We start from the raw sequence: 54,750 nt of genomic DNA, 5'->3' as shown, positions 1-54,750 counted from the left end.
GCTCAGCGCGGGCTCACCACGCGGCGGACCCCGCAAGTTCCCTCCCGGGCCCTCACCGATACCGATCTCCACAAGATTCTGACCAACCCCTACTATCTCGGCCTCGTCTCTTTCGCCGGAGCGACCTACGCCGGCAAGCACGAGCCCCTGATCGACCAGGAGACGTGGGACAAGGTGCAGGACGCACTGCAAGCGCGCCGCTCCGGCGAGCGCCGACGTCGACACGACCACTACCTCAAGAGCACGGTGTACTGCGGGAACTGTCACAACCGCCTGATCGTGCAGATGACGCGGTCGAAGTCGGGCGAGATCTACCCCTACTTCTACTGCTCCGCGCGTCAGGCGAAACGGAACGACTGCACGCAGAAAGCGGTCCTCATCCACGTCGTAGAGGAGAAGATCGTCGAGGAGTACCAGAAGCGTCTCCGGCTCGACCGCATCGCCCGAGACGACCTTGAGCGGCTGTTTCATGACGAGCTCGTGGCCACTCGCGGCGATTCCGAGCGGCAACGCGCGCAGATCAGGACCGATCTGGAGCGGCTCGAACGCGAACAGCTTCGCCTCCTCCAGGCGCACTACGCAGACGCGATCCCCCTCGACCTCTTCAAGTACGAGCAAGACCGCATCCGCACAGAGCGGACGATCGCCGAGCGCGCCGAAGCACGCCTCACTCAGGACGTCGCGGACGTCGAGCACGCCATCCAGCTCGCCCTCGACGTCACCATGGAGTGCGCCACCCAGTACGAACGCGCTCCCGATCACATCAGGCGTCTTTTCAACCAGGTCTTCTTCGAGCGGGTCCTCGTGCACACGGACGAGACGATCACGGCAGAACTGAACGAGCCGTTCGCAACGATCACGTCGCAAGTGGTCCAGGCGAGCGCGCACGAAAAAAGCACCACTCCTAGGAGTGGTGCTCGGACTCTTACCAGCCTCTTGGAGGCCGGCGACGGCGCGAACGCGCCGATTTTCTGCGGCAAGGGTTTTAGTAACGACACTTTGGTGCCCCTGGAGGGACTCGAACCCCCAACCTGCTCCTTAGGACGGAGTCGCTCTTCCATTGAGCTACAGAGGCTGGCCGAGCCAGTGTACCCGCCGTGCCCCGCCCCCCGCGAAGCGACGACAGGGCCCCACCACAACGCCAGCGAAGCACGCCACGCCCTCGTCGCGGCGACTGCGCGGCACACCCCTCTTGACACGAAGGCCTCCCGCCTCCATGGTTAGTTACAACACCAACTAACCACCCAACCCAGCACCGAAGGAGCCCGCGTGGACGACTCCCGCCCGCTCTTCCTGCAGATCGCCGAGCAGATCGAGAACGACATCATCGACGGCGCACTGCCGGAGGAGTCGCAGGTCCCGTCGACCAACGAGTTCGCCGCGTTCCACCGCATCAATCCGGCCACCGCCGGCAAGGGCGTGAACCTGCTCGTCGACGACGGGGTGCTCTACAAGAAGAGGGGGATCGGCATGTTCGTCGCCGAGGGGGCGCGCGACCGGCTGGTCGAGAAGCGCCGCACGCAGTTCCGCGACCAGTTCGTCGCTCCGCTGCTCGCCGAGGCCGCCAAGCTCGGCCTCAGCACCGAGCAGCTCGCCGACATGATCACAGAAGGGGGATCGCGATGAGCGCGGTCATCGAGGTCCACGACCTCACCAAGCACTACGGACGCATGCGCGCCGTCGACGGCATCGGCTTCGCGCTGGAGGAGAACCGCATCCACGGCCTCCTCGGCCGCAACGGCGCGGGCAAGACGACGCTGATGTCGCTGCTCACCGGCCAGGAGTTCGCCAGCTCGGGCGAGATCCGCGTCTTCGGGCAGTCGCCGGTGGAGAACGCCGCCGTCCTCTCCCGCACCTGCTTCATCAAGGAGAGCCAGAAGTACCCGGACGACTTCAAGGTGAAGCACGTCCTGCGCAGCGCCCCCTGGTTCTTCGACGGCTGGGACGAGGCGTTCGCCCGCGAGCTCGTCGAGGACTTCCGCCTCCCGGTCGACCGCAAGATCAAGAAGCTCTCCCGCGGACAGCTCTCGGCGATCGGAGTGATCGTCGGCCTGGCCTCCCGCGCCCCGCTCACGTTCTTCGACGAGCCGTACCTGGGGCTGGACGCCGTCGCCCGGCAGCTGTTCTACGACCGCCTCCTCCAGGACTTCGCCGAGCACCCGCGCACGGTCGTCCTCTCCACCCACCTCATCGACGAGGTCAGCAGTCTGCTCGAGCACGTCCTCGTCATCGATCGGGGCCGCCTCGTCGTGGACAGCGACGCGGAGGAGCTGCGCGGGGCTGCGGCGACCGTCATCGGACCCCGGCAGGCCGTCGAGTCGTTCACCGCCGGACGCGAGGTCATCGCCCGCTCCGCTCTCGGCAGCCGCGCCTCGGCCACGCTCCCCCGGCTCGACGACGCCGGCCGCGCCTCCGCCGCCCGCCACGGGCTCGAGCTCGAGTCCGTCCCCCTCCAGCAGCTCGTCGTCCAGCTCACCACCGGGAAGGCCTCGGAATGACCGCCCTCACCGGCGCCCCCGCGCGCCACGACACCGCCGCCGGCCGCCTCGGCAGCATCGTCCGCCTGCACTTCGCGAACCCCGCCACCATCCTCTACACGCCGCTGATCATCACGGCCGTCATCCTGTCGGGCAACCTGGTCGTCTGGTGGCTGATCCTCCGCGGGCTCGACTCCGGCGAGCGCCTCGAGGCGCAGGAGGGGATGACCTACTCCGGCGCGTCCTTCTTCCTCTTCGTCTACATGATGGTCGTGGCCGTCCAGTCGGTGAACGTCACCTTCGGCCTCGCCCTCGGCTACGGCGCCACCCGCCGCGACTTCTCCCTCGGCACGGCCCTCACCTTCGTCGCCCTCTCGGTCTTCTACACCGGCGTCTTCGTGGTCCTCGGGATCGTGGAGCGGGCGACCGACGGCTGGGGCTTCGGCGGCAGCTTCTTCCGCTCGATCTACTTCGGCGGGGATTCCGTGGGCGAGCAGGCCGTCGCGGTGCTCTGCGCCCTGCTCTTCTTCTTCTTCATCGGAGCGGCGACGGCGGCGGTCTACGTGCGCTGGCGCCAGCGCGGGATGCTGCTCTTCTTCGGGATCCTCGGCGCCCTCCTGCTGGCCGTGATCACCCTCCTCACGCTCACCGAGAACTGGCCCGCCGTCGGCTCCTTCTTCGGCAGCGTCGGATACGCGGGCGGCTACGCCCTCTCGCTCATCCCGACCGCGATCGCCGGAGTCGCGGGCTGGGCGATCCTCCGCCGCGCCACCCCGCGCAGCAGCTGACACCACCGCCACCGATCCGAGAGGACCGACCATGACCGCCCCCGCCCGCCACTCCGCCTCCCCGCGGAGGATCCTCTCCGTCCTGAGGCTCCACCTCGCCCACCCCGGGACGGTCCTCGGCTGGCCGCTGCTCGTCCTGCTCGCCGTCCTCGCCGGCAACCTCGTGATCTGGTGGCTCGTCCTCCGCGGGATCGGGGCCGAGCGGGGCGGCGGCGACTCGGGCATCCTCCTCGTGGGGCCGGGGATGCTGATCGTCGTCTTCCTCTTCATCGGCTCCATCCAGGCCACGACCGCCACCTTCGGGCTGGCGCTGAGCTACGGAGCGACCCGACGCGACCACGTCCTCGGCAGCGCCCTCGCCTTCGCGGCCCTGTCGGTGCTCTGGGCGGCGATCGTCGTGGCCCTCGGGGCGATCGAGGAGGCGACCGGGGGCTGGGGGCTGGGTGGCGCGCTCTTCCTCGCCTCCCCCCTCGACGGTCCGTGGCACGAGCGCTTCGTCGTCCTGCTCTGCTCCCTCCTCGCCGCCTTCGCCCTCGGGGGAGCAGCGGGAGCGGTCTTCCTCCGCTGGCGGGAGCGCGGGGTGACGGCCTTCCTCCTCGCCCTCGGAGCGGTGGCACTCGCGGTGGTCGTCGTCGTCGCTCTCGCCGGGGGCCGGCCGGTCGTGGTGGACGTCCTCGAGAGCGCGGGCACCGCCGGAGCCGCCGCTCTGCTCCTCGTCCCCGCCGCGCTCCTGACGGCGGTGGGCTCGCTGGTCCTCCGCCGGGCGACGCCGCGCGGCTGACCTCCTCCGGAGCCGGGCCTGCAAGGCCCTTCCGCCCCGGGCGTCCGGATGCCAGCGTGGGCACATGGCCGACTCCCCCGCTCCGTCTCTCCTGCCCGTCCCCGAGCACAGCTGGATCGCGCGACCCGCCGACGCCGAGCTGACCCAGGACACTCTCGACACGGTCGACGCCTGGTGGCGCGCCGCGAACTACCTCGCGGTCGGGCAGATCTACCTGCTCGCGAACCCGCTCCTGAAGACCCCGCTGAGCCGCGAGGACATCAAGCCCCGCCTGCTCGGCCACTGGGGCACCACCCCCGGCCTCAACCTGATCTACGCGCACCTGAACCGCGCGATCCGCGAGCGCCGCCAGCCGACCCTCTACATCACCGGCCCCGGCCACGGCGGACCGGGCATGGTCGCCAACGCCTACCTCGACGGCACCTACAGCGAGATCTACTCGCACATCGACGAGTCGGAGGAGGGGCTGCGCCGCCTCTTCCGCCAGTTCAGCTTTCCCGGGGGCATCCCCAGCCACGCCGCCCCCGAGACTCCGGGCAGCATCCACGAGGGCGGAGAGCTCGGCTACGCGCTGAGCCACGCGTACGGAGCGGCCTTCGACAACCCGGACCTCCTGGTCGCGGCGGTCGTCGGCGACGGCGAGGCCGAGACCGGCCCGCTCGCCACCAGCTGGCACTCCAACAAGTTCGTGAACCCGCTCACCGACGGCGTCGTCCTGCCGATCCTGCACCTCAACGGCTGGAAGATCGCGAACCCGACCGTCCTCGCCCGCATCCCGCAGGAGGAGCTCGACAGCCTCCTCCGCGGGTACGGCCACGAGCCGTTCCTCGTCGAGGGCGGCTTCGACGGCGAGGACCCGATGCGCGTGCACGAGCGGTTCGCCGACGTCCTGGACACGGTGCTCGACCGCATCGCGGCGATCAAGGAGCGCGCCGCCGCCGGCGACCTCTCACGCCCGGCCTGGCCGATGATCGTGCTGAAGACCCCGAAGGGCTGGACCTGTCCGACCGAGATCGACGGCGTCCAGGTGGAGGGCACCTACCGCTCGCACCAGGTCCCGCTGCCCAACGCGCGCGACACGGAGGCGCACACCCGGCTCCTCGAGGACTGGCTCCGCTCCTACCGGCCCGAGGAGCTCTTCACCGAGGAGGGCGGCGTGGTCGACCGCGTCCGCTCGCTGGCCCCCGAGGGCGAGCTGCGGATGAGCGCGACCCCGCACGCGAACGGCGGGCTGCTGCGGCAGCCCCTCGACCTGCCCGACTTCCGCCGCTACGAGGTCGTCGTGGAGCAGCCGGGTGGCACCGTCGCGGAGGCGACGAAGGTGCTCGGCGAATGGCTCGCCGACGTCATCCGCGCCAACCCGACCAACTTCCGCCTCTTCGGGCCGGACGAGGTCGCGAGCAACCGGCTGCAGTCCGTCTACGCCGCCACCGACAAGCAGTGGGACGCCGAGCTCAGCCCCCTCGACGACCACCTGGCTCGCGCCGGGCGGGTCATGGAGGTGCTCTCGGAGCACCAGTGCCAGGGCTGGCTGGAGGGCTACCTGCTCACCGGCCGCCACGGGCTCTTCACCTGCTACGAGGCTTTCATCCACATCATCGACTCGATGTTCAACCAGCACGCGAAGTGGCTGGACGGCACCCGCGACATCGAGTGGCGCCGCCCGATCGCGAGCCTCAACTACCTGCTCTCGAGCCACGTCTGGCGCCAGGACCACAACGGCTTCAGCCACCAGGACCCGGGCTTCATCGACCACGTCGTCAACAAGAAGCCCGAGGTCGTGCGCGTCTACCTGCCCTTCGACGCGAACACGCTCCTCTCGACCTACGACCACTGCCTCCGGAGCGTCGACTACGTTAACGTGGTCGTCGCCGGGAAGCAGCCCTCGCCCCAGTGGCTCACGATGGCGGAGGCGGTCGCCCACTGCACGCGCGGACTCGGCATCCTGGAGTGGGCGAGCAGCGAGCGGCAGGGCGAGTCCCCGGACGTCGTGCTCGCCTGCGCGGGCGACGTCCCGACCCTCGAGACCCTCGCGGCGGTGAGCATCCTCCGCGAGAAGCTGCCGGACCTCGCGATCCGCACGGTCAACGTGGTCGATCTGATGCGCCTGATGTCGGAGTCGGAGCACCCGCACGGCCTCTCCGACCGCGAGTTCGATGCGGTCTTCACCCCCGACCGCCCGATCGTGTTCGCGTACCACGGCTATCCGTGGCTCATCCACCGCCTGACCTACAAGCGGACCGGCCACGGCAACCTGCATGTGCGCGGGTACAAGGAGAACGGCACCACCACCACTCCCTTCGACATGGTGATGCTCAACGACCTCGACCGCTACTCGCTGGTGATCGACGTCATCGACCGGACCCCCGGCCTCGGCGCCCGCGCCGCCGGTCTCCGCCAGGAGATGCAGGACGCCCGCATCCGCGCCCGCGCCTACACCCGCGAGCACGGCGAGGACATCCCCGAGGTCGCGAACTGGACCTGGGCCGGCGAGCGCTCCGGCAACGCCAGCGCCAACACCGGCAACGACAACGAGTAACGCTGGGCCGCACCCGACGCCCCTCTCCTGACGGGTCGCGGTCGTGTCGCTGGCAAGGCGGAGGAGGAAGCGATACCGGCGGTATCGCGCCCGACGACAACGCCGCCAGCGGCGCGACCGCGGCCCGTCAGGCGGCGGGAGCCAGGTAGTCGTCCCAGTCGGGCTGCGTCCGCTCCGCGCCGCGCACGAGCCAGGAGCCGGCGCGCGGCATCCGGGGGACGGTGCGCAGACGCCATCCCATCTCGTGCGGGGTGCGGTCGCTCTTGACGTTGTTGCAGCGCTGGCAGCAGGCGACGAGGTTCTCCCACGTGTCCCGGCCCCCGCGCGACTTGGGCTGGATGTGGTCGATCGTCGCCGCGTGCTGACCGCAGTATCCGCAGCGGTGGTTGTCCCGGCGGAGCACGCCCCGGCGCGATACCGGCACACTCCGGCCGCTCGGGATGCGCACGTACCGGGTCAGCACGATCACCGAGGGCCGCACGTGGTCGCCGTGCGCGCTGTGCACCGGATTGCCCTCGTCCGCGGCGATCACGGTCGCCTTCTCCGTCATCAGCAGGACCAGGGCCCGCTTGAACGACACCACCGCGAGCGGCTCGTAGCCGGCGTTGAGAACCAGAGTGCGCATCAGTGACCTCCGTGCTGTCGCACGCCGTCGCGCGAAGGCGCCGCGACCACGAGCAAGGGCGCCGTCGTGATGACGGCGCCCTGCGAGGCCGCGGCGGAGTGCCGCGCGATGACGTGGAGTCGTATCCGCGTGTCGGAGGAGTGCACCGCCGCGGTGAGGACCCGCGCGCGTATCGAATCGGCCGGCCGCACGCGCGAGCGCAGCCCCACGCTGTGGCGCCCGCTCCGCTCGGCCATCCCGGCACTCCGTCCCTCGACGAATCGATCCGCTCGCCACGCGAGCGAACTGAGGTTCAGGTTAACCCTTCACGCCCGGAACACCAGGGGTCGGTCCGGATTCGTCACGCGGCGTTCACACGGCGGGACGACGAGAGCCCGCCCCCTCCAGGAGGGGACGGGCTCTCGAGCGGATCGACCGGGTCAGCCGTTGATGCGCACGATCCGGTAGTCGGAGGTCCACAGCGGCTGCACGCGGACGCTCGCGCCCTCGTAGGGTGCGTGCAGGATGTTGCCGTTGCCGGCGTAGAAGCCGTCGTGGCCGTCCATGATGACGAGGTCGCCGGGCTGCGCGTCGGCGAGCGAGACGGGGGTGCCCATGGTGCCCTGGCCCGCGGCCGAGTGCGGCATCGAGATGCCGTACTGCGCGAAGACGTACATCACGAAGCCGGAGCAGTCGAAGCCGCTCGGGTCGGCTCCGCCGAAGACGTAGGGCACGCCCTGGTACTGCATCGCGGTGTCGAACACCGCCGAGAGGCTGTAGCTGGTGGTCGGGGCGGCGGCCGCGATCTCGCTGGCCGAGGCGCCGGAGTAGGAGTTGAACTCCTCGGCGGTCTCGGCGCGCGCCTCGGCGACGTCGCTCGTGTCGACAACGGGCTCGGCGACCACGACGGGCTCGGGCTCCGGTGCGGGCGGCGGGGGCGCCGCCTCGGCCGAGAAGCCGTCTCGGGCGATCGCGGCCTGCACCACTCCGCCGTCGACGGCGACGGTCTGCGCGGAGCCCTGGCGGAGGAGGTCGGCTCGCGATGCCGCGAACAGGCCGTCGTCCTGGCTGCCCGGAGTGAAGGCGTAGGCGGGGAGGGCCATCGTCGCGACCAGCGCGCCGGCGAAGCCGACCATCGCGACCTTGCCGACGACACGGCCCCTGCGCTTGCGCGGGGTCCCGGCCGGCGACGGCACGAAGTCGGTGATGTCCGCGCGGCGGGCAGGAGCTGCGGGAACGGCGCGACGGGAGACGGGTGCGTCCCCGTGGATCCGGGCGCGGATGACCGGGGGCCGGTTCTCGAAGGTCGCGTCGCCGGAGCGGTCGGGGTGGTTGGAGCGGAACCGGTCGGGTGAGCCGGCGTCCTCGTTCGGGGTGAGGGGGTTCTGGGGCAAGGGGGAGATCCTCCGACGTCCCCTCAGCCCAGGCAGCTGTCCCGTCTCATGCACGAAGCATCGGTGTGCACAGGATCCGAGACGGGTGTGGGGGCGTCGGATCCCGCGCCCTGGGACCGAGGCTCGGCCGCAGGGCTCCACAGAGCGTAAGCGACCGTTACCGATTTGTCACCTTCTCGGCGGGAAGAGACCGCTCTCCCGTTCGCCTCCGGTCACCGGATGCGGTAAGGGCCCGTACGGGCCGCTCCCAGGGAGGCGCGGGTCAGACGACGAGGAAGATGTGCGCCGCGACCTCGTTGGGCAGCTCGATGCCCGCCTCGGCTCCGTCGATGCGAGCGAGCACGTAGCCGTTGAGGGCCGAGAACTCGCCCTCGGCACCGGGGACGACCCCGGCCTGCTTGAGCTGGAGGAGGAGCTCCGGATCGACCTGCGCCGGCTCGCCGAGGCGTCGGACGACGCCGCGGCGGGGCTCGCTCGACCCGGCGACGAAGCGCGGCAGGCTGATGACGCCGTCGGCGAAGCGGGAGGCGGGGGTGTCGCCGAGCTCGTCCAGGCCCGGGATCGGGTTCCCGTAGGGCGACTCCGTCGGGTGGTCGAGCATCTCGAGGAGACGGCGCTCGACCTGCTCGCTCATCACGTGCTCCCAGCGGCAGGCCTCCTCGTGCACGAACTCCCAGTCGAGCTTGATGACGTCGTGGAGGAGCCGCTCGGCGAGGCGGTGCTTGCGCATGACGTGGATCGCCTTGCGGCGGCCGTCGGAGGTGAGCTCGAGGTGGCGGTCGCCCGAGACGACGACGAGGCCGTCGCGCTCCATGCGACCGACGGTCTGCGACACGGTCGGCCCGGAGTGGCTGAGCCGCTCCGAGATGCGCGCGCGCAGCGGGATGATGTTCTCCTCCTCGAGCTCGAGGATGGTGCGCAGGTACATCTCGGTGGTGTCGATCAGATCCGTCATCTCAGCCTTCCCGTCTCGGCGCGCTCCACCCTAGTGGTCGCCACGACGCAGCATCGGCGCTGCGGCGCGACGCAGGCCTCCGTCGCTCGGAGGAGGGGTGCGGGCCGGGAACCCTAGTATTAACGCATGCCGGACCTCACCATTCCTCGCGAGCTTCTCCCCCACGACGGACGGTTCGGCTGCGGCCCGTCCAAGGTGCGGCACGACCAGCTCGCCCACCTCGCGACGCAGGGCGCGCACCTCCTCGGGACCTCGCACCGCCAGGCGCCCGTCAAGGACCTCGTCGGGCGCGTGCGCGAGCACCTCGCCACGCTGTTCCGCATCCCCGACGGCTACGAGGTCCTGTTGGGCAACGGCGGCTCGACCGCCTTCTGGGACGCCGCGGCCTTCTCCCTCATCGAGCGCCGCGCCGAGAACCTCACGTTCGGCGAGTTCGGCCAGAAGTTCGCGGCCGCCGCCTCCGCGCCGTTCCTCGAGCCGGCCCACGTCGTCTCCGCCCCCGCGGGGTCCCGGAGCGAGGTCGAGATCGTCGAGGGGATCGACGTGTACGCGTGGCCCCACAACGAGACGAGCACCGGAGTGATGGCCCCGGTCCGCCGGGTCCGCGGCGACGAGGGCGCGCTCACCGTCATCGACGCCACCAGCGCGGCGGGCGGCATCGACGTCGACATCGCCGAGGCCGACGTCTACTACTTCGCCCCGCAGAAGAACTTCGCCTCCGACGGCGGACTCTGGTTCGGCCTCTTCTCCCCCGCCGCGATCGAGCGGATCGAGCGCATCGCGGCGAGCGGCCGCTACATCCCCGAGTTCCTCAGCCTCAAGAACGCCGTCGACAACTCGCGCCTGAACCAGACGCTGAACACTCCGGCGCTCTCGACCCTCCTGCTGATGGAGTCGCAGCTCGAGTGGATGAACGCCTCGGGCGGCCTGGCCTGGGCGTCGGCGCGCACGGCCGAGTCCTCCTCCGCGATCTACGACTGGGCCGAGGCCTCGAGCCTCGCCACCCCGTTCGTCGAGGTGCCCGAGCACCGCTCCCAGGTCGTCGCGACCGTCGACTTCGACGCCTCCGTCGATGCCGCTCTCGTCGCGAAGATCCTCCGCGCGAACGGGATCGTCGACACGGAGCCGTACCGCAAGCTCGGCCGCAACCAGCTGCGCGTGGCGACGTTCGTCGCGATCGAGCCGGACGACGTCCGCTCGCTGCTCGGCTGCATCGACCACGTCCTCGAGCGCCTGGCGGTCTGAGGCACGCCATGCGGCTGTGGCTGCGCGAGGAGGAGCGGCGGCCCGCGCCGCCGCCCTACGCGAGCGACGACGCGACGGCTCTGCTGGTCGGGTGCGTCGTCTGGGCGGTCGCGCTCGTGGCCGTGCTCGTGGCGACGGCCGTCGGAGCCGTCATCGAGCCGGTCGTCCTGTCGACCGTCGTGATCGGACTGGTCCTCGGCACGATCGGGCTGTTCTACAGCCGCAACCGCCGCTAGACCGCGTCGGTCTCCATCCGGAGCCCGGTGCCGTCGGCCTCCGGCTCGAGACGGACGCGCAGGCCGGCGAACTCGCCGAGGCGCACGATGTGGGTGCCGCCGCACGCGATCGCGGCGTCCCCCGCGGGGAGGGTGCAGCGCCATGTCCGCCGCGTGCTGAGGAGGTCGTCGTCGCGCTCGATGCGCACCTCCGCGTCCGAGGCGATCCACTCGGCGAGAAGGGCGTTCACCCGCTCCTGCACCTCGAGGATCTCCGCCAGCAGGCGGGCGGTGTCCATCCCGCTGCGTCGGAGGGACTTGCCGAGGCGGTAGACGTCGGTGGAGCCGGACTCGCGGATCCGCGAGGTCTGGATCGCGGCCTGGTCGAAGTCGGGGCTGCCCAGGGCGTCGGTGCGTGCCGGCTTCGACCAGAACGAGGCCAGAGCGGCGTTGAGGGCGAGGGAGGCGAGGTGGCAGGCGGTGTGCCCGCGGGAGAGCTCGTGCCGGTGCTCCTGCTCGACCTCGACGTCGACCTCGTCGTCCACGTGGAGTGAGGAGGCGTCGTCGACGATGTGGACGACGACGAAGCTCCACTCCGGAGTACCGAGCCGCGCCGGGAGCCGCTCGCCGACGTGCAGCTCGCCGCCCTGCCACGCCCCGATGAGGCAGTCGATGAGGGGAAGCCGCTCCCCCGCCACGACCAGCGCACCGCGGTCGGGCCCCTGGTCGGGCCAGGTCGGGTCGACGGGGTGAGCGGAGGTCGCATCGAGGACGACCGCCCAGCGGCCGTCCTGCAGCCGGCCCACGTGCTGTACGCGCCCGGAGGAGCGCACGGCGCCGTCGGGATAAGCGATGCGGGTGTCGGAGTCGATGCTCATCGGGCGGCGCCGGACCGGATCAGCGGCGACGTCGACGGCGACGGGTCGTCGGGGCGGGGGCGGGAGCGGGCTCGGGCTCGACGTCGTCGGAGTCCTCGTCGTCCGAGTCGTCGTCCGGGTCGTCGTCGTCGGAGTCGTCCGAGTCCTCGTCGTCCGAGTCGTCGCCGTCGGAATCGTCGTCCGAGTCGTCGTCGTCGTCGACCGGATCGTCGTCGTCGTCCGAGTCGCCCTCGTCCTCGTCGGAGTCGTCGTCCGACTCGTCGTCGAGGTCGTCTTCCTCGGCGTCCTCGAGCTCGTCGTCGTCCGCGTTCTCGACCTCCTCGCCGAGCGCGTCCTGCGCGGTCTGGTAGTCGGCGAGACGCACGGACCACGGCACCCAGTCCGGAGCGAGGACCGCGCCCTCGCCCGGCAGCAGCTCGACCTCCAGGACGTTCACGTCCTCGGTCTCGTCGATCCGGGACAGCGTCGCCGTCCACAGCCAACCCGGGTAGCCGCGCATGAGGTTCGCGAACTGCAGCGACACGACGTGCTCGCCCTGCGCCAGAGTCGTGACCAGCTCGCCGATCGTCCCCTCGGGGGCGATCTCGGCGAGCGCGGCGCGAGCGACATCGAGAGACCCCGCGAGCACGGTGTCCGCCTCGTAGACGGGCTCGGGAGCCTCGTCCCCGGTGGCCTCGTCCGCCTCCCCCGGGGAAGCGTCGTCGTCGGCCTCGGAACGGTCGTCGGCGACGGGGCCGGAATCCTCCGCAGAAGTCGCATCCTCAGCAGGAGCCGAGTCGTCAGCAGGAGCCATGTCCTGAGCAGGAGCCGAGTCCTCAGATGTTCCCGCATCGTCAGCAGGAACCGCATCGTCAGCAGTGGCCGCGTCCTCAGCAGGAGCCGGCACTGCAGCAGAAGCCGTGCCCGAGCCGGAGACTCCCGCCTCCGCGGCGACGTCGTCGGCCGGAAGAGTCTCCTCCGCAGAGGCGGAGTCCTCGGCAGAAGCCTCGGTCACCGGGAGGGCCGCGTCGCTCTCACCCTCGCCGGAGGGAGCCTCGTCGACAGGAGCCGCCTGGTCAGCGTCGATCTCCTCGTCGGCTCCGCGCGTGTCCTCAGCGGAGGAGTCAGAATCGGCGGGAGTCGCGTCCGGCTCGGCGCCGGAGTCACCCTCTTCCGGGGACTGCTCCACGCGAGCGTCCTCCGTGGTCGGAGCGGCGACGGTCTCCTCGACCGGGCCCTGCTCGTCGGTCGTGCCGTCGGCGTCAGGCATCCAGCTCGTCCGCAACCCGGCGCAGGAGCGCCGCGATCGTGCGCCCGTGCGCCTTGTCGGGGTAGCGGCCGCGCTTGAGCCCGGCGCCGATCCCGTCGAGCAGCTTGACCGTGTCCTCTACGATCACGGACATGTCGTCCGCGGACTTCCGGTTGAGCTTCACCAGGCTCGGCGGGGCGTCGAGGACGCGCGCCGAGAGCGCCTGCGCCCCGCGCTTGCCGTCGGCGATGCCGAACTCGAGGCGGGTGCCGGCCTTGACCGCGGTCCCGGAGGGCAGCGCGGAAGCGTGCAGGAAGACCTCCTGGCCGTCATCAGTGCTGATGAAGCCGAAGCCCTTCTCCTCGTCGTAGAACTTGACCTTGCCGGTAGGCATGCAGACCCCTCCTGGAAATGAAGCAGCCATCAGTTTAGTCGACCGGGGCCGCCCTATCCTTGACGGGTGAAGCCACAGGAGCCGGCGGGCGTCGGACGCGCGGAGCGCACGCTCGCCTACATGTTCATCGCGATCATCGTCGTGACGGTCCTCGCGTTCCTCGCGATCCTGGTCGCCCCCGCGCTCGGGATCCGCGAGTACGCCGGCCCGTTCTGGCAGTTCGTCTTCGCTGTGCCGCTGGTGGGCCTGCCCATCGCGTTCCTCATGATGATCGCGATGCTCATCGTGGGGGTCCGGCGCCGCCGCGCGCAGTCCTGATCGGACGCGCTCTCCTCCTGCCGCACCGCCTCCGATCCGGCGTTCCCCGCCGCCGAGCCGGCACCGAGCGCCCGGACAACCGACTCCCAGACTCCGTACAGCCGACGGCCAGATACTGTCCTGCATGGACGGACCCCGCATTCTCATCGTCGACGACGAGCCCAACATCAGAGACCTGCTCACCACGAGCCTCCGCTTCGCCGGCTTCGCCGTGCGTGCGGTCGGCAACGGGGCCCAGGCGATCTCGGCGGTCCTCGAGGAGGAGCCGGACCTGATCATCCTCGACGTGATGCTCCCGGACATGAACGGATTCGGCGTGACCAAGCGCCTCCGCTCGGCCGGGTACACCTCCCCCATCCTCTTCCTCACGGCGAAGGACGACACCGAGGACAAGATCACGGGCCTCACCGTCGGCGGTGACGACTACGTCACGAAGCCGTTCAGCCTCGACGAGATCGTCGCGCGCATCAAGGCGATCCTCCGCCGCACCATGCACGCCGAGGAGGACGCGGTCATCCGGGCCGGCGAGCTGACCATGGACCAGGACACGCACGAGGTCCTCGTCGGCGACGAGCCGGTGGAGCTCAGCCCCACCGAGTTCAAGTTGCTCCGCTACCTGATGCTCAACCCGAACCGGGTGCTCAGCAAGGCGCAGATCCTCGACCACGTGTGGGAGTACGACTTCAACGGCGATGCGGGCATCGTCGAGTCCTACATCTCGTACCTGCGACGTAAGCTCGACACGCATTCGGAGGAATCGCTCATCCAGACCAAGCGAGGATTCGGATACATGCTGAAGGTCGCGAAGGCCTAGCCTCCGCCACCTCGGCGCCACCTCCCGCCGGAGGCGCGGCGCCCGCCGATCCCGAGGGAGTTCCACCGCCATGCACCAGGGTCTGGCCGAGCGGTGGAACTCCATCTCGTTGCGCACGAAGATCACCGCGGTCACGGTCCTCCTGCTCACGCTGGGACTCCTCGTCTCCGGGATCGGGACGATGACGATGCTGAAGCCGCAGCTCGTCGCCCAGCTCGACGCACAGCTGGCCGACCAGGTCCAGCGGACGGCGAGCGACCTCTCCGTCAACGACTTGGCCGCGATCGACGAGTCCAAGGCCGATTTCGGCGCCGTCTACGACCAGTACGGCACGCTCGACAACACGAACGCGTCCGGCGCGGCCGACCCCGCCTTCCCGCAGACCTTCACCCTCGAGCAGGCGCTGCAGGGCGGCGACAAGCCGATGGAGATCTGGAGCTCCAACGGCAAGGTCGAGTACCACGTCATGTCGACGGTGTTCACGAGGGGCACCGAGTACCAGACGCTCCTGCTCGCGGTGTCGACCCGCAGCGTCGACGTCATCATGACGACGTACCTCACGATCTTCCTCGGCTTCGGAGTCGCGATCGTCGTGATCGGCGCACTCCTCACCCGCCTGCTGGTCACCACCACCTTCGCCCCGCTGCGCGAGGTCGAGCAGACCGCTGCCGCCATCGCGGACGGCGACTTCAGCCAGCGCCTGGACGGCACGACACCCAACACCGAGGTCGGACGCCTCAACCGCTCCCTGAACGCGATGCTCGGGCGGATCGACTCCGCCTTCCGCGACCGCGCCCGCACGATCGACCAGATGCGCCGCTTCGTCGGCGACGCCAGCCACGAGCTGCGCACCCCGCTGGTCTCCGTCCGCGGCTACGCCGAGCTGTACCGGATGGGCGCTCTGCAGACGCCCGAGGCCGTCGGCCAGGCGATGGAGCGCATCGAGAAGGAGGCGATCCGGATGGGCGGCCTGGTCGAGGACCTCCTCGAGCTCGCCCGCCTCGACGAGACGAAGCCTCTCGCACTCGCGCCCGTCGATCTGATGCCGCTCGCCCGCGACGCCGCGATGGACGCGATGGCCTCCTGGCCCGACCGCGACTTCGGCGTCGAGACCCGCGACGACACCCCCGTGGAGACGCCCGCGCTCGAGCCCGACGAGGCCGGCGCCTCCGCCACTCAGACCATGGAGCTGACGAACCCCGGGCTCACCGGCCCGATCGCCGCGGCAGGAGCGAGGCTCGCCCGATTCCGCCGGCGTCCGCGCCGGGTCAACGCCGAGGAGATCGCCGCCGGCACCGCCACCGCCCCCGAGGAGCCGGGCGTGCCCGCGATGGTGATGGCCGAGGAGAACAAGATCCGCCAGGTCCTGACGAACCTGATCGGCAACGCCGTCCGCTACACGCCCGAGGACACTCCGATCGAGATCGGCGTCGCCGTCGACCGCTCCCGCCGCCTCGCCCTGCTGGAGGTCATCGACCACGGCGAGGGCATCCCGCCGCAGATCCGCGAGAAGATCTTCCAGCGCTTCTGGCGCGCGGACACGTCGCGGACCCGCGAGACCGGCGGCAGCGGCCTCGGACTGGCGATCGTGTCCTCGATCGTCGCCGCGCACAAGGGCCGCGTGGACGTCGTCGAGACGCCGGGCGGAGGCGCGACCTTCCGCGTCGCGCTGCCGCTGCTCACGGTCGGCCAGAACGGCGAGACCTCCCCCGCCTCGGTCTGATCCGCACCGCGGTCCGTCCTTCCTCGGGGGCCCCTTCGGTCCGGGCTCTCCCGTCGACGTCCGCGAGCGGCACGGATCGATCCGCCCGGGGCGACCGTGACCTCGCGCACCCGGAGTGCACGGCCGCGCGCGGCTCACTCTCTCCATTTGGGGACCACCGAGCGGCGAGCCCGCCCGGACCGCTGGAGATGAGACCCGACGCTCGACGGATGCCGCGTCACCGGATCCTGCGGGATCGCCGTCCGCATCCGTTCGGCCGAAGACTTCTCCGCCTTGACCCGGACGTCGCGACCCGCACCGGCGCCTTCCACGCGCTTCCGGTGCCGGTGTCCGCTGAGGAGACCGAGGCGGCGCGGAGGGCGGTGCCACCGCAGGAGGACCGCCGTTGTGGTCGCGGGGCCGGTCCACGACCGCCTGCCGGTGGGGTCCCCCGCTGCTCGCTCAGATGCTTCCGGAAACGCCGAAGGCGGCTCCCCCGGAGGGGAACCGCCTTCTGCGTGATGGGGGGCCTGGACTAGAAGTCCATGCCTCCGGTGGGGTCGCCGCCCGCGGCGACCGGGTTCTTCTCGGGCTTGTCGGCGACGACGGCCTCCGTGGTGAGGAAGAGACCGGCGATCGACGCCGCGTTCTGCAGAGCGGAGCGCGTGACCTTGACCGGGTCGATGATGCCCGCGGCGATGAGGTCGACGTACTCGCCGGTCGCGGCGTTGAGGCCGTGTCCGGTGGGCAGCTCGCGGACCTTCGCAGCGACGACGCCGGGCTCCATGCCCGCGTTGAGGGCGATCTGCTTGAGCGGGGCGTCGATGGCGACCTTGACGATGTTCGCGCCGGTCGCCTCGTCTCCGACGAGCTCGAGCTTCTCGAAGGCGAGCTTGCCGGCCTGGATGAGGGCGACGCCACCACCGGCGACGATGCCCTCCTCGACGGCGGCCTTCGCGTTGCGGACGGCGTCCTCGATGCGGTGCTTGCGCTCCTTGAGCTCGACCTCGGTCGCCGCTCCGGCCTTGATGACCGCGACGCCGCCAGCGAGCTTCGCGAGGCGCTCCTGGAGCTTCTCGCGGTCGTAGTCGCTGTCGGTGTTCTCGATCTCGCCGCGGATCTGCGCGACGCGGCCGGCGATGGCCTCGGCGTCGCCGGCACCCTCGACGATCGTGGTCTCGTCCTTGGTGATGACGACCTTGCGGGCCGAGCCGAGCAGGTCGAGGGTGACGTTCTCGAGCTTGAGGCCGACCTCCTCGGAGATGACCTGGCCGCCGGTGAGGATCGCGATGTCCTGGAGCTGCGCCTTGCGACGGTCGCCGAAGCCGGGGGCCTTGACGGCGACCGACTTGAAGATGCCGCGGATCTTGTTGACGACCAGGGTCGCCAGCGCCTCGCCGTCGACGTCCTCGGCGATGATCAGCAGCTGCTTGCCCGCCTGGATCACCTTGTCGACGACCGGGAGCAGGTCCTTGATGTTCGAGACCTTGGAGTTGACGATGAGGATGTAGGGGTCCTCGAACACCGCCTCCTGACGGTCGGGGTCGGTCACGAAGTACTGCGACAGGTAGCCCTTGTCGAAGCGCATGCCCTCGGTGAGCTCGAGCTCGGTGCCGAAGGTGTTCGACTCCTCGACGGTGACGACGCCCTCCTTGCCGACCTTGTCGATCGCCTCGGCGATGATCGCGCCGATCTCGGGGTCCGCGGCGGAGATGGAGGCGGTCGCCGCGATCTCCTCCTTGGTCTCGATCGCCTTCGCGCCGGCGATGAGCTCGGCGGTGACGGCCTTGACGGCCTTCTCGATGCCCTTCTTGAGGCTGATCGGGTCGGCGCCGGCCGCGACGTTGCGCAGGCCCTCGCGGACGAGCGCCTGAGCGAGGACGGTCGCGGTGGTGGTTCCGTCGCCGGCGACGTCGTCGGTCTTCTTGGCGACCTCCTTGACGAGCTCGGCGCCGATCTTCTCGTACGGCTCGTCGAGCTCGATCTCCTTGGCGATGGAGACGCCGTCGTTCGTGATGGTGGGAGCGCCCCACTTCTTCTCGAGGACGACGTTGCGGCCGCGCGGGCCGAGGGTCACCTTGACCGCGTCGGCCAGAGTGTTGAGTCCACGCTCGAGGCCGCGGCGGGCTTCTTCGTCAAAAGCAATGATCTTGGCCATGTGTGTTTCTCGTCCCTCCCGGACGTCGTGAAATGTCTGTGCTGGCACTCGACCGGAGCGAGTGCCAAGGTCGATTCTGGCACTCGCGGTGGACGAGTGCAAGCGACCGGCACGCGCTCCGACACGAAGGAGCCGCCGCCCGCACGAGGCGGACGACGGCTCCCGGGAGGCTCGGCGGTCAGGCCGGGCGGACCGATTCGGCCTGGGGGCCCTTCGACCCCGTGCCGACCTCGAACGCGACCTGCTGCCCCTCCTCGAGGACCTTGTACCCCGACATGTCGATCGCGGAGTAGTGGACGAAGACGTCCTGTCCGCCGCCGTCGACCGTGATGAAGCCGTAGCCCTTCTCAGCGTTGAACCACTTGACGGTTCCGTTCGCCATCTCTGTACTCCCCAGTGCTGTGATGCCCGCGGCACGAGCGATGTGCTGGTGCCTGGTCAGGAATACTAATCCGGCTATCGGCCCCGGGAGGGGCTGAAAAGGGCCTCGCGGGGAAGAGTTGCCCGGGATTCAACACGGAGGAAACGTGCCCGTAACAGAGGGCCCCGATCAGCCCTGCTCGGACGCGTAATCGGCCCCCAGGACCACGACGACGGAGCCCGTCTCGACGAAGTCCTGCGAGAGCAGGACGGTCCCCGTTCCGAGCGAGTCGACGAGACCGAGGGCCGCTCCCTCGAGCGCCGGGTCGGTGTAGTAGACGGTCGTGGCGGCGATGTCCTCGGTGTTCGCGTTCGCGACGGTCGGGACGCTCCATCCGGCCGTCGTCAGGGCGTCGCCGGCGCTGGCGGCGAGTCCGACGGTGGCGGTGCCGTTGAGGACGGCGACGGCGAGATCGGGATCGAGCGTCGCGGCGGCGGTCGGGGTCGCCTCCACGGTCGCGGTCGGCGGAGTGAAGACGTCCGTGAACTGCACCCGGTCGTCGATGACCAGCAGCCCGATGAAGCCGAGCAGGACGATGACTCCGGTGGCGAGCGCGGCCCAGGCGAGGGCGACCGCGCGGGCGTGAGGGGCCGGCGGCCGGCGGTGGGCGCCGACGCGCACCTCCGTCGCCGGGACCTCGTCGAAGCGGTCTCTCGGGTGCGTGTTCGACATCGGGGGTACGGCCGGCCTTCCGTTGGTGGACTCGAGCAGCTCGTCTACTCGAGGCGCCCGAGGCGTCGCGAGGCGCGGGCGCCGGCGCGCTGGTCGCGGATGCGCTGCAGCCGCGTGACGAGCATCGGGTCGTGCGCGAGGGCGGCCGGAGAGGCGAGCAACGCGCTGAGCACCTGATAATAGCGGGCGGCCGACAGTCCGAACTGGGAGCGGATGGCGTCGTCCTTGTCCCCGGAGCGGGCCGTCCACTCGCGCTCGAAGGCGAGCACCCGCAGCTCGCGCTCGGACAGACCGGTGCCCGGCCTCGGGTCCGTCGTCCTGCTCATCCCCCCAGGGTAGGCAGGCGTGACGCCACCGCAGGGGAGGCGCTCCGAACGGCTCGTGACCGCGTCGCGGCGTGCCGGCGGGGAGTCTCCTCCAGAGCCCGTGGAGGCGGAATGGAGCCGTCGTCCCGGGGGTTGGACCAGGTGGAGGGGCGCGACCGCCCCCGTACACTGACGAGGATTCCGAGGGAGACCCATGTCGTCGTATTCCGTGAACAAGTCCGACGCCGAGTGGCGCGAGGAGCTCGACCGCGACCAGTACGCGGTCCTGCGCGAAGCGGCCACCGAGCGCCCGTGGACCGGCGAGCTGCTCGACGAGCACCGCTCCGGCCTCTACACCTGTGCCGCCTGCAACGCCGAGCTCTTCAAGAGCGGCACCAAGTTCGACTCCGGCTGCGGCTGGCCGAGCTTCTACGAGTCCGTGAACCCGGACGCGGTCCAGCTGATCGAGGACAGCACCCTCGGCATGGTCCGCACCGAGGTCCGCTGCGCGAACTGCGGATCCCACCTGGGACACGTCTTCCCCGACGGCTTCGGCACGCCCACCGGCGACCGCTACTGCATGAACTCGATCGCCCTGAACTTCCAGGCCGAGGGCGAGTGACCGTGTCCTCCTCCCCCGTGCTCGAGGCCGTCCTCGCGCGCCGATCGCGCTCGAAGGTGACGCCGGAGGCTCCGGGGCACGACGAGATCGCGGCGTTCGTCTCGGCGGCGTCGCGTCTCGCCGATCACAGCTCGCTGCGCCCGTGGCGGGTCATCGAGATCCGCGGCGCCGCCCGCGACCGGGTCGGCCGCAGCTTCGCGGTCGCCTCGGGGGCGAAGAAGGACCCGCGGAAGTACATCGAGAAGACGCACCGCGCCTCCCTGCTGCTGGCCGTCGTGGTCAGCGTCAAGAAGTCGAAGGTGCCGGCCTGGGAGCAGGAGGCCGTCGCCTCGGGCGTCGCCCACCTCCTGAGCCTGCTGCTCGACGAGGCGGGCTGGGGTGTCTTCTGGCGCACCGGCTCCTACACGCGCGACAAGGCCGTGCGGAAGGCGCATCGCCTCGAGAAGGGCGAGGAGCTGCTCGGCTGGCTCTACGTCGGCCGTCCGGACGGGAAGATCGGCGGCCCCAAGCGTCCCGCTCCCGCCGAGCGGCACCTCAGCATCCTCGAACCGTGAGACGCGGCGGGCCCCGATCCGGGCGGATCCGGGGCCCGCGATAGGGTGGCCGGGCGCGCGAGCGCACCTGCCGACGTGGCGCAATTGGTAGCGCACCCGACTTGTAATCGGGCGGTTACGGGTTCAAGTCCCGTCGTCGGCTCAGGAGAGAAGAAGGCCCCGACCGCTGTGTGCGGTCGGGGCCTTCTGCATGCGCGGGGTTCTTGCGCGTCCGGGGCTCAGCCCGCGGCGGCCGGAGTGGGCTCGGAGGAGGCCGGAGCCTCGGTGGAGACCGGGGCGTCGCTGGGAGCGGGGGTCTCGGTCGACGCGGGCGTCTCGGTCGACGCGGGGGCCTCGGTCGAGGCGGGCGTGTCGCTCGGCGCCGGGGTCTCGGAGGAGGTGGGCGCGGGAGTCGCCGACGAGTAGGAGTCGGCGGCGGCCGAGAGCACGAAGGAGCTGAAGGCGTCCGGGTCGGTCAGCGAGCCCGAGTACGCCTCGCCGTTGACCAGGACGGTCGGGGTGCCCGTGACTGCGGGCACGTCCGTGCCGGGCAGCGGACCCGAGGTGGCGCGCTCGGTCGCGGCGCGGACCCAGCTCACGAAGCTCTGGTCGTCGATGCAGGTGTTCACGGCCGCCGTGTCCTCGACGCCGGCCTGCGAGGCGTAGTCCTTCAACTGGTCGTCCGAGAGTCCGTCTGTCCCCTCCGCCGGCTGATTGGCGAACAGCAGGGAGTTGAAGTCGAAGAACGAGTCGGGCGAGCGGTCCGCGACGCACGCGGCGGCGTTGGCCGAGCGCTCCGAGTACTTGGTGCCGTTGGAGCGGGTCGTGAGGATGGCGATCGGGTGGATCTCGACCGTCGCGGCACCGCTGGTCACCCACTCCTTGATCTGGTCGCCGTTGGTCTTCTCGAACTGGCCGCAGTAGGGGCAGAGGTAGTCGAGGTAGACCCGGATGTCGACCGTGCCGGCCGAGGTGTCGAGCGCGCTGGGGGTGGGCGTCCCGTCGGCGGCGACGGCGCCGCTCGTCTGCGCGACCATGTTCTCGCCGATGACGACACCGTCGCTCGCCATGTTCGCCGGGCCCGGGCCCGCGGGGCGGATGCTCGAGGTGACGGCGAAGACCACGATCACGACGACCGCGATCACGACGGCGGCGAGCCCGCCCTGCAGGGCGAAGCGGCTCACGCGGTCGCGGCGCTTCTGCTGCTCGCGCAGGCGGCGCGCCTTCTCTCGGGCGGCCTCTCGTCGCTGGTTCTTCGAGAGACGGTCGTTGGCTCCGCCGGTGGTCATGACAAGAACGCTCCGAATGAGAGAGGGGGAAGAAGGGGGTCGCCGGGCGCGACTCGCCGGAATCCTACGCGCGAGCCCTGGGAAACCTCCAAACGACGGATACGCGGTGCCCGACCGACGACTGTCGGCCCCGTGGCATACTGTGACGGTTGGTCGGAGTCGCCCACGCGATGATGACCATCACTTCCATTCACTCGGATCGTCCGGCACGTACCTGCCGGTGAAGGAGCAAGAACAATGGCGTCCGTAACTTTCGACCACGCGTCCCGCGTCTACCCCGGGGCCACTCGCGCCTCCGTCGACAAGCTCAACCTCGAGGTGGGCGACGGCGAGTTCCTCGTCCTCGTCGGCCCCTCCGGCTGCGGCAAGTCCACCTCGCTGCGCATGCTCGCCGGCCTCGAAGAGGTCAACGAGGGCCGCATCCTCATCGGCGACCGCAACGTCACGGACGTTCCGCCGAAGGACCGCGACATCGCGATGGTCTTCCAGAACTACGCGCTGTACCCGCACATGTCGGTCGCCGAGAACATGGGCTTCGCGCTCAAGATCGCCGGCGTCAACAAGGACGAGCGCGCCGCGCGGGTCCTCGAGGCCGCGAAGATGCTCGACCTCGAGCCCTACCTGAACCGCAAGCCGAAGGCGCTCTCCGGTGGCCAGCGCCAGCGCGTCGCGATGGGCCGCGCCATCGTCCGCAAGCCCCAGGTCTTCCTCATGGACGAGCCGCTGTCGAACCTCGACGCCAAGCTCCGCGTGTCCACCCGCACCCAGATCGGCACGCTGCAGCGCCGCCTGGGCATCACCACGGTCTACGTCACCCACGACCAGACCGAGGCGCTCACCATGGGCGACCGCATCGCCGTCCTCAAGGACGGCCTCCTCCAGCAGGTCGGCTCGCCCCGCGACCTGTACGAGAACCCGAACAACGTCTTCGTGGCCGGCTTCATCGGCTCGCCCGCGATGAACCTGTTCCACGCGGACGTCACCGACGGCGGCGTCAAGTTCGGCGACACCGTCCTCCCGATCGCCCGCGAGGCGCTCGCGAAGACGAGCCAGAAGGTCGTCACGCTCGGCGTGCGCCCCGAGGACGTCACCGTCTCGACCCAGCCCGGCGGACTGCCGATCGAGGTCGACCTCATCGAGGAGCTCGGCTCGGACGGCTACCTCTACGGCCACACCGAGGTCGAGGGCCGCCGCACCGACATCGTCGCGCGCGTCGACGGCCGCGTGCACCCGACCGCGGGCGACCGCGTGTACGTGACCGCGAACCACCGCGTGCACATCTTCGACGCGGAGTCGGGCGAGCGCCTCTCCTGAGCCTCCTCCTGCACCGCACGCTGCCGCCGTCCCCTCCAGGGCGGCGGCAGCGTCGTCTGCGGCTCCCCCACCGTCCGACACGCGACACGAACGGCGCACCATGTCCGGCTCCCTGAACATCACCTCGGCCACCGTCGACCCGGCCCTGCTCGACCTGCCGTGGAACCTGCGGCTCGACGACTGGCCCGACGAGTACATCGCCGCCCTGCCGAAGGGCATCTCGCGGCACACGGTCCGCTTCGCCCACCTCTCCGGTCACGTCGTCGCCGTCAAGGAGACGACCGCCGAGATGTCGCGGCGCGAGTACGAGATGCTGAAGACGCTGCAGCGCCTCGACGTGCCGTGCGTGGTTCCGGGCGCGGTGATCACGAACCGCACCGACGACGAGGGCGAGGCCCTGCCCGCCGTGCTGGTCACCCGTCACCTCAAGTTCTCGCTCCCCTACCGGGCGCTCTTCTCGCAGACGCTGCGGCCGGACACGGCGACCCGTCTGGTCGACGCGCTGGCGCTCCTCCTGGTCCGCCTGCACGTGATCGGCTTCTTCTGGGGCGACGTCTCGCTCTCGAACACTCTCTTCCGGCGCGATGCCGGCGCCTTCGCCGCCTACCTGGTCGATGCGGAGACCGGGCAGCTCTACTCGGGCGGCCTCTCGAACGGCCAGCGCGAGAACGATCTGGAGATCGCCCGCGTCAACATCGCCGGCGAGCTGCTCGACCTCGAGGCCGGCGGTCGCGTCGACGACGACCTCGACCCGATCACGGTCTCCGACGGCATCGTCGCGGCGTACCGCAGCCTCTGGAAGGAGCTGACCGGTGCCGAGTCGTTCGCGACGTCGGAGCGCTGGCGGATCAACGACCGCGTGAACCGGCTGAACGAGCTGGGCTTCGACATCGAGGAGCTCGCGATCAAGACCGACGAGGCCGGGTCGACGGTGCGCATCCAGCCGAAGGTGGTCGACGCCGGCCACCACCAGCGGCGGCTGCTCCGTCTCACCGGGCTGGACGCGCAGGAGAACCAGGCGCGGCGCCTGCTCAACGACCTCGACTCGTACACGGCGACCTACGACAAGCAGGGCCTGGACGAGGAGATGGTGGCGCACGAGTGGCTGGCGCAGGTGTTCGAGCCGGTCATCCGCTCGATCCCCCGTGATCTCAAGGGCCGCCTGGAGCCGGCCGAGATGTTCCACCAGCTGCTCGAGCACCGCTGGTTCATGTCGCAGCAGCAGGCGCGCGACGTCCCCCTGGCGGAGGCGGTCACCGCCTACGTGAACGACATCCTGCGTCATCGCCGCGACGAGGCGACGGTCATCGCTCCTCCCACCGAGGCGCTGACCCTCCCGAACCTCGTCCTCGACGAGTCCGGCGACGCCGAGCTCACCGACGAGGACGCCGACGTCGACTGGACCAAGAACGTCTGACCCCTCCCACCGCCGCGAGAGGGCCCGTGCCGTCAGCACGGGCCCTCTCCGCATCCCCCCGGCTCGCTCGCCGCAGGCGGCGCCCTCGGTCCGCTCGCCGCAGGCGGCGCTCCGCTCCGCTCGCCGCAGGCGGCGCCTCCGACATCCAGACCCGTAGCGCGGGTGCCGGCGCGGTGAGCTGCAAGGCGGAGGAGGAAGCGATACCGGCGGTATCGCGCCCGACGACAACGCCGCAGATCGCCGTGCCGGTGCCCGCGCTACTCGGAGGCGGAGCGGAGTTTGGAGATCTCGTAGAGCGCGACCGACGCCGCGATCCCGGCGTTGAGGGATTCGGTGGCGGAGCTGATCGGGATGGAGACGACGGCGTCGCACTGCTCGGTGACGAGGCGGGAGAGGCCCTTGCCCTCGCTGCCGACGACGACGAGGAGCGGCCGGTCGGCGAGTTCCAGGCCGGGCAGCATCACGTCGCCGTCGCCGTCGAGTCCGATGACGAAGACGCCTGCGCGCTTGAAGTCCTTGATCATGGCGGTGAGGTTGGACGCCATCGCGACGGGGATGCGGGCGGCGGCTCCGGCGGAGGTCTTCCAGGCGGCGGAGTTGAGGCCCACGGAGCGGCGCTGCGGGACGATGACGCCCTGTCCGCCGAACGCGGCGACGGAGCGGATGATCGCTCCGAGGTTGCGCGGGTCGGTGATGCCGTCGAGGGCGACGAGGAGGGGGACCGCTCCGCGGGAGACGCTGCGCTCGAGCAGGTCGCTCGGGTGGGCGTACTCGTAGGGCGGCACCTTCAGCACGAGGCCCTGGTGCACGGAGTCGGGGCCGGCGAGGCGGTCGAGCTCCGGTCGCATGACCTCGAGCACGGGAAGGCCGCGGGCGGTGGCGATCTTGAGCGCCTCCTTGACCCGGTCGTCCATCTCGATGCGGGTCGCGAGGTAGAGGGTGGTGGCCGGGATGCTGGCGCGCAGCGCCTCGAGGACCGAGTTCCGGCCCGTCACCATCTCGAAGTCGTCGCCGCTCTTGGGCTTGCGTGACGGAGCGGGGCGCCCCTGTCCGCGGGCGGCCGCGGAGAGGGCTCCGCCGGGGCGCCCCTTGCCGCCGGCGGCGACGAAGCGCTCACGCGCCAGCTTCGCCTTGCCTGCGGGGTGGTAGGGCCGGTCCTCGGCCTTGGGCGTGGGCTTCTTGCCCTCGAGGGCCTGACGGCCCTGACCGCCGGAACCGACGGCCTTGCCCTTGCTCTTCTTTCGGACCGCTCCGGGGCGGCCGGGCTTATTCGCCATCGAGACTCCAATGCGCACCCGTCTGGGTGTCTTCGATCGTGATTCCCGCCGCGGCGAGATCGGTTCGGATGCGGTCGGCGCTCGCCCAGTCGCGCTGCTCGCGCGCGGTCTGGCGTTCGGCGACCAGGCGGTCGACCAGCACGCTGAGCGCGCGGTACGAGGGTTCGTCGTCGGAGCGCGCCCATTCGGGCGCCTCCGGGTCGATGCCGAGCACGGCCGCCATCGCGAGCACCTGGGTGCGCAGGGCCGAGACCGAGCCGAGGTCCTCGGCGTCGAGGGCGGCGTTGCCGGCGCGCACGGTCTCGTGAAGGACGCCGATGGCCTGCGGGACGGACAGGTCGTCGTCCATCGCCTCGGCGAACTCCTCCGGGACCACCGGCTCGCCGAGCGCGGCGAACCGCGTGCCGTCGAGCCGACGGCGGGAGCGCTCGAGGAAGCCCTCGATCCGCTCCAGCGCCGCTTCGGCCTCCTCGAGGGCTCCGTCGTGGAACTCGAGGGTGGAGCGGTAGTGGGCCGAGCCGAGGTAGTAGCGGACGACGAGCGGGCGGGCCGCTTCGAGCAGCTCGGAGGCGAACACCGAGTTGCCGAGCGACTTGCTCATCTTCTGGCCGATGACGGACACGAGGCCGTTGTGCAGCCAGTAGCTGGCGAAGGCGTGGCCGGCGGCGCTGGACTGGGCGAGCTCGTTCTCGTGGTGGGGGAAGCGCAGGTCGAGCCCGCCGCCGTGGATGTCGAACCGGGTGCCGAGGTACTTCGTCGACATCGCGGAGCACTCGATGTGCCAGCCGGGGCGCCCGGCGCCCCACGGCGAGGCCCAGGCGGCCGACTCGGGCTCCTCCGGCTTGGCGCCCTTCCAGAGAGCGAAGTCGTGCGGGTCGCGCTTGCCGCGCGGGTCGGCGTCGGTCGCCGCCTCCATGCTCTCGAGGCGCTGGTGGGTGAGTGAGCCGTAGTCCGGCCAGGACCGCGTGTCGAAGTAGACGTCGCCGGAGTCGTCGGGCGCCGGGTAGGCGTGACCGCGCTCGATCAGGGTCTGGATGAGCGTGATCATCTCGGCGATGCTCGCGGTCGCGCGCGGCTCGTAGGTCGGCGGGAGGATGCCGAGGGCCGTGTACGCGGCGGTGAACTCGAGCTCCACGCGGTAGGCGAGGGCCCACCACTGCTCGACCGGCGCGCCCTCGGGCACCCGACGTCGCGCGTCCTCGGCGATGGCGAGGATCTTGTCGTCGATGTCGGTGACGTTGCGCACCAGGGTGACCTGGAAGCCGCGGTACGCCAGCCAGCGTCGCAGCTGGTCGTAGGCGAGGGCGGAGCGCAGGTGCCCGATGTGGGGCGAGGACTGCACGGTGGGCCCGCAGACGTACATCCCGACCTCGTTCTCGCGGAGGGGGACGAAATCGACGAGGGCCTGGGCCTTCGAGTCATGCAGTCGCAGAGTCACGCGGGCGAGTTTACCGGGCGGACCGCTCCCGGCCGGGTCGGCGGCTCCGCCCGGGGACTACCGGGCGACAGCGGGGGTGGGCAGGACGAGTGCCGTCGCGGTCGCGGCGACCCCCTCGCCCCGGCCGGTGAAGCCCAGCGCGTCCGAGGTGGTGGCGGCGACGCTGACCGGTGCGCCGAGCAGCTCCGAGAGCAGCCTCTGCGCCTCTTCGCGCCGCGGCGAGAACTTCGGGCGGTTGCCGATGAGCTGCACCGAGACGTTGCCGACGGCGAAGCCGGCGGCCTCCACCAGCTCGCGGGTCGCGCGGAGGAAGACCTCGCCGTGGGCGTCCGCGAAGCGCGGGTCGGTCGTGCCGAAGCGGGAGCCGATGTCGCCGAGACCCGCCGCCGCCAGGAGCGCGTCGCAGATCGCGTGGGCGACCGGGTCGCCGTCGCTGTGCCCGGACAGGCCCCGCTCCCCCGGCCAGTGGAGCCCGGCGAGCCAGAGCGGCGACGCGTCGTCGAACGCGTGCACGTCCGTGCCGATGCCGACGCGCGGCACGACGACGGCGGGCGGCGGTGCGAGCACCTGCTCGGCGCGGGCCAGGTCCCAGGGGGTGGTGATCTTGAAGGCGAGCGGGTCGCCGGCGACGACGATCGAGGGACCGCCGCGCGAGGCGAGGAGCGCCGCGTCGTCGGTGAACTCCTCCTCCGCCGAGGCGTAGGCCTCGTCGAGGAGCGCGCGCGGGAAGCCCTGCGGCGTCTGCACCGCGGCGAGCTCGGAGCGGTCCACCGTGCCGAGGATCCCGCCGTCGGCGCGGATGCGCTTGATCGTGTCGGTGACCGGCAGACCCGGGATCACTCCGCCGCCCGTCTCCCGGACCGCCGCGATCACCCGCTCGAACTGGTCGACGGGCGTGAGGGCGCGGGCGGCGTCGTGCACGAGCACCGTCTCGACGGTCGGGCCGAGCGCCCGGAGCCCCCGAGCGACCGACTCCTGGCGGCTGGCGCCTCCGGCGACGACGCTGACGGAGCCGTCCGGGGCGCCGGCGGCGTGCGCGAGAGCGGCCGTCTCCTCGAGGAGGGCGGCGGGAGCCACGACGACGATCTGGACCGGCTCCGCGAGCAGCAGCACCGTGCGCAGGCTGCGCTCGAGGATCGTCCTCCCCGCGCAGTCGACGTAGGCCTTGGGGCGCTCGCGGCCGAGCCTCGTGCCGCTGCCGGCGGCGACGACGACGACGGCCGCGGTCGGCGCGCCGGCCGGACCGTTCAGGATGCGAGGACCCCGTCGAGGAGCACGGAGGCGGCGTCCTCGTCGGTCTTCTCGGCCAGGGCGAGCTCGGAGACGAGGATCTGGCGGGCCTTGGCGAGCATGCTCTTCTCCCCCGCTGAGAGGCCGCGGTCGCGGTCGCGGCGGGTGAGGTCGCGGACGACCTCGGAGACCTTGACGACGTCTCCGGACCCGAGCTTCTCGAGGTTGGCCTTGTAGCGGCGCGACCAGTTGGTCGGCTCCTCGACGACCTCGGCGCGCAGGACCTCGAACACGCGCTCGACGCCCTCGCGGCCGATCACGTCGCGGACGCCGACCAGGTCGACGTTGTCGGCGGGCACCTCGATGACGAGGTCGCCCTGCGCGACGCGGAGCTTCAGGTACGTCTTCTCCTGGCCCTTGATCGTCCGGGTCTTCACCTCGGCGATCGTGGCGGCTCCGTGATGGGGGTAGACGACCGTCTCTCCGACCTCGAACTGCATGCGACGTCCTTTCAGCGGCGGACAGATTACCATGCGCGCCGAGCGGGACGGGAGTCCGGACGGGCGGAGCCGCGGTGCTCGCTACGCTAGCCTGGTGTCGGCTCGTGCACAGTGAAGTCGCCCTGTCCGGGGCGAGCGGGGCCGACGATCTGGAGGTTCCTGTGAAGGCGCGTATCGCTGCATCCGTCGTTCTCGCGGTCGGCGTCGCCCTCGCTACCGCCGGCTGCAACCTCGTCGCCCCGCAGGCGACGCGCAAGATCTACGACCCGAGCGACGGAGTCGGCGCGACGATCGGCGATCTCGCCATCCGCAACGCGATGATCGTCTCGGACGACGGCGAGGCCGGCACCCTGATCGTGACGCTCGTGAACTCCACCGATGAGGCGCTGAGCGTCGAGGTGCAGTACGAGGGCTCCGCGGGCCGCACCAGCGACACCGTCGACGCCGTCCCCGGCCGTACCGAGGTCCGCCCCGACAGCACCGAGGCCGTCCAGATGGATGACATCGACACGATCCCCGGCGGCCTGCTCCCCGTCTACTTCCAGTACGGCTCCGAGCAGGGCAAGGAGCTCCTCGTCCCCGTCCTGACGAACGCCCTCGAGGCCTACTCGACGCTGACCCCCGCGCCCTCCGCGACGCCGACCGTCACCCCGACGGCCGACCCCGCCCGGACCGCGCTCCCCACTCCGACCGCCGAGCCCGGCGTCGACGCTCCCACCGCGGAGTAGCCCCCTCCGCCCTCGAGGGCCGTCCACCGCGGTGAGCGGCCCTTCGTCGTCCCCGCAGGTCACGATCCGCCGACTCCGTCGGCCACTCGACCACCATTCGCGCGACGTCCGGCTGCGCGCGTCTCGATACACCGACTCCGCCGACCACTCGAGCACCACGCCCTGAGCGACGCCCCCGCTCGGCTCGTCGCACAGCGACGCCCCCACCCCCGACGGCTCGTCGCGCAGCGACGGCCCCACCCTCAACGGCTCGTCGCGCAGCGACGGCCCCGCCCCTCACCCCTCCAGCACAGGGTTGATCGCGGGTCCTGGCGGGGTGAGCTGCAAGGCGGAGGAGGACGCGATACCTGCGGTATCGCAACCGACGACAACGCCGCAGATCGCCCCGCCAGCGCCCGCGATCAAGCGTCGAAGCGGTAGCCGAGGCCGCGGACAGTAACCAGGAGCACCGGCTCCTTCGGCGTCTTCTCGATCTTCGAGCGGATGCGCTTGACGTGGACGTCGAGGGTCTTCGTGTCGCCGAAGTAGTCGCTGCCCCAGACGCGGTCGATGAGCTGGCCGCGGGTGAGGACGCGGCCCGCGTTGCGGAGGAGCATCTCGAGGAGCTCGAACTCCTTGAGGGGCATCGGGGTCTCGACGCCGTCGACTTCGACCGTGTGGCGTTCGATGTCCATGCGGACGGGGCCGGCGACGACGATCCGCTCCTCACCGGGCTCCTCGGTGCGGCGTCGGAGGACGGCGCGGATGCGGGCGAGAAGTTCGCGGGTGGAGTAGGGCTTGGTGACGTAGTCGTCGGCGCCGAGCTCCAGGCCGACGACGATGTCCACTTCGGAGTCCTTGGCGGTGACCATGATGATCGGGACGGAGGAGCGGGTGCGGATCTCGCGGCAGACCTCGGTGCCGGGCATGCCGGGCAGCATGAGGTCGAGGAGGATCAGGTCGTAGTCGCCCTCGTCGAAGGCGGCGACGGCGCGGTTGCCGTCCTCGGCGACGGTGACGTCGTAGCCCTCGCGTTCGAGCAGGTAGCTGAGGGGCTCGCTGAGGGCGCTCTCGTCCTCGACGAGCAGGATGCTGGTCACGCGTGTTCTCCTATCGGGGCGGTCGCCGCGAAGGGCGTCCGGGCGGGGTCGGCTTCGGGGAGCCGGATGGTGAAGGTGGAGCCGCGGCCGGGCTTGGACCAGACGCGGACGTCGCCGCCGTGGTTCTGCACGGCGTGCTTGACGATGCTGAGGCCGAGGCCGGTGCCGCCGGTGTGGCGGGAGCGGGCCTGGTCGACGCGGTAGAAGCGCTCGAACACCCGGTCGAGGTCCTCCTCCGGGATGCCGATGCCCTGGTCGGTGACGGCGATCTCGACGACTCCGCCGGTGGAGCGGACGCCGATGCCCACGCGGGAGCCGGCGGGCGAGTACTGGATGGCGTTGGCGAGGAGGTTGTGCAGCGCCGAGACGAGCATCTTCTCCTGCCCCACGACGTAGGCCTTCTTCATCCCGCCCTTGACCAGGGTGACGTCGTGCGACTCCGCCATGACGTGGGTGGTCTCGAGCGCCGCCGTGACGACGTCGTCGACGCGGATGATCTCGGCGGAGCCGGCGACGTCGGCGGCCTGGAGCCGGGAGAGCTCGATGATCTCGCGGGTGATCTTCGCGAGGCGGTGCGACTCCTGGGTCAGCCGGTGCGCGAAGCGGCGCACCTGCTGGGGGTCGTCGGCGGCGGAGTCGAGGGCCTCGGCGAGCAGGCCGACGGCGCCGATCGGGGTCTTCAGCTCGTGGGAGATGTTGGCGACGAAGTCCCGGCGGACGGCCTCGAGCCGGCGCGCCTCGGTGTGGTCCTCGGCGATGACGAGGACGTAGCGGGAGCCGAGGCGGGTCGCGTGGACGACGAGCGTCACGGCGGCGTCGGAGAGCGGGCTGGTCGCGAGCTCGAGGTCCTGGACGATGTCGTCGCCGAAGCGGCGGACGCGGTCGACGATGGCGGCGAGGTCGGGGTGGAGCAGCGTGTCCTGCGAGACCAGGCCGAGCGCGACGGCGCGGGTGGACGCCTTCAGCACGTTGTGCGACGGGTCGGTCACGAAGGCGGGCGAGCCGACGGCGTCGATGATCGCCTCGATCCCCTCGGGGAGCCCGACCGAGATCACGTCCTGCGCGATGCGGCCCTGGCGGGCGGCGAGCGTGAGCACGGTCGTCAGAAGGATCCCGATCGCGACACCGAGAACGAGCGACAGAACCACGATCAAGCCCGAATCCACGGACCCAGGCTAACCATCCACCGGGCGTCCCCCTACCGGACGCCCGTCGATCCTCCGGGGGTCGAGTACTGTTCAAACGCCCGGCACCGTCCGTTAACCTGCCGTGGTCATCATGACTGCGCCTGCGCCCACGGAGTGCAGTCGCAGCGGCGTGCGAGGTGCTCGCCGCAGATCCGGCGCCGTCGTCCGCGCGCGCCGTAGAGAGGGTCGAACACAGATGCGCGAAGTTTTCCAGCAGGAGCTGGCCGAGGTCCAGGAACGACTCGTCGAGATCTCCGGACTCGTCGAGATCGCCATCGAGAAGGCGACCCAGGCGTTCAACCACTCCGACGTCACCCTCGCGGAGGACGTCATCGCGAGCGACGCGCGCATCGACGAGCTGGCCATCAGCCTCGACGAGCTCGCGATCGACATCCTCGCCCGGCAGAACCCGGTCGCCCGCGACCTGCGGATCGTCGTCTCGGCGCTGCGCATCAGCGCATCGCTCGAGCGGATGGGCGACATCGCCGAGCACATCGCCCAGCTCTCGCGCTACCGCTTCCCCGACAAGGTGGTCCCCAAGAGCCTGCGTCCGACGTTCGTCGAGATGGGCCGCCTCGACGTGGTCGTCGCACACAAGCTGACCGACCTGCTCCGCTCGCAGGACCCGCGCATCGCCGAGGAGATCCGCGACGAGGACGACAAGATCGACGAGCTGCACGTCAGCGTCTTCGACAAGGTGCTCAGCGAGGCGTGGAAGGGCCAGGCCGCCGACACCGTCGACGCGACCCTCGCCAGCCGCTACCACGAGCGATTCGCCGACCACGCCGTGTCGATCGCCAAGAAGGTCCAGTACCTGATCTCGGGCGACTACTCCTAGTCGACACCTCGGGCTCCGGCCCGTCTCACCGTCCGGCCCGCAGGAACGAGCGTCTCCTGCGGGCCGGACGTGTCCGTGCGCTCCGCCTCCGGGGCTACGGGAACGGCCCGCCGGAGTCGAGGACTCGGGCGGGCCGTTCGCGCGTGCGGGGCGGTGCTACTTCTTGGCGCCCTGGGCGGCGACGGCGGCGGCACCGGCGGCCGCGGCCTCGGGGTCGAGGTAGCGCGCCTCGCCGATGGGCTCGAAGTCCTCGTTCAGCTCGTAGACGAGCGGGATCCCGGTCGGGATGTTGAGCTCCGCGATGTCCGAGTCCGAGATGCCGTCGAGGGTCTTCACCAGCGCGCGGAGGGAGTTGCCGTGCGCGGTGATCATGACGGTCTTGCCCGAGGCGAGGTCCGGCTTGATGTCGGACTCCCAGTACGGGAGCATCCGCTCGATCACGAGCTTCAGCGACTCGGTGCGGGGCAGGGCGTCGCCGAGGTCGGCGTAGCGCTCGTCGTGCGCCTGCGAGTACTGGTCGTCGTCGTCGAGCGGGGGCGGCGGCACGTCGAAGGAGCGGCGCCAGGTCTGGAACTGCTCGGGGCCGTACTCGGCGAGGGTCTGCGCCTTGTCCTTGCCCTGCAGGGCGCCGTAGTGGCGCTCGTTGAGGCGCCAGGAGCGCTTGACGTCGATCCACAGGCGGTCGGCGACCTCGAGGGCGATGTTGGCGGTCTGGATCGCGCGCGTCTGGCGCGACGTGTAGACGATGTCGGGGTGCAGGCCCGCCTCGGTCAGCAGCTCGCCGGCGCGGGTGGCCTCCGCGACTCCCTGCTCGGTCAGGCGCACGTCGACCCAGCCGGTGAAGAGGTTCTTCTGGTTCCACTCGCTGTTGCCGTGGCGCACGAGGATGAGGGTGTAGGTCTCGGACATGCGTCCAGCTTAGAGGCGGCCCCCTCACCCGCGGATACGCTGGAGAGCATGCCCATCGGAGCCGTCACCCGCGGAACGACGGGCACGAACCGCCTCCGCCGGGTCGACCGCCGGCTCGCCGAGCTGCCCGTCCTGCGCAGCACCGCCTCCCCGCTCGTCGTCGATCTCGGCTTCGGGGCGAGCGCGGTCACCACGCTCGAGCTGCACCGCCGGCTCGTCCGGGCCGCGCCCGACGTCGAGGTGCTCGGCCTCGAGATCGAGCCCGCACGGGTCGACACCGCTCGGCGCCAGCTCGCGCGGGTGAGGGAGGGCGGCACGCCGTTCCCTGCGGACGCGCGCGTGCGCTTCGAGCGCGGCGGCTTCGAGGTGCCCCTGCCCGCGGGGCGGCGGGCAGGCGTCATCCGCGCCTTCAACGTGCTCCGCCAGTACGACGAGGACGCGGTTCATAGAGCCTGGGCGACGATGACGGACCGTCTGCAGCCCGACGGCGTCCTGGTCGAGGGCACCTGCGACGAGATCGGCCGCATCTGCACCTGGATCGAGGTCGGCCGGGAGGGCCCGCGCTCGCTGACCCTCTCGCTCCGGCTCGCGGCGATCCCCTCGCCGATGACGGCGGCCGAGCGCCTGCCGAAGGCCCTCATCCACCGCAACGTGCCCGGCGAGGGCGTGCACGCCTTCCTCTCCTCCCTCGAGCGGGCGTGGACGCTGAACGCCCCTCTCGCCGTCTACAGTCCGGGTCAGCGGTGGATCGCGACGGTCCGGGACCTCCGGCCGGAGTGGCCGGTCCTCGGCGGGCCGCGGCGCTGGCGCCTGGGCGAGGTGACGGTCGCGTGGGAGGCGGTCGCCCCCTCCTGCTGAGCGCCGGGCCTGAGCACCGGACCTCCTGAGCCCTAGGCGAGCGGGGGCAGAGCGGCCCGAGCCTCGGCGGGAGCGGCGCCGGTCGCCGTGAGCAGGTCGACGACGAGCGGGCGGAGCAGGACGAGCACCGTCTTCTCGGCGAGGCGCGCCTCCGGGATCAGCCGCTGGGGGTCGAGCGTGGTCGCGAGCAGCACGAGGTCCTGACGCGCCAGGGCGAGCACCGACGGATCGGCGACCGCGCGGCCGAGCAGCGCGATGCCCGGGCCGAGGGCGGCGACCGCTCCGGCGAGCGCCGGCCGCGGGGCGCCGTCCCCGACGAGGAAGTCGGTGCGGCGCGCGACGATGCGCAGATCACGGGTCGCGAGGTCCAGCGCGGACAGCATCACGGCCTGGCGGGAGAGCTCGCCGCGGTGCCGGCGGACGAACGGCGAGATCCGGGCGACGCCGGTAGCGGAGTCGAGCGCCGCGGTCCAGCCGTCGATGACCGGCTGCGTCCCGCGGATCCGCTCGAGGGCCGCGGTGGACGCCGAGGAGTCGCCCCGGCGGAGCGCCTCGGCCAGCTCCTCCACGGTCCGGCTGAGCGCGGTGAGGAGCCGGTGCGCCTCGGCCCGCGCTGTGCGCAGCGGCGGGCGGGGCACGATCGCCGTGCAGAGCAGCGCCGCGAGCCCGCCGATCAGGCCGTCGACGCTCCGGGTGAAGACGCCTCCGTCCGGCGCAGGGAGGACCATCACCAGCATCGCCTGGGTCCCGGCGGCCACGGCGAACCCCGGCGAGGGCGAGAGGGCCCGGCCGAGCGTGAAGACGATCGCGAGGACGACGGCGAGCTGCCAGACGCCGCTCCCCCACAGCAGGAGCAGGACCTCGCTGGCCGTGATACCGATGAGCATCCCCGTCGCTGTCTCGGCCACCTGCTTGGGACGGGTGTCGCGCGCGATGCCGAGGCTCGAGATCGTGGCCGTCAGCGCCAGCACCGGCGCGGGGTGCCCGAGGAGGAAGTGCGCGACGGAGTAGGCGAGGGTCGCCGCGAGCACGATCTGCAGCACTGCGGGGAGCGACGCCCCCGCGCGGGCGAGGGCGCGCGCGGGACTCAGCTCGGGGGCCCGGACGAGACCGCGCAGCCGCTCGGCCGCCCGGCCCCGCTCGGCGGGACGTGCGGCCACCACGGCGTGGCCTACCTGGTCGTCGCCCCGAGGCGGGGCAGGCGGGGCACTCCCGCCTCCGCTCCGGCTCCCGGCGGGACCACGACCTCCTGGGCCGCGGCCACGCGCGAGTCGCCGGCCAGCACGGTCAGCTCGAGGTCCACCGGGACGCTCCGCTTGACGACCGCGAGAGCGACCGGTCCGTCCTCGTAGTGCCAGGCGCTCGAGGTGACCGTGCCGACCTCGACCGGCTCGCCGCCCTTGAGCGCCGTGACGATGTCGCCGTGGGCGGGGAGGACCGAGTCGGAGCCGTCGAGCTGCAGCAGGACCAGGCGCCGCGGCGGGTGCCCGAGGTTGTGCACCTTCGCCACCGTCTCCTGGCCCCGGTAGCAGCCCTTGGCGAGATGCACGCTCGAGCGGAGGAGGTCGAGCTCGTGCGGGATGGACCGCTCGTCGACCTCGGTCGCGTGGCGCGGGCGCCAGGCGGCGATGCGCAGCGCCTCGAGGGCGTCGACTCCCGCGAGGGCCACTCCCACCCCGACGGCCGTCTCCGCGAGGGCCTCGAGGGCCGCTCGCGGGACCAGGACCTCGCGCAGCTCCCAGGAGGCCCCGGGGTGCTCTGTGGTCAGCGCGTACTGCCAGCCGCCCGGCTGGACCTGCGACCACGGGTCGCTCCAGACGACGGGCTCATCGGCCAGGGACAGGGCGAGCGTCAGGGCCGGCCCGTCGCCGAGGGCGGCGAGGGTCGCGAAGTCGTCGGTGCGGTCGGCGACCTCGACGCGGAGCATGAAGCGCATCCGGTCGAGCCAGGCGGCCAGGCCGGCCGTCTCGTCGCGGTCGAGCAGGAGCCAGGCGGTCTCGCCGTCGTCGACGAGGCGGATGACGTGCTCGATCCGGCCGGTCGGGTCGAGCAGGAGCGTCTCGGCGGACGCGCCGGGAGCGAGGCGCGAGACGGCCTGGCTGGTGAGCGAGTCGATCCAGGTGAGACGGTCCGGCCCCGTGACGGTCACGACGCCGCGGCCGGAGAGGTCGACGAGCGCGGTGCCCGCGGCGAGAGCGCGCTGCTCGCGGAAGGGCTCGCCGTAGTGGGCGGCGACGCCGGGCTCGGCGGCGCTCGTCGTCGCGACCGCGCCCGGGGCGGCCAGGAGCGGGGAGAGCGCGTCAGTCGACACGGGCGAGCCGTCCGGAGGAGTGGGTCCGCAGGCCCTGGCCGAGCGCGGCGATGTCCCACGCCCACAGCAGGTGGTCGTCGACCAGGCCGTAGAGGCGCGTGGCGGCGGCGTAGTCCTTCGCCGCGGCGGTGCGCATCACCGCGTCGGTCGCGAGGTCGATCCGCGGCCCCTTGACCTGGCCGAGGTAGAGCTCGCTGACCCCGTCCGGGTGCACGAGCGAGACCTCGATGTCGAACCCGCCGGCGGCGTTGCGCAGCGTCTCGACGGACTCCGCGTCGGGGAAGGCGGGTGCGCCGCGGCCGGGCAGCATTCCCGGGCCGGCGTCGGAGTCGGTCAGCGCGCGGCTGAGGCGCCAGTAGCCCGTTTCGGTGACCAGGGGCCGGGGCGCCTCCTCGGCGCCCTCCTCGATCAGCCACGTGTAGGAGTTGTAGTTGAGGTACGGGAGGCCGTCGTAGCTGAAGCTGATGCGATGGCCGAACTCGGCCTGGACGGAGTCGTCGCCGATCGTGTAGTCGATGACGCCCGAGCCCTCCCAGACACCGAGCAGCCAGGACAGGGGGACGAGCTCGGGCGGCAGGCCCGACGGAAGCGAGATCACTCGGGCTCCGGCGGCGGCTAGCGCTGGCCGCGGTAGAGCTTGTAGACGACCACGCCGGAGACCCACGCGATGGCGAGGGAGGCGAGCCCGAGCAGACCGAGGTAGAAGAGTTCCAGGGCGAGAAGCATTCGCTCATCCTACCCGCCGGTTCCGACGCCGGGGCGGGGCGGACGCGGCCGCTCAGGCGGTGCGGATCCGGGCGCTCGGGACGGGAGGGCGCGACCGCTCAGGCGGGGAGGAGGAGGGCGATCCCGCTCGCGACCGCGACCACGGCCATCGCTCCGACGATGCTCGTCATCGCGCGGAGGAGGTACCCCTCGGCGCGGGCCACGGCGAGCTGCACCGCGAAGGTCGCGAGCACGCAGCCGCCGAACGTCAGCGCGAGCCAGAGCTGCCGGGACTCCGGAGCGGCGATCGCCAGCGTCAGCACGGAGCCCGCGAGTGCGAGCGCCCAGACGACTCCGATGCCCACCCGATCCCTGCCCATCCGACAATTGTGCCCCAGGCGGACGCCCCTCCCGGCCCGCCGCTAGTATTGCGGGCAGACCAGTTCTGGAGGATCCGTGGCGCAGTTGTTGATACTGACCTCGGCGGGAGGCGCCGAGGTGCTCCCCGCACTGGGGCTCCTCAGCCACCGGACCCGGCAGATCCCCGCGGAGCCCGCCCAGCTCGTGAACGCCCCGAGCTGCGATCTGATCCTGGTCGACGCGCGGCAGGACCTCGCCAGCGCCAAGTCGCTCTGCAAGATCCTCACGACCACGGGCATCAACGTCCCCCTCATCCTGATCCTCACGGAGGGCGGGCTCACGGCCGTCTCGGCCGACTGGGGCGTCAACGACGTCATCCTCGACTCGGCCGGCCCCGCCGAGGTCGACGCCCGCATCCGCCTGGTGATCGGCCGGCTGGCGCAGGAGCAGTCGACCTCGCGCATCCAGGCCTCGGGCGTCGTGATCGACGAGGCAAGCTACTCCGCCAAGGTGCACGGGCGCCCGCTCGACCTCACCTTCAAGGAGTTCGAGCTCCTCCGCTTCTTCGCCACGCACCCCTCGCGCGTCTTCACCCGCGAGCAGCTGCTGAGCGAGGTGTGGGGCTACGACTACTTCGGCGGCACCCGCACGGTCGACGTGCACGTGCGGCGCCTCCGCGCGAAGCTCGGCGACCTGGAGTCGCTGATCGGCACGGTCCGCAACGTCGGATATCGCTTCAACGTGTACGAAGAGGACAATGAGCGAGTCGCTCAACCTGTCCGTTGAGGATCTGGCCGATCCCGCGGTGGCGGCCGGCCTCGAGCACCTGATCGGGCGCGCCGCCTGGTTCGACCACCAGCCCCCCTTCAGCGACCAGACGCTCGTCGACGCCCGGGCCGGCTCGCGCACCCTCCTCGTGGGGCTGCGCGCCGACGTGGTCGTGGCGGCGGCGATCCTCGGGCAGGGCGAGCTGGAGTTCGTCGTCGATCCGGAGTGGCGCGGGGTCGGCTTCGGCACCGCGACCCTGGAGCAGGTCCTCGCGAGCGGCCGGACGGGCCTGCTCGCCTGGGCGCACGGCGACCACCCCGCCGCCCGGGCCCTCGCGGCCTCCCACGGCTTCGCACCGGTTCGCACCCTCCTGCACCTCGAGCTCGAGCCGCTCGCCGCCCCCGAGGTCCGCGTCCCCGAGGGCGTCGTCCTCTCGGACGCCCGTGACCTCGCTCCGGCCGAGTGGATCGCCCTGAACGCGCGGATCTTCGCCGCGCACCCCGAGCAGGGGCGGATGACGGAGGAGGACCTGGCGGCCCGCCGCGCCGAGCCGTGGTTCGACGAGGGCGACTTCCTCCTGCTCCGCGACGTCGACGGCACGCTCCTCGGATACGACTGGCTCAAGATCGAGCCCGGATCGACGACCGGCGAGATCTACGTCCTCGGGGTCGCCCCCGAGGCGGCCGGACGGGGACTCGGCCGCACCCTGCTGAACGCCGGGCTCGCGCGGATGCTCGAGCGCGGCTGCACCGCGGCCGACCTCTACGTCGAGGCCGAGAACCGGTCGGCGGTGGCGCTCTACCGCTCGCTCGGGTTCACGGACGCCTCCGTCGACGTGCAGTACCTGCAGCGCGCCGCGCCGCTGCGCTGAGCCGGCACTCCTCCACAGGGCCTCCCCCGGCCCCGTTCATCCGGCATTCACGAGCGGCGGCGCGGAGCGGACGGACGCGGTGCCAGGATGGTCGCATGGACGGCGACAACCTGCTTCTCGAAGACGGTCTCAGCGATGACCTCGACGACGACTTCGACGACGAGGAGGAGCACTCGGACCCGCTCCTCCCCGACAACCGCTACCTCGACCGGGAGCTGAGCTGGCTCGCGTTCAACCAGCGCGTGCTCGAGCTCGCGGAGGATCCGCTGGTTCCGGCGCTCGAGCGGGCGAACTTCCTCGCGATCTTCTCGTCCAACCTCGACGAGTTCTTCATGGTCCGGGTCGCCGGCCTCAAGCGCCGCATCCTCACGGGGCTCGCCCTGCCGACGAACATCGGGCGCGTGCCGGTCGACGTGCTGACCGACATCTCGGAGAAGGCGCACCTGCTGCAGCAGCGCCACTCCCGAGCGTTCAAGGAGCTCGTCGAGCCCGCCCTGCGCGACGGCGGCATCGACCTCGTCCGCTGGGACGAGCTGAGCGACGCCGAGCGCACCGTGCTGGACGACTACTTCTCGGCCCAGGTGTTCCCGGTGCTGATGCCGCTCGCGGTCGACCCGGCGCACCCGTTCCCCTACATCTCTGGCCTCTCGCTCAACCTCTCGGTGCGGGTGCGGAACCCGAAGACGCAGAAGGTCGAGTTCGCGCGCCTCAAGGTGCCGCAGATGCTCCCCCGCTTCGTGCGGATCGCCGGCGTCGCGGCGCCGGGCGAGCCGATGCGGTTCATCTCGCTCGAGGACCTGATCGCCAACCAGCTGGACGACCTGTTCCCCGGCATGGAGATCCTCGACCACCACGTGTTCCGGGTGACGCGCAACGAGGACGTCGAGGTCGACGAGGACGAGACCGAGAACCTGATCAAGGCCCTCGAGAAGGAGCTGCTGCGCCGCCGGTTCGGCCCGCCCATCCGCCTCGAGGTCACCGACGACATGGACGACGAGACGCTGGGCCTGCTGGTCCGCGAGCTCGACATCACGACGCAGGAGGTCTACAAGCTCCCGGCCCCGCTCGACCTCAGCGGGCTCTTCAGCCTGCAGAAGATCGACCGCCCGGACCTGAAGTACCCCAATCACGTCCCGACGACGGCGGTGCAGCTCTCGCCCAGCGAGCCCAACCAGCGGCAGGACGTCTTCAAGGCGGTCTCCCGTGGCGACGTGCTCCTGCACCACCCCTACGAGTCCTTCGCGACGAGCGTGCAGTCGTTCCTCGAGCAGGCGGCGGCCGATCCGGACGTGCTCGCGATCAAGCAGACGCTCTACCGCACCTCCGGCGACTCCCCCATCGTCGAGGCGCTCATCGACGCGGCCGAGTCGGGGAAGCAGGTGCTCGCCCTGGTCGAGATCAAGGCGCGCTTCGACGAGCAGGCGAACATCTCGTGGGCGCGCAAGCTCGAGAAGGCGGGCGTGCACGTGGTCTACGGGCTCGTCGGGCTGAAGACCCACTGCAAGCTCGCGCTCGTCATCCGCCAGGAGAAGGGCGGAGTGCTCCGCCACTACTCCCACATCGGCACCGGCAACTACAACCCGAAGACCTCGCGCATCTACGAGGACCTCGGACTCCTGACGGCCGACCCCGAGGTCGGCAAGGACCTCACGCGCCTGTTCAACGAGCTCTCGGGCTACGCGATCGAGAAGAAGTTCAAGCGCCTGCTCGTCGCACCGCGCCACCTCCGGAAGGGCCTGCTCAAGCGGATCGCCGCCGAGACCGAGAACGCCCGCGCGGGGCGGCCCTCGGGCATCCGGATCAAGGTCAACTCGATCGTCGACGAGTCCGTGATCGACGCGCTCTACCGCGCCAGCCAGGCCGGCGTGCCGGTCGACGTCTGGGTGCGCGGCATCTGCGGGCTGAAGCCCGGCCAGGAGGGCCTCTCCGAGACCATCCGCGTGCGCTCGATCCTCGGCCGCTACCTCGAGCACTCCCGCATCTTCAGCTTCGTCAACGGCGGCGAGCCGGACGTCTTCATCGGCAGCGCCGACATGATGCACCGCAACCTCGACCGCCGCGTCGAGGCACTGGTGCGGATCGTCGAGCCGGCGCACCTCAGCGAGATCGACGACATGTTCGAGCGGGCGATGGACGAGCGGACCGCCTCCTGGTGGCTCGGCCCGGACGGCGACTGGACGCGGCACCACCTCGATGAGGAGGGCGCTCCGCTCGCCGACCTGCAGAACCAGCTGATGCAGCACATCACCCATCGCAAGCGCGCGGCGACACGGTCCGCCAACCGGGCCTCCAGCCGCTGACGCCCGTGACGGGCACCGTCTACGCAGCAGGAGCGGTGTGCTGGCGGATCATCGAGGGCCGCCCGCACATCCTCGTGATCCACCGGCCGCACCGCCGGGACGTCAGCCTGCCCAAGGGCAAGGTCGACGCGGGCGAGTCCCTCCCGGAGACCGCGGTCCGCGAGATCCGCGAGGAGACCGGGCTCTCGGTGGCGCTCGGGGTGCCGCTGGGGTGCACCGAGTACACGCTGCCGAGCGGGCGCCCGAAGGCCGTCTACTACTGGGCGGCGCAGGTGACCGAGAAGGCCGTCCTGGCGTCCGACTTCCTCCCGAACGACGAGGTCGAGGCGCTCGAGTGGGTGACGCTCAAGCGGGCCCGGAGCTACCTGACCTATCCGCACGACGTGACGATCGTCGACGAGTTCGCCCGGATCGCCGCACGCGGTGCGCTCGAGACCTTCGCGATCGTGGTCCTGCGGCACGCGAAGGCGGTGCCCGCCTCCTCCTGGGACGGCCGCGACTCCACCCGCAGCCTCACCGGGCGCGGCCGGGTCGAGGCCGCTGCCGCCGCTCAGGCCGTGGCCGCCTGGCGCCCGCGCCGCCTCGTCTCGAGCACCGCCAAGCGCTGCCGGTCGACCATCGCCCCGCTGTCCGGTCTGGTCAGGAAGCCGGTCAAGCTGCGCGACGACCTCAGCCAGGAGGCGCACGAGCAGGGCACCGCCGACGTCCGCGCCCTCGTCGGCAAGCGGGTCCGCGCCCGCCGCACCGCCGTCCTCTGCAGTCACCGGCCGGTGATCCCCGAGATCCTGCGCGAGATCGCCCTCGCCACGGCGACTCCTCTCGGCGCCTACCTCGACGAGGCAGCAGCGCTCCCGACCGGGGGCTTCGCCGTGGTTCACCTCTCCACCGGCCACCCCGGCTCCGGCATCGTCGCGATCGAGACGCACACGCCGCTGGCCTGACCCGCCCGGGCCGCGCTGCGCGACCGGCTCGACGGGTCCGTCCGCACCGGGCCGGTCGCGCAGCCGGGACGCGCCCGACGCACCGCGCCTTCCCCGCCGCCCCGTCGCTCCGCAATCCCCGAGGCGGACCCGTTCACCGCGCGTTCACCGAGCGGTCGGTGCCAGGACACGACCCCTCCGTACTCTCGCTCGCGGGCTGCACCAGGCCCTGTTCTGTTTTCCACGCTTTCCTACCCGAAAGGGATACTTGTGAGATTCTCGCGTCTCGGCCAGGCGGCCGTCGTCGCCGCCGTCGCAGCGATCACGCTGACCTCCTGCGCTGCCAACGAGGCACCGGCCGCAGGCGGCAGCTCCGGCTCGGCCACCACCTCCACGCTCTCCGGCACCATCACCGGGATCGGCTCGTCCGCTCAGGGCACCGCGCAGACCACCTGGGCCGCCGCGTTCCAGACCGCGAACCCCGAGGTCACGGTCAACTACGACCCGCAGGGCTCCGGCGCCGGCCGCACCAACTTCATCGACGGCGCCGCCGACTACGCCGGCTCCGACTCCGCGCTCAAGGACGAGGAGCTCGCGGGCACCTTCGCCGCCTGCGCCCCCGACACCAAGGCGATCGACCTCCCGGTCTACATCTCGCCGATCGCGGTCATCTTCAACGTGGAGGGCGTCGACGAGCTCAAGCTCGACGCGGCCACCATCGCTGGCATCTTCAAGGGCACCATCACCTCCTGGGACGCCCCGGAGATCAAGGCCCTGAACCCCGACGCGACCCTCCCGTCGGCGAGCATCACCTCCGTGCACCGCTCGGACGACTCGGGCACCACGCAGAACTTCACCGACTACCTCGCGGCCACCGCGAGCGACGTCTGGGACGCTCCTGCCGCGCAGACCTTCCCGTACCAGAGCGGTGACGGCGCCAAGGGCACCTCGGGTGTCGTCGACGCGGTCAAGAACGGCACCAACACGATCGGCTACGCCGACGAGTCCGGCGCCCAGGGCATGGACATGGCCCAGCTGAAGGTCGGCGACGCGTTCTCGACCATCTCGGCCGACGGAGCCGCGGCGGTCGTCGCCGCCTCGCCCATCGCCGAGGGCCGCGAGGACAACGACCTCGCGATCAAGATCGACCGCACCGGCACCGAGGCGGACGCCTGGCCGATGGTCCTGGTCAGCTACCTCATCGTGTGCCAGGAGTACGCGGACGCCGACAAGGGCGAGGTCGTCAAGTCCTTCGCCTCCTACGTCGCGAGCGAGGAGGGCCAGGAGGCCGCCGCCGCTCAGGCCGGCTCCGCTCCCCTGAGCTCCGAGCTCGCCTCGACCGTCGCCACCGCGATCGAGTCGATCAAGTAGTCCCACCGGCAGGGCCCGTCTCGCAGCACGATCCGCGGGACGGGCCCCGCCTGTGCCGGGCTCGACCCACCGGACGCCCCCTCCGAGCCCTAGCATCTCCCTGTGCGCCCCGCCGAACCCCTCGTCTGAAGAGAGTCCCCTGGAATGGCAACTGAGACCGTCGTCCGCCCGAAGGCGAAGGTGCGTGTCGGAGATCGGGTCTTCTCGATCTCGACCGTCGCCGCCGGCTCCCTCATCCTCCTCGTCCTCGCCGCCGTCGCGATCTTCCTGATCGCGCAGTCGATCCCCGCGTTCACCGCGCCGGCCGGCAGCCTCCCCGGCGACGCGACGAGCTTCTGGGCCTACGTCGGCCCCCTGGTGTTCGGCACGGTCTGGTCGGCGGTGATCGCCCTGGTGATCGCCCTGCCGCTCTCGATCGCGATCGCCCTCTTCATCTCGCACTACGCGCCGCGCCGCATCGCGATGGCCCTCGGCTACGTGGTCGACCTCCTCGCCGCCGTCCCCTCGGTGGTCTTCGGCCTCTGGGGCGCGACCGTGCTGGCGCCGATGGTGCAGCCCTTCTACCTCTTCCTCAACGTGAACATCGGCTGGTTCCCGCTCTTCGGCGGCCAGGCGTCGGGCACCGGCAAGACGATCCTCACCGCCTCGGTGGTGCTGGCCGTCATGGTCATCCCGATCATCACCGCGGTCTGCCGCGAGATCTTCCTCCAGGCCCCGCGCCTGCACGAGGAGGCGGCGCTCGCGCTCGGCGCGACCCGCTGGGAGATGATCCGCATGGCCGTCCTGCCCTTCGGCGCCCCGGGCATCGTCTCGGCCGCCATGCTCGGCCTCGGCCGGGCCCTCGGCGAGACGCTCGCCGTCGCGATGGTGCTCTCGCCCGCGACGGTCGTCTCCTTCCTCCTGCTCACCTCGCAGAACTCGAACACCATCGCCGCGAACATCGCGCTGCAGTTCCCGGAGGCGAGCGGAGTCGGCGTCAACGTCCTCGTCGCCTCGGGCCTCATCCTCTTCGTCATCACCCTCGTCGTGAACTCGGTCGCGCGGTTCATCGTCAACCGCCGCAAGGCCTTCTCGGGAGCCAACTGATGTCCGCCGCCACCTCGTCGATGCCCTTCTCGCTGCAGGCGGGCAAGCTGCCCAAGGGCACCCCCTGGATGCTGCTCGTCGGCAGCTGGGTCGTGTTCGCCGCCGTCTTCCTGATCCTCCAGGCGGCCGGCATGATGAACGACTTCAGCCTCGTCGGCGCGATCTTCTGGGGCACCGTCCTCTTCGACGTCGCCATCTACGTGGTCTCGCGCCTGGTCGAGGGCGGCCGCAAGGCTGTCGACCGCCTCGTGACCTCGCTGGTCGCGACCGCGTTCATCATCGCGCTGCTCCCGCTGATCTCCCTGCTCTACACGGTCGTCTCCAACGGAGTCGCGCGGTTCGATCCGCTCTTCTTCTCCTCGTCGATGCGCAACGTCATCGACGCGGGCGGCGGCGCCCTCCACGCGATCATCGGCACGCTCGAGATCACGGCCATGGCCGCGCTGATCTCGGTGCCGATCGGCCTGCTCACCTCGATCTACCTCGTCGAGTACGGCCGCGGCCACCTCGCCCGGGCGATCACCTTCTTCGTCGACGTGATGACGGGCATCCCCTCCATCGTTGCGGGCCTGTTCGCGTACGCGCTCTTCGCGCTGCTCCTCGGGCCCGGCGTCCGGATGGGCTTCGCCGGCTCGATCGCCCTCGCCGTGCTGATGATCCCCGTGGTCGTCCGCTCGTCGGAGGAGATGCTGAAGCTGGTCCCGAACGAGCTGCGCGAGGCGTCCTACGCCCTGGGCGTGCCGAAGTGGCTGACCATCGTCAAGATCGTGCTGCCGACCTCCATCGCCGGCATCACGACGGGCATCACCCTCGCGATCGCCCGCGTCATCGGCGAGACCGCCCCGCTGCTCATCGTCGCCGGCTTCACCGCGTCGATGAACTACGACCTCTTCAGCGAGCGGATGATGACCCTCCCGGTCTTCGTCTACACGCAGTACGCGAACCAGGGCCCCGACGCCGAGGCGTTCCTCAACCGGGCCTGGACCGGCGCGCTGGCCCTCATCCTGATCGTCATGGCGCTGAACCTGGTCGCCCGCCTGATCGCGAAGATCTTCGCCCCCAAGCTCGGCCGCTGACACCCACCACTCGGCTCCGGCCGGATTCCCCGAAGGAAGCAATGTCCAAGCGCATCGAGGTCAACGACCTCAACGTCTACTACAGCCAGTTCCTCGCGGTGGAGGGCGTCTCGCTCGCCATCGAGCCCCGCACGGTCACCGCCTTCATCGGCCCGTCCGGCTGCGGCAAGTCGACCTTCCTCCGCACGCTCAACCGCATGCACGAGGTCATCCCCGGCGCGCACGTCGAGGGCGAGGTCCTGATCGACGGCAACAACCTGTACGGCCCGGGCGTCGACCCGGTGCAGGTCCGCCGGCAGGTGGGCATGGTCTTCCAGCGCCCCAACCCGTTCCCGACGATGTCCATCCGGGACAACGTGCTGGCCGGTGTGAAGCTCAACAACCGCCGCATCTCGAAGTCGGACGCGGACGCGCTCGTCGAGCGCTCGCTCCAGGGCGCGAACCTCTGGAACGAGGTGAAGGACCGCCTCGACAAGCCGGGCTCCGGTCTCTCCGGCGGCCAGCAGCAGCGTCTGTGCATCGCCCGCGCGATCGCCGTCTCCCCCGACGTCCTCCTGATGGACGAGCCCTGCTCCGCCCTCGACCCGATCTCGACCCTCGCGATCGAGGACCTCATCGAGGAGCTCAAGAACGACTACACGATCGTCATCGTGACCCACAACATGCAGCAGGCCTCGCGCGTCTCGGACCGCACCGCGTTCTTCAACATCGCGGGCACCGGCAAGCCGGGCAAGCTCATCGAGTACGACGACACCGCGACGATGTTCTCGCGGCCGTCCGTCCAGGCGACCGAGGACTACGTCTCGGGCCGCTTCGGCTGATCCGCCGCAGACGAGAGCGAGCCGCGTCCCTCCGGGGTCGCGGCTCGCTCTCGTTCCACCGCGTTCCCTCCGGGAACGAGAAGAGCCGCACTCCGTCATCGGAGTGCGGCTCTTCTCGTGCTCGGGCCGTCAGGCGATGTCGATCGCCAGTATCGGATCGGTGGTCGGAGTCGGCGAGCCGCCGGCGTCCTCGACCGTCACGGCGACGACTCCGCCCTCGGTCAGGCTCCCCTCGAGCGGGGCCACGGTGCTGCCCTCTCCCCCGTCGAACGTCCCTGCGGCGACCGGACCGGATGAGCCGATGTACCAGAGCTCGTAGGTCTTGTCCTCCGGCAGCGGCGCCAGGTCGTCCACCACGAGGGCGGAGCGGCCGAGCGAGCTCGACCAGACCAGCGTCGCCTGCTCGCCGGTGGCGACCGTGCCGGTCGTCTCCTGCGCGTCGGGGGCGCTGCGGATCTGCTCCAGAGCCGTCTGCTGCTGCGTCTGGCCGGGGCCGGACGAGAGCAGCGGCGGGAGGGTCACTCCGCCGACCACGATCACCGCGGCGGCCGCGGCCGCCGAGAGGTAGACCGCGGGGCGGGCGAACCAGCGGCTCCGGGCGCGGTTCGCGGCGCTGCCGCCACCGTCCCGGCGAGCCGTCGGACCGCTCCGCTCGCCCTCGGAGGCGACGGGGACCAGACGGGGCGCGGCGGGCGCCTCGTGGTCCTCGTCGGGCTCCTCCAGCGGCAGCTGCGGAGTGGTGGCGATGAGCGCCATCAGGTCGGCCTTGAAGCCCGGCGAGGGCTCCACGGCGGGTGCGTCGGCGACCAGCGCCTCCGCCACCTCGGCGAACGCGTCGGCCTCGCCGCGCGCCTCCGGGTGCTCGGAGAGGAAGCGCTCGTAGCGCTCCTGCTCCTCGGGCGTCAGGATGCCCAGTGCGTGACCCGCCGCGAGATCGCGCGGGTCGTCCATCCCGTCGGGGAGTCGCACATCGTTCACAGGGCCACCCCCATCTCTTCTCGAAGTCTGATCATTCCGTCACGCAGGCGTGTCTTGACGGTTCCCACGGGGCACTGCAGGATCCCCGCGATCTCGCTGTGCGAGTATCCGCCGTAGTAAGCGAGCTGCAGCGCCTGCCGCTGCAGTTCCGTCAGGCGGCCCATGGCGGCCGCGACCTTCTCGTGCTCGAGGGACACCTCCGCCTGCTCGGAGACCTGGTCGTAGTCGCGTCCGAGGTCTCGGATTCCGATGCGCATGTCCCGATCACGGCCGGCTTGAGCCGCGCGGACCCTGTCGATGGCCCTGCGGTGTGCCATCGTGAGGATCCAGGTCGTCGCGCTTCCTTTATTCGGAGCGAAACGCCCAGCGGTTTGCCAGATCTCGAGGAAGACCTCCTGGGCCACCTCCTCGGACTGGGAGCGGTCGACGAGGACGCGGATGATCAGGCCGAGGACCCGGCCGGCCATCTGGTCGTAGAGCGCGGCGAACGCGGCCTGCTCTCCCCCGGCGATGCGCTCGAGGAGGACAGCCGCCTCCGCTGTGGTGTCGTCCGTCATCAGCCCCGCCTCGCCCGCGCCCGGGCTGAAAGATTCCGCGTCATCCAGAAGGCTGTCACGGCCAGGCCTGCAACGACGACCGACACCTCGATCGGATGCGTCACGAATCGGACATCCAGCGCCAACGTGCCGATCGGCACGAGCGCGGGGTCGCCCAGCCGGGGGGCCAGCCAGAGCGAGATCACGGCCACCGCCGCAGCGGTGATGCCCGGATAGCTGCGCGGGCGGATGAGGACCCAGAGCCCGGCGAGCACGTCGAGGACCGCGAGGACGCGCATCACCGTGCCCTGCGAGAGCGAGACCCCCGCGGCGAACTGGGCGCCCTCCGCGTCGTCGACGCTCGGCGCGGCGAGGAGGTAGAGGGCGGCGACGACCAGCAGCCCCGCCCCCGCCCAGACGCGCGCGCCGATCCGGAGAGCTCTGCTGTTCTTCATTCCGCTGGCGCCTGTCTGTGGGGACTCGGGCGAGGATCGACTCCTCCTGGGCCCTCGCCTCGCGCACCGTGGCGGCGATGCGAGCAGAGAAGGGGCCGGACCGCAGGAACGCCTCTCGGCGCGAGGCCGCTCGAAGCGGCTATAAGTGGAGCCCGGGGTTACTGCGATCCGGCTTCCGCCAGTCTACCAAAGGCCTCCGCGGTGGCGGCGAGCGGCGTTCGCAGTGGGTGAACGCGGGTTGCGCGTCACTCCAGGGAGTCGCTCCGCCACAGCCGCGCACAGCTCACGAGCTCGGCCGCGGTGGTCGAGAGGCGCAGGGCGCGGGTGGTCAGCTCGCTCGCCCGGGCGGGGTTCACCGGCTCCACGTCGTCGGCGACCGAGACGGCTCCGGAGGCGCTCACGCGGCAGAACGCCGCGGCGCGGTCCAGCGCCACCGCGAAGTCGCCGTCGAAGACGCCGCGGAGGATCCGGTCGGCCAGCTCGGTGATCTCGGCCGGCCCCGTGGGAGTGCTGGCTCCGGCGACCACCGGGTCGATCGTGGCGGACAGCTCGACTCCGCGCTGGTAGAGGAAGCTCGTGCTCTCCGGGTCCTGCCGGATGACCAGCCGCAGCAGGTAGATCCGCCAGAGGGCGCCCGGCAGGCTCGCCGCGCTGGAGCGCGCCCAGAGCTCGGCGAGCGCGTCGATGCCGTTGTGGTCGGTGTACTCGACCAGGCGGTCGATGACCACCGGGTCGGGGTCGTTCCGGACACGGCTCAGCAGCGCGATCGCGGTCTCGTGGGCGACGCGGCTGATCTGCGCCGGGTCCTCTCCTCCCTGGAACGCCTCGAAGACGTGGGAGGGGAACTTGGTCGGCTTGTGGAAGCCGTCTGTCATGGGGCCGCCTTCCGCGGTCGTACGCGCGGACGCTCTCGCGCTCGCGCTCCGTAGGGGGTTCGAGGAGGGTAACGCCCACGGCTGGGCGGGTATGCCCGCGCGGAGGACGCGGTCCGCTCCGGGATCGTCCGCGCTCCGGGCCGCACCTGCTCCGGCCGCACCTGCTCCGGGGGCGTCGACGGCCCGCTACCCTGGAGCGCGCGGGCCTCTAGCTCAGTTGGCAGAGCAGCGGACTTTTAATCCGCGGGTCGTCGGTTCGAGCCCGACGGGGCCCACTACTCCCCCGGAATCGCGCGGATGCGCTAGCGCGCTCTCTTCCGCGCCCCGCACAAACCCCTCGGAATGGCGCTCGTCGCTCTACGTCTCTCTGCGGCGTTGGGCTCGCCGGTCGTCCGGGAGTGCCTAGACGGCTTGAAAGGCCGGGAGCGGCTCCATCACCGGCTCTCCGGCTACCCCTCGTCGCGCTGGTGGTCCCGCCACGTTTCGATCGAGTAGCGGTCGGGGCCAGCGGCGTCGCGCCGGGCGCTTGCGACTGCGGCTTCTGCGGCCTCACACGTGGCGAAGATGCCGACGACGTCGGGCCCTGTCGCCCAGAGACGGGTGACGGTGACGAGGTGATGCGCGGCGGGGGTCATGCGTCCAGGGTGACGCGACCTAGCGACAGTCGGAGCGCTAGGCGCGAACCGGGACCGCGGTGGCGCGCCTGTCGGCCCTCCTGTACCTCTGGGGTTCCCTGCGTCCGGGAGTGCTCAGGCGGCGTGAAAGACCGCCACGGGGTCCGTCACCGGCTCCTGGCGTGCGTTGTAGTTCAGGGCGCCCGGACGGCACGGGTTCGCGACGATCTTCCGGCGCAGCCACTCCGTCAGGACGTCCTCGTCGATCTCCACGCGGTGCGTGCCGAGCCGGCGATGAGGCATCCCCTCGCGCAGCCAGTTCTGAACCGTCGTTCGGGTCCGCTTCACCCGCCGAGCAGCTCCACGGACGGAGTACGCGGTCACGCTGCTCGCTCCCCGAACCGCGACGCCCGCTGGTTCGTGAGCTTCGTCCGCAGCCACAGCGTCAGGTCGTCCTCCCGGATCCGCACGTCGTACTCGGAGGGGCGCTCGTGCGGGAGTCCCTCACGGAGCCACCGCTGGACCGTCACGCGATCGCGTTTGATGCGCCTCGCCGCCTGCCGGACGTTGAACACAGAAGAAGCCTCGACCATGCAGTCATTCTGCACGATCGAGGCCCCCCTCTGAAGGACTGCTACCCGATTGGAGCCTACCAGCGGCCCCGCTGCGAATTCGAGTCTCGGCGGTCGAGGGCATCGTTGACGATGATGCGTGCGCTGCCGTCGGCCATCTCCCGCATGACGCCGAACAGTGTGCCGCCGTCCATGACGATCGGGATGTCACGGGCGGGGGCCTGCTGCTGCTGAGCAAGCTTCGCGTTCGACAGCTCGATCAGTCTGTTCAGTCGACCCTCGTCGACCACGGCCTCCGAGCGTCCGGCCTCGGCCAGACGCACGACGGTGCCGCCCTCGACCGGCAGCACAACGGCGCCACGGGCGAGCTCGGGCGGATCGCCGAAGCCGCCGCCACCGCCCCCGCGGGCTGCAGACATGTCGGGGCCCTTCACCCCGCCGAACAGGCCGTTGATGACGGCGACCGCGTCGCGGGCGAGGCCGATGGCGCCGTCGATGAACCCCTTGATGTTGGCGATGGAGTCCTGCACGAAGCCCTGCACGCCGGAGGCGAGCCCGTTGAAGAAGTCCGTGATGGAGTCGCCGACGTCGCGAGCTGAGCTTTCCGTGAGACCGAAGTTCTTAAGGAGGTCCGCCACGAAGTCGCCGATGGCGCCGGCCACCTTTGCCTGCATCGCGATGATGCCCTCCCAGACGTCGGACCAGAGAGCGCCGATAGCGTCGAGCGCGCCCGACAGGTTCCCGGAGAGCAGCCCGGAGATGAGCAGGATCGCGGTCTGCAGGATCCCGTTCATGAAGTCCGCGGCCGTCGTGAGGGAGGCGACGAGGATCTCGACGACCGGCTTGATGAGCTCGAGTGCCGGTACCAGGATGTCTGACGCGACACCCGCGAGGAGCGTCAGGGTTTCGAGGAACGGGACGATCAGCGGCGCGAGAGCGGACAGGAGCTCCGCTGCGACCGGCAGCGACTCCGTGAGAACAGGCAAGACTTCCTCGATGAGAGGAAGCAGCGCCGGAATGATGTCGGAGAGCCCCTGCACCAGCGGAGGCAGGAGAGTCGTAGCGACGTCCGACAGCACCGGCGCGAGGTCCTGAAGCAGCTGTGTGAACGCGTCGCCCAGGACCGGAATCAGCGGCTCGAGCGCCTCGAGAACTTCCGTCACGACGGGCGCGAGCGCCTCGAAGCCCGCGCCGAGGACGCCGCCGAGATTCTCGCCGAGGATCCCCGCGAACGTGCCCACGGAGCCCAGAGCGTCAGCGAGAGCCGGCAGCGATGGACCAATGGCGTCGATGCCGGCGAGGAGGCCGTCGAAGAGACCTGTCAGCCCGGACTCGAACTCGGGGCGTGCGAGGGCGTCGGCGATTCTCCCGATGAACTCGCCCAGGCCGGAGCCGGCTCCGCCCAGGATGTCGGCGATGGCCGGTGCGAGGGTTCCGACGAGATTGCCGAGAGGGGCGAACGCGGAAGCGAGGCCGGCAGCACCCGCCGCGCCGCCCGTGAACAGCGTTGTCAGCGCCTCCTGCACGCCGGAGGACTTGAACACGTCTGCGATGCCGGCGAGGCTCGAGGCGAGCGTCGCGATGCCGCCACCACCTGCAGCCTGAGCCGCGTCCGCGATCGAGGAGATGATCGATCCGGCCGACAACAGGACCGAGCCGAGCTCCTGAGCAGCCGTGATGCCGGTGTCGATCCAACCCTTGAGCCGGCCGTCCGCGGCCGCGGCGCCGACGAGCTCGTCGAACCGGGTGGTGAGGTCCGAGATCCACTGCGCGAGGCGGGGGAGGTAGTCGGAGCCGACGAGGCCGAGATTGACGAGGGCCGAGGCGAAGGCCCCGGTGCCGCTCGAGGCGATCGCGATGCTCTCGTTGAGCCGCCCGAACATGCGCTCGAGGGCGGCGCCAGAGAGGGCGGACTGGAAGCCCTGTGCGAGCGAGGCGGTCCAGGATCCGAGGGCGCCGGCCGTGCCGGCTAGGCCGTCCCGGATGCCGGGGAAGATCGAGTCGGAGAGCTCGCGGAGAGGCTGCGCGGCCTGGTCCCAGAACCCGTCGCCGATGACGTCGCCGAGGCCCTTCCACCGGTCGATGACGTCGCCGAGCCGGTCGTCCATCTGCGACAGCGCGACCGCGAGGACAGCGACGGAGACGCCGGCGCCGACGATGAGGGCCGGCGCGAGGGCCGACACCGCGAGGATGGACGACAGGCTCGCGGCGAGCGTCGCAAGACCCCCGCCAGCCGAGATGCCCACGGCGGCGAGAGACGCGATCGACGACGCGACGGCCGCGATCTTCGGGAGCGCGCGGTCCAGATTCGCCAGGCGCTCCCCGACGCCCTTGAACAGGTCAGCGCCGAGACGAGCGCCGGACAGCGCAGCGAGAGCGGTCCCGACCTTCGCCAGGGATCCCGGCGCGATCGAAGCGGTGATCGACACCGTCCGGGGCCGCGTCACGGCGGCGAGGCGCGCCGAGGCGATCCCCGCGTCGACGTCAGCGTTCAGCGCGACTGACTCACCGTTCCACCGGTCATGCAGGCGCTTCAGGCTGCGCTCGAAACCGTCGGTGTCCGCGTCGACCTTGATTGACGCGGACACGGTCTTTTCGACCCGGCGCAGCGTCGCGAGGAGATCGTCGCGGAACTTCGTCGCGTCGGGGAGGACACGGATCGTGACCCGCCCGACTGACTTGCCGCCTACGCCCGGCATCAGCTGTCACCACCCTGCGAGAGGTCGCGCTCGAGGCACAGAAGCGTCGCCTGCTCGTGAGCGCCCTCCTGCACCTCCGACGCGAGAAGCGTCGGCACGTGCTCGTACAGCGTCTCCACCATCGCCACGGTCACGTCGAGGAAAACCTGCGTCGCCTCCGTCGTGTCGAGCTCGTAGCGGTGAGCGACGTCGAGCACGACAGCTCGCTGCTCCTCGCGGGTCATCACTCGAGCGAGCAGCGCGTGGTACGCCTCGTTCGTCGCGGCGATCAGATCAGGGTGGTCGGCAGCACGGTTCGGCAAAGCATCGCTCCTCGTTGTGGGTA

At 71.0% G+C, this 54,750-nt stretch carries 56 protein-coding genes, 3 tRNA genes and 1 pseudogene (1 of these 60 only partly in view); 28 read left to right on the top strand and 32 right to left on the bottom strand.

The features are described 5' to 3' along the window. Positions 1-354 (top strand): annotated as a pseudogene (locus C5B95_RS18060) (recombinase family protein); its annotated part reaches 930 nt to the left of the window's first position; the annotation flags it as partial. Positions 355-1,000: 646 nt separating this feature from the next. Here C5B95_RS18060 and C5B95_RS07095 read toward each other — a convergent pair. After that, positions 1,001-1,075 (bottom strand) — tRNA-Arg (locus tag C5B95_RS07095). A gap of 194 nt (positions 1,076-1,269) precedes the next feature. Between C5B95_RS07095 and C5B95_RS07090 the strand changes: the two genes are divergently transcribed. The 5 genes from C5B95_RS07090 to C5B95_RS07070 all read left to right on the top strand — a co-directional run bounded on the left by C5B95_RS07090 (position 1,270) and on the right by C5B95_RS07070 (position 6,585). Beyond that, on the top strand, positions 1,270-1,626 hold the full coding sequence (locus C5B95_RS07090; protein WP_104224613.1) for a GntR family transcriptional regulator: 357 nt from the start codon (positions 1,270-1,272) through the stop codon (positions 1,624-1,626). Beyond that, a complete protein-coding gene (locus C5B95_RS07085; RefSeq protein WP_104348795.1) occupies positions 1,623-2,498 on the top strand; it encodes an ABC transporter ATP-binding protein in 876 nt (291 codons plus the stop codon). Before C5B95_RS07090 ends, C5B95_RS07085 begins: the two co-directional genes overlap by 4 nt. Beyond that, a complete protein-coding gene (locus C5B95_RS07080; RefSeq protein WP_104258198.1) occupies positions 2,495-3,265 on the top strand; it encodes an ABC transporter permease in 771 nt (256 codons plus the stop codon). The genes C5B95_RS07085 and C5B95_RS07080 overlap by 4 nt, the downstream gene beginning before the upstream one ends. 31 nt (positions 3,266-3,296) lie before the next feature. Continuing rightward, a complete protein-coding gene (locus C5B95_RS07075; RefSeq protein ID WP_104348794.1) occupies positions 3,297-4,046 on the top strand; it encodes a hypothetical protein in 750 nt (249 codons plus the stop codon). A gap of 64 nt (positions 4,047-4,110) precedes the next feature. After that, positions 4,111-6,585 (top strand): phosphoketolase, encoded by a 2,475-nt coding sequence (locus C5B95_RS07070; protein ID WP_104348793.1) that lies wholly within the window; start codon positions 4,111-4,113, stop codon positions 6,583-6,585. Positions 6,586-6,712: 127 nt separating this feature from the next. Here the strand turns inward: C5B95_RS07070 and C5B95_RS07065 are convergent, their stop codons facing one another. From C5B95_RS07065 to C5B95_RS07050, 3 genes are all read right to left on the bottom strand, one after another. Then, positions 6,713-7,210 (bottom strand): HNH endonuclease, encoded by a 498-nt coding sequence (locus C5B95_RS07065; protein ID WP_104224608.1) that lies wholly within the window; start codon positions 7,208-7,210, stop codon positions 6,713-6,715. Between the two features lie 419 nt (positions 7,211-7,629). Further along, positions 7,630-8,583: a C40 family peptidase gene (locus tag C5B95_RS07055; protein ID WP_258059856.1), complete on the bottom strand. Its 954-nt coding sequence runs from the start codon at positions 8,581-8,583 to the stop codon at positions 7,630-7,632. Between the two features lie 262 nt (positions 8,584-8,845). Beyond that, on the bottom strand, positions 8,846-9,538 hold the full coding sequence (locus C5B95_RS07050) for a metal-dependent transcriptional regulator (RefSeq protein ID WP_104224606.1): 693 nt from the start codon (positions 9,536-9,538) through the stop codon (positions 8,846-8,848). Between the two features lie 126 nt (positions 9,539-9,664). Between C5B95_RS07050 and serC the strand changes: the two genes are divergently transcribed. Beyond that, positions 9,665-10,783, top strand: a complete 1,119-nt coding sequence (serC, locus tag C5B95_RS07045; RefSeq protein WP_104224605.1) for a phosphoserine transaminase — start codon at positions 9,665-9,667, stop codon at positions 10,781-10,783. Positions 10,784-10,791: 8 nt separating this feature from the next. Continuing rightward, positions 10,792-11,019: a DUF2530 domain-containing protein gene (locus tag C5B95_RS07040; protein WP_104224604.1), complete on the top strand. Its 228-nt coding sequence runs from the start codon at positions 10,792-10,794 to the stop codon at positions 11,017-11,019. Here the strand turns inward: C5B95_RS07040 and C5B95_RS07035 are convergent. Genes C5B95_RS07035 through C5B95_RS07025 form a run of 3 tightly spaced genes read right to left on the bottom strand, consistent with a single transcriptional unit; the run spans position 11,016 to position 13,498 of the window. Continuing rightward, on the bottom strand, positions 11,016-11,876 hold the full coding sequence (locus C5B95_RS07035; protein WP_104348792.1) for a metal-dependent hydrolase: 861 nt from the start codon (positions 11,874-11,876) through the stop codon (positions 11,016-11,018). The two genes, C5B95_RS07040 and C5B95_RS07035, sit on opposite strands and share 4 nt — an antisense overlap. Before the next feature lie 19 nt (positions 11,877-11,895). Further along, positions 11,896-13,125, bottom strand: a complete 1,230-nt coding sequence (locus C5B95_RS17825) for a DUF3027 domain-containing protein (protein WP_258059855.1) — start codon at positions 13,123-13,125, stop codon at positions 11,896-11,898. Then, entirely contained in the window at positions 13,118-13,498 is a 381-nt protein-coding gene (locus C5B95_RS07025) for a cold-shock protein (RefSeq protein WP_104224602.1), read from the bottom strand. The genes C5B95_RS17825 and C5B95_RS07025 overlap by 8 nt, the downstream gene beginning before the upstream one ends. Positions 13,499-13,564: 66 nt before the next feature. Between C5B95_RS07025 and C5B95_RS07020 the strand changes: the two genes are divergently transcribed. The 3 genes from C5B95_RS07020 (at position 13,565) to C5B95_RS07010 (ending at position 16,353) form a co-directional block, all read left to right on the top strand. Further along, complete coding sequence (locus C5B95_RS07020) at positions 13,565-13,816, top strand: hypothetical protein (protein WP_244229474.1); 252 nt, start codon at positions 13,565-13,567, stop codon at positions 13,814-13,816. Positions 13,817-13,940: 124 nt separating this feature from the next. Continuing rightward, complete coding sequence (locus C5B95_RS07015; RefSeq protein WP_055787731.1) at positions 13,941-14,630, top strand: response regulator transcription factor; 690 nt, start codon at positions 13,941-13,943, stop codon at positions 14,628-14,630. 70 nt (positions 14,631-14,700) lie between these two features. Further along, on the top strand, positions 14,701-16,353 hold the full coding sequence (locus C5B95_RS07010) for a HAMP domain-containing sensor histidine kinase (RefSeq protein WP_104224601.1): 1,653 nt from the start codon (positions 14,701-14,703) through the stop codon (positions 16,351-16,353). A gap of 514 nt (positions 16,354-16,867) precedes the next feature. On the opposite strand, the gene groL is transcribed toward C5B95_RS07010, so the two are convergent. The 4 genes from groL to C5B95_RS06990 form a co-directional block, all read right to left on the bottom strand. Further along, positions 16,868-18,490 carry a chaperonin GroEL gene (gene groL / locus C5B95_RS07005; protein WP_104224600.1) on the bottom strand — a complete coding sequence of 541 codons (1,623 nt, stop codon included), beginning with the start codon at positions 18,488-18,490 and terminating at the stop codon, positions 16,868-16,870. A gap of 178 nt (positions 18,491-18,668) precedes the next feature. Further along, positions 18,669-18,872 (bottom strand): cold-shock protein, encoded by a 204-nt coding sequence (locus tag C5B95_RS07000; protein WP_104224599.1) that lies wholly within the window; start codon positions 18,870-18,872, stop codon positions 18,669-18,671. 168 nt (positions 18,873-19,040) lie between these two features. Then, positions 19,041-19,583: a LytR C-terminal domain-containing protein gene (locus tag C5B95_RS06995; protein WP_104348791.1), complete on the bottom strand. Its 543-nt coding sequence runs from the start codon at positions 19,581-19,583 to the stop codon at positions 19,041-19,043. A 44-nt stretch (positions 19,584-19,627) separates the two neighbouring features. Further along, positions 19,628-19,909 (bottom strand): DUF3263 domain-containing protein, encoded by a 282-nt coding sequence (locus C5B95_RS06990; protein WP_104348790.1) that lies wholly within the window; start codon positions 19,907-19,909, stop codon positions 19,628-19,630. A gap of 193 nt (positions 19,910-20,102) precedes the next feature. Here C5B95_RS06990 and msrB point away from each other — a divergent pair, with 193 nt between their 5' ends. The 3 genes from msrB to C5B95_RS06975 all read left to right on the top strand — a co-directional run bounded on the left by msrB (position 20,103) and on the right by C5B95_RS06975 (position 21,206). After that, positions 20,103-20,510, top strand: a complete 408-nt coding sequence (msrB, locus tag C5B95_RS06985) for a peptide-methionine (R)-S-oxide reductase MsrB (protein WP_104255437.1) — start codon at positions 20,103-20,105, stop codon at positions 20,508-20,510. Beyond that, a complete protein-coding gene (locus C5B95_RS06980) occupies positions 20,507-21,064 on the top strand; it encodes a nitroreductase family protein (protein ID WP_104226480.1) in 558 nt (185 codons plus the stop codon). The genes msrB and C5B95_RS06980 overlap by 4 nt, the downstream gene beginning before the upstream one ends. Before the next feature lie 69 nt (positions 21,065-21,133). Then, positions 21,134-21,206: transfer RNA gene (locus C5B95_RS06975), tRNA-Thr, on the top strand. 76 nt (positions 21,207-21,282) lie between these two features. Here C5B95_RS06975 and C5B95_RS06970 read toward each other — a convergent pair. Next, positions 21,283-22,332, bottom strand: a complete 1,050-nt coding sequence (locus C5B95_RS06970) for a thioredoxin domain-containing protein (protein ID WP_104224594.1) — start codon at positions 22,330-22,332, stop codon at positions 21,283-21,285. Between the two features lie 237 nt (positions 22,333-22,569). Between C5B95_RS06970 and C5B95_RS06965 the strand changes: the two genes are divergently transcribed. Beyond that, the gene (locus C5B95_RS06965) at positions 22,570-23,646 is read left to right on the top strand and encodes an ABC transporter ATP-binding protein (protein WP_104224593.1); all 1,077 of its coding nucleotides are present in this window, start codon (positions 22,570-22,572) and stop codon (positions 23,644-23,646) included. A 100-nt stretch (positions 23,647-23,746) separates the two neighbouring features. Further along, positions 23,747-25,063: a DUF4032 domain-containing protein gene (locus tag C5B95_RS06960; RefSeq protein ID WP_104226481.1), complete on the top strand. Its 1,317-nt coding sequence runs from the start codon at positions 23,747-23,749 to the stop codon at positions 25,061-25,063. Between the two features lie 257 nt (positions 25,064-25,320). On the opposite strand, the gene rlmB is transcribed toward C5B95_RS06960, so the two are convergent. Genes rlmB through C5B95_RS06940 form a run of 4 tightly spaced genes read right to left on the bottom strand, consistent with a single transcriptional unit; the run spans position 25,321 to position 29,508 of the window. Next, positions 25,321-26,340, bottom strand: coding sequence for a 23S rRNA (guanosine(2251)-2'-O)-methyltransferase RlmB (gene rlmB / locus C5B95_RS06955; protein ID WP_104224591.1), 1,020 nt, complete (start codon positions 26,338-26,340; stop codon positions 25,321-25,323). Continuing rightward, positions 26,330-27,778 (bottom strand): cysteine--tRNA ligase, encoded by a 1,449-nt coding sequence (gene cysS, locus C5B95_RS06950; protein ID WP_104348789.1) that lies wholly within the window; start codon positions 27,776-27,778, stop codon positions 26,330-26,332. Before cysS ends, rlmB begins: the two co-directional genes overlap by 11 nt. 57 nt (positions 27,779-27,835) lie before the next feature. Continuing rightward, the gene (gene ispD, locus C5B95_RS06945) at positions 27,836-29,032 is read right to left on the bottom strand and encodes a 2-C-methyl-D-erythritol 4-phosphate cytidylyltransferase (RefSeq protein ID WP_181068026.1); all 1,197 of its coding nucleotides are present in this window, start codon (positions 29,030-29,032) and stop codon (positions 27,836-27,838) included. Further along, entirely contained in the window at positions 29,026-29,508 is a 483-nt protein-coding gene (locus tag C5B95_RS06940) for a CarD family transcriptional regulator (protein WP_104348788.1), read from the bottom strand. Before C5B95_RS06940 ends, ispD begins: the two co-directional genes overlap by 7 nt. A 161-nt stretch (positions 29,509-29,669) precedes the next feature. On the opposite strand from C5B95_RS06940, the gene C5B95_RS06935 reads away from it, so the two are divergent. Then, positions 29,670-30,236 (top strand): hypothetical protein, encoded by a 567-nt coding sequence (locus tag C5B95_RS06935; protein WP_104224588.1) that lies wholly within the window; start codon positions 29,670-29,672, stop codon positions 30,234-30,236. 401 nt (positions 30,237-30,637) lie between these two features. On the opposite strand, the gene C5B95_RS06930 is transcribed toward C5B95_RS06935, so the two are convergent. Further along, a complete protein-coding gene (locus C5B95_RS06930) occupies positions 30,638-31,315 on the bottom strand; it encodes a response regulator transcription factor (RefSeq protein WP_104227263.1) in 678 nt (225 codons plus the stop codon). Then, positions 31,312-32,481, bottom strand: a complete 1,170-nt coding sequence (locus C5B95_RS06925; RefSeq protein ID WP_104224692.1) for a cell wall metabolism sensor histidine kinase WalK — start codon at positions 32,479-32,481, stop codon at positions 31,312-31,314. The genes C5B95_RS06930 and C5B95_RS06925 overlap by 4 nt, the downstream gene beginning before the upstream one ends. Positions 32,482-32,698: 217 nt before the next feature. On the opposite strand from C5B95_RS06925, the gene phoU reads away from it, so the two are divergent. Further along, positions 32,699-33,340 carry a phosphate signaling complex protein PhoU gene (gene phoU / locus C5B95_RS06920; RefSeq protein WP_104348787.1) on the top strand — a complete coding sequence of 214 codons (642 nt, stop codon included), beginning with the start codon at positions 32,699-32,701 and terminating at the stop codon, positions 33,338-33,340. 156 nt (positions 33,341-33,496) lie between these two features. On the opposite strand, the gene C5B95_RS06915 is transcribed toward phoU, so the two are convergent. Continuing rightward, the gene (locus C5B95_RS06915; RefSeq protein ID WP_104224694.1) at positions 33,497-34,249 is read right to left on the bottom strand and encodes a phosphoglyceromutase; all 753 of its coding nucleotides are present in this window, start codon (positions 34,247-34,249) and stop codon (positions 33,497-33,499) included. 48 nt (positions 34,250-34,297) lie between these two features. Between C5B95_RS06915 and C5B95_RS06910 the strand changes: the two genes are divergently transcribed. Beyond that, entirely contained in the window at positions 34,298-35,107 is an 810-nt protein-coding gene (locus C5B95_RS06910) for a class I SAM-dependent methyltransferase (RefSeq protein ID WP_104348786.1), read from the top strand. A 32-nt stretch (positions 35,108-35,139) separates the two neighbouring features. Here the strand turns inward: C5B95_RS06910 and C5B95_RS06905 are convergent, their stop codons facing one another. The 4 genes from C5B95_RS06905 to C5B95_RS06890 form a co-directional block, all read right to left on the bottom strand. Then, positions 35,140-36,270, bottom strand: a complete 1,131-nt coding sequence (locus tag C5B95_RS06905; RefSeq protein ID WP_104291657.1) for an aromatic acid exporter family protein — start codon at positions 36,268-36,270, stop codon at positions 35,140-35,142. Between the two features lie 8 nt (positions 36,271-36,278). Continuing rightward, the gene (locus tag C5B95_RS06900; RefSeq protein WP_104348785.1) at positions 36,279-37,418 is read right to left on the bottom strand and encodes a folate-binding protein YgfZ; all 1,140 of its coding nucleotides are present in this window, start codon (positions 37,416-37,418) and stop codon (positions 36,279-36,281) included. Next, positions 37,408-38,016 carry an FABP family protein gene (locus C5B95_RS06895; RefSeq protein ID WP_104224698.1) on the bottom strand — a complete coding sequence of 203 codons (609 nt, stop codon included), beginning with the start codon at positions 38,014-38,016 and terminating at the stop codon, positions 37,408-37,410. Before C5B95_RS06895 ends, C5B95_RS06900 begins: the two co-directional genes overlap by 11 nt. Before the next feature lie 226 nt (positions 38,017-38,242). Next, a complete protein-coding gene (locus C5B95_RS06890) occupies positions 38,243-38,503 on the bottom strand; it encodes a hypothetical protein (protein WP_146076503.1) in 261 nt (86 codons plus the stop codon). 76 nt (positions 38,504-38,579) lie between these two features. On the opposite strand from C5B95_RS06890, the gene C5B95_RS06885 reads away from it, so the two are divergent. The 8 genes from C5B95_RS06885 to pstB all read left to right on the top strand — a co-directional run bounded on the left by C5B95_RS06885 (position 38,580) and on the right by pstB (position 47,696). Then, complete coding sequence (locus tag C5B95_RS06885) at positions 38,580-39,269, top strand: winged helix-turn-helix domain-containing protein (RefSeq protein WP_104224700.1); 690 nt, start codon at positions 38,580-38,582, stop codon at positions 39,267-39,269. After that, entirely contained in the window at positions 39,241-40,122 is an 882-nt protein-coding gene (mshD, locus tag C5B95_RS06880; protein WP_104224701.1) for a mycothiol synthase, read from the top strand. The genes C5B95_RS06885 and mshD overlap by 29 nt, the downstream gene beginning before the upstream one ends. Before the next feature lie 95 nt (positions 40,123-40,217). Next, on the top strand, positions 40,218-42,422 hold the full coding sequence (locus C5B95_RS06875; RefSeq protein WP_104224702.1) for an RNA degradosome polyphosphate kinase: 2,205 nt from the start codon (positions 40,218-40,220) through the stop codon (positions 42,420-42,422). 5 nt (positions 42,423-42,427) lie between these two features. Continuing rightward, positions 42,428-43,363: an NUDIX domain-containing protein gene (locus C5B95_RS06870; RefSeq protein WP_104348784.1), complete on the top strand. Its 936-nt coding sequence runs from the start codon at positions 42,428-42,430 to the stop codon at positions 43,361-43,363. A 249-nt stretch (positions 43,364-43,612) separates the two neighbouring features. Further along, a complete protein-coding gene (gene pstS, locus C5B95_RS06865) occupies positions 43,613-44,713 on the top strand; it encodes a phosphate ABC transporter substrate-binding protein PstS (protein WP_104348783.1) in 1,101 nt (366 codons plus the stop codon). Positions 44,714-44,857: 144 nt separating this feature from the next. Further along, the gene (gene pstC, locus C5B95_RS06860; RefSeq protein WP_104227270.1) at positions 44,858-45,799 is read left to right on the top strand and encodes a phosphate ABC transporter permease subunit PstC; all 942 of its coding nucleotides are present in this window, start codon (positions 44,858-44,860) and stop codon (positions 45,797-45,799) included. Continuing rightward, positions 45,799-46,875, top strand: coding sequence for a phosphate ABC transporter permease PstA (gene pstA / locus C5B95_RS06855; protein ID WP_104224706.1), 1,077 nt, complete (start codon positions 45,799-45,801; stop codon positions 46,873-46,875). Before pstC ends, pstA begins: the two co-directional genes overlap by 1 nt. 41 nt (positions 46,876-46,916) lie before the next feature. Continuing rightward, positions 46,917-47,696, top strand: coding sequence for a phosphate ABC transporter ATP-binding protein PstB (gene pstB / locus C5B95_RS06850; RefSeq protein ID WP_104224707.1), 780 nt, complete (start codon positions 46,917-46,919; stop codon positions 47,694-47,696). A 129-nt stretch (positions 47,697-47,825) separates the two neighbouring features. On the opposite strand, the gene C5B95_RS06845 is transcribed toward pstB, so the two are convergent. From C5B95_RS06845 to C5B95_RS06835, 4 genes are all read right to left on the bottom strand, one after another. Beyond that, positions 47,826-48,674 (bottom strand): anti-sigma factor domain-containing protein, encoded by an 849-nt coding sequence (locus tag C5B95_RS06845; protein WP_146076502.1) that lies wholly within the window; start codon positions 48,672-48,674, stop codon positions 47,826-47,828. Next, positions 48,671-49,231: an ECF RNA polymerase sigma factor SigK gene (gene sigK / locus C5B95_RS06840; RefSeq protein WP_104224709.1), complete on the bottom strand. Its 561-nt coding sequence runs from the start codon at positions 49,229-49,231 to the stop codon at positions 48,671-48,673. Before sigK ends, C5B95_RS06845 begins: the two co-directional genes overlap by 4 nt. Continuing rightward, positions 49,231-49,665 (bottom strand): hypothetical protein, encoded by a 435-nt coding sequence (locus C5B95_RS17415; RefSeq protein ID WP_104224710.1) that lies wholly within the window; start codon positions 49,663-49,665, stop codon positions 49,231-49,233. The genes sigK and C5B95_RS17415 overlap by 1 nt, the downstream gene beginning before the upstream one ends. Positions 49,666-49,910: 245 nt before the next feature. Continuing rightward, complete coding sequence (locus tag C5B95_RS06835) at positions 49,911-50,540, bottom strand: DNA-directed RNA polymerase subunit beta (protein ID WP_104227273.1); 630 nt, start codon at positions 50,538-50,540, stop codon at positions 49,911-49,913. 202 nt (positions 50,541-50,742) lie between these two features. On the opposite strand from C5B95_RS06835, the gene C5B95_RS06830 reads away from it, so the two are divergent. After that, positions 50,743-50,815, top strand: a tRNA-Lys gene (locus C5B95_RS06830). Positions 50,816-50,989: 174 nt separating this feature from the next. Here C5B95_RS06830 and C5B95_RS06825 read toward each other — a convergent pair. From C5B95_RS06825 to C5B95_RS06805, 5 genes are all read right to left on the bottom strand, one after another. Continuing rightward, complete coding sequence (locus tag C5B95_RS06825) at positions 50,990-51,175, bottom strand: hypothetical protein (RefSeq protein WP_104348782.1); 186 nt, start codon at positions 51,173-51,175, stop codon at positions 50,990-50,992. Positions 51,176-51,289: 114 nt separating this feature from the next. Beyond that, complete coding sequence (locus tag C5B95_RS06820) at positions 51,290-51,502, bottom strand: hypothetical protein (protein ID WP_104348781.1); 213 nt, start codon at positions 51,500-51,502, stop codon at positions 51,290-51,292. 32 nt (positions 51,503-51,534) lie between these two features. Further along, positions 51,535-51,747 (bottom strand): hypothetical protein, encoded by a 213-nt coding sequence (locus C5B95_RS06815; protein WP_219813829.1) that lies wholly within the window; start codon positions 51,745-51,747, stop codon positions 51,535-51,537. Positions 51,748-51,803: 56 nt separating this feature from the next. Next, complete coding sequence (locus C5B95_RS06810) at positions 51,804-54,425, bottom strand: hypothetical protein (RefSeq protein ID WP_104348779.1); 2,622 nt, start codon at positions 54,423-54,425, stop codon at positions 51,804-51,806. Beyond that, a complete protein-coding gene (locus C5B95_RS06805) occupies positions 54,425-54,727 on the bottom strand; it encodes a hypothetical protein (RefSeq protein ID WP_146076500.1) in 303 nt (100 codons plus the stop codon). The genes C5B95_RS06810 and C5B95_RS06805 overlap by 1 nt, the downstream gene beginning before the upstream one ends. Positions 54,728-54,750: the final 23 nt, after the last annotated feature.

This window comes from Rathayibacter sp. AY1A7, from assembly GCF_002930845.1.
Lineage (GTDB): Bacteria > Actinomycetota > Actinomycetes > Actinomycetales > Microbacteriaceae > Rathayibacter.
Note: the sequence above shows the minus strand (reverse complement) of the source record. Positions and strands in the feature narration are given on the sequence as shown.

Bases quoted from the DNA above. Each gene is read 5' to 3' on its own strand.
- C5B95_RS06875 (WP_104224702.1), top strand. From the start codon at position 40,218: ATGGACGGCGACAACCTGCTTCTCGAAGACGGTCTCAGCGATGACCTC.
- C5B95_RS06965 (WP_104224593.1), top strand. From the start codon at position 22,570: ATGGCGTCCGTAACTTTCGACCACGCGTCCCGCGTCTACCCCGGGGCC.
- C5B95_RS06995 (WP_104348791.1), bottom strand. From the start codon at position 19,583: ATGTCGAACACGCACCCGAGAGACCGCTTCGACGAGGTCCCGGCGACG.
- C5B95_RS17415 (WP_104224710.1), bottom strand. From the start codon at position 49,665: ATGAAGAACAGCAGAGCTCTCCGGATCGGCGCGCGCGTCTGGGCGGGG.
- groL (WP_104224600.1), bottom strand. From the start codon at position 18,490: ATGGCCAAGATCATTGCTTTTGACGAAGAAGCCCGCCGCGGCCTCGAG.
- C5B95_RS06940 (WP_104348788.1), bottom strand. From the start codon at position 29,508: ATGCAGTTCGAGGTCGGAGAGACGGTCGTCTACCCCCATCACGGAGCC.
- C5B95_RS07070 (WP_104348793.1), top strand. From the start codon at position 4,111: ATGGCCGACTCCCCCGCTCCGTCTCTCCTGCCCGTCCCCGAGCACAGC.
- C5B95_RS17825 (WP_258059855.1), bottom strand. From the start codon at position 13,125: ATGCCTGACGCCGACGGCACGACCGACGAGCAGGGCCCGGTCGAGGAG.
- C5B95_RS06810 (WP_104348779.1), bottom strand. From the start codon at position 54,425: ATGCCGGGCGTAGGCGGCAAGTCAGTCGGGCGGGTCACGATCCGTGTC.
- C5B95_RS07080 (WP_104258198.1), top strand. From the start codon at position 2,495: ATGACCGCCCTCACCGGCGCCCCCGCGCGCCACGACACCGCCGCCGGC.
- C5B95_RS06915 (WP_104224694.1), bottom strand. From the start codon at position 34,249: ATGTCCGAGACCTACACCCTCATCCTCGTGCGCCACGGCAACAGCGAG.
- rlmB (WP_104224591.1), bottom strand. From the start codon at position 26,340: ATGGCGAATAAGCCCGGCCGCCCCGGAGCGGTCCGAAAGAAGAGCAAG.
- C5B95_RS07025 (WP_104224602.1), bottom strand. From the start codon at position 13,498: ATGCCTACCGGCAAGGTCAAGTTCTACGACGAGGAGAAGGGCTTCGGC.
- sigK (WP_104224709.1), bottom strand. From the start codon at position 49,231: ATGACGGACGACACCACAGCGGAGGCGGCTGTCCTCCTCGAGCGCATC.
- C5B95_RS07035 (WP_104348792.1), bottom strand. From the start codon at position 11,876: ATGAGCATCGACTCCGACACCCGCATCGCTTATCCCGACGGCGCCGTG.
- mshD (WP_104224701.1), top strand. From the start codon at position 39,241: ATGAGCGAGTCGCTCAACCTGTCCGTTGAGGATCTGGCCGATCCCGCG.
- C5B95_RS07010 (WP_104224601.1), top strand. From the start codon at position 14,701: ATGCACCAGGGTCTGGCCGAGCGGTGGAACTCCATCTCGTTGCGCACG.
- C5B95_RS06990 (WP_104348790.1), bottom strand. From the start codon at position 19,909: ATGAGCAGGACGACGGACCCGAGGCCGGGCACCGGTCTGTCCGAGCGC.
- C5B95_RS06890 (WP_146076503.1), bottom strand. From the start codon at position 38,503: ATGGGCAGGGATCGGGTGGGCATCGGAGTCGTCTGGGCGCTCGCACTC.
- C5B95_RS07085 (WP_104348795.1), top strand. From the start codon at position 1,623: ATGAGCGCGGTCATCGAGGTCCACGACCTCACCAAGCACTACGGACGC.
- C5B95_RS06960 (WP_104226481.1), top strand. From the start codon at position 23,747: ATGTCCGGCTCCCTGAACATCACCTCGGCCACCGTCGACCCGGCCCTG.
- C5B95_RS06815 (WP_219813829.1), bottom strand. From the start codon at position 51,747: ATGGTCGAGGCTTCTTCTGTGTTCAACGTCCGGCAGGCGGCGAGGCGC.
- serC (WP_104224605.1), top strand. From the start codon at position 9,665: ATGCCGGACCTCACCATTCCTCGCGAGCTTCTCCCCCACGACGGACGG.
- C5B95_RS07015 (WP_055787731.1), top strand. From the start codon at position 13,941: ATGGACGGACCCCGCATTCTCATCGTCGACGACGAGCCCAACATCAGA.
- C5B95_RS07075 (WP_104348794.1), top strand. From the start codon at position 3,297: ATGACCGCCCCCGCCCGCCACTCCGCCTCCCCGCGGAGGATCCTCTCC.
- pstC (WP_104227270.1), top strand. From the start codon at position 44,858: ATGGCAACTGAGACCGTCGTCCGCCCGAAGGCGAAGGTGCGTGTCGGA.
- C5B95_RS06835 (WP_104227273.1), bottom strand. From the start codon at position 50,540: ATGACAGACGGCTTCCACAAGCCGACCAAGTTCCCCTCCCACGTCTTC.
- C5B95_RS07065 (WP_104224608.1), bottom strand. From the start codon at position 7,210: ATGCGCACTCTGGTTCTCAACGCCGGCTACGAGCCGCTCGCGGTGGTG.
- C5B95_RS06910 (WP_104348786.1), top strand. From the start codon at position 34,298: ATGCCCATCGGAGCCGTCACCCGCGGAACGACGGGCACGAACCGCCTC.
- phoU (WP_104348787.1), top strand. From the start codon at position 32,699: ATGCGCGAAGTTTTCCAGCAGGAGCTGGCCGAGGTCCAGGAACGACTC.
- C5B95_RS06825 (WP_104348782.1), bottom strand. From the start codon at position 51,175: ATGACCCCCGCCGCGCATCACCTCGTCACCGTCACCCGTCTCTGGGCG.
- msrB (WP_104255437.1), top strand. From the start codon at position 20,103: ATGTCGTCGTATTCCGTGAACAAGTCCGACGCCGAGTGGCGCGAGGAG.
- C5B95_RS07050 (WP_104224606.1), bottom strand. From the start codon at position 9,538: ATGACGGATCTGATCGACACCACCGAGATGTACCTGCGCACCATCCTC.
- C5B95_RS07000 (WP_104224599.1), bottom strand. From the start codon at position 18,872: ATGGCGAACGGAACCGTCAAGTGGTTCAACGCTGAGAAGGGCTACGGC.
- pstA (WP_104224706.1), top strand. From the start codon at position 45,799: ATGTCCGCCGCCACCTCGTCGATGCCCTTCTCGCTGCAGGCGGGCAAG.
- pstB (WP_104224707.1), top strand. From the start codon at position 46,917: ATGTCCAAGCGCATCGAGGTCAACGACCTCAACGTCTACTACAGCCAG.
- C5B95_RS06970 (WP_104224594.1), bottom strand. From the start codon at position 22,332: ATGACCACCGGCGGAGCCAACGACCGTCTCTCGAAGAACCAGCGACGA.
- C5B95_RS07040 (WP_104224604.1), top strand. From the start codon at position 10,792: ATGCGGCTGTGGCTGCGCGAGGAGGAGCGGCGGCCCGCGCCGCCGCCC.